General features: G+C 64.1%; 57 protein-coding genes (2 of these 57 cut by a window edge). 10 read left to right on the top strand and 47 right to left on the bottom strand.

Translation table 11 applies throughout. The features are described 5' to 3' along the window. Positions 1 to 249, bottom strand: partial view of an NAD(P)-dependent oxidoreductase gene (locus K3F49_RS07360; RefSeq protein ID WP_234680213.1) — the beginning only. The gene continues 669 nt to the left of window position 1, outside the view; 249 of the gene's 918 nt are visible here — the first part of the coding sequence; its start codon is at positions 247 to 249; its stop codon lies off the left edge, out of view. Positions 250 to 461: 212 nt separating this feature from the next. Between K3F49_RS07360 and K3F49_RS07365 the strand changes: the two genes are divergently transcribed. Then, a complete protein-coding gene (locus K3F49_RS07365) occupies positions 462 to 1298 on the top strand; it encodes a transporter substrate-binding domain-containing protein (protein WP_234680214.1) in 837 nt (278 codons plus the stop codon). Positions 1299 to 1453: 155 nt separating this feature from the next. Here the strand turns inward: K3F49_RS07365 and K3F49_RS07370 are convergent, their stop codons facing one another. Beyond that, positions 1454 to 2065 (bottom strand): TetR/AcrR family transcriptional regulator, encoded by a 612-nt coding sequence (locus K3F49_RS07370; protein ID WP_234680215.1) that lies wholly within the window; start codon positions 2063 to 2065, stop codon positions 1454 to 1456. Positions 2066 to 2144: 79 nt separating this feature from the next. Between K3F49_RS07370 and K3F49_RS07375 the strand changes: the two genes are divergently transcribed. Both K3F49_RS07375 and K3F49_RS07380 read left to right on the top strand, forming a co-directional pair. Then, positions 2145 to 3029, top strand: coding sequence for an NmrA family NAD(P)-binding protein (locus K3F49_RS07375; protein WP_234680216.1), 885 nt, complete (start codon positions 2145 to 2147; stop codon positions 3027 to 3029). A gap of 170 nt (positions 3030 to 3199) precedes the next feature. Continuing rightward, positions 3200 to 4519: an MFS transporter gene (locus K3F49_RS07380; RefSeq protein WP_234680217.1), complete on the top strand. Its 1320-nt coding sequence runs from the start codon at positions 3200 to 3202 to the stop codon at positions 4517 to 4519. Between the two features lie 15 nt (positions 4520 to 4534). Here K3F49_RS07380 and K3F49_RS07385 read toward each other — a convergent pair whose 3' ends face one another. From K3F49_RS07385 to K3F49_RS07400, 4 genes are all read right to left on the bottom strand, one after another. Beyond that, entirely contained in the window at positions 4535 to 4693 is a 159-nt protein-coding gene (locus tag K3F49_RS07385) for a hypothetical protein (protein WP_234680218.1), read from the bottom strand. A gap of 109 nt (positions 4694 to 4802) precedes the next feature. Continuing rightward, positions 4803 to 6464: a carboxylesterase/lipase family protein gene (locus K3F49_RS07390; protein WP_234680219.1), complete on the bottom strand. Its 1662-nt coding sequence runs from the start codon at positions 6462 to 6464 to the stop codon at positions 4803 to 4805. Next, positions 6461 to 7957, bottom strand: coding sequence for a carboxylesterase family protein (locus tag K3F49_RS07395; protein ID WP_234680220.1), 1497 nt, complete (start codon positions 7955 to 7957; stop codon positions 6461 to 6463). Before K3F49_RS07395 ends, K3F49_RS07390 begins: the two co-directional genes overlap by 4 nt. Before the next feature lie 23 nt (positions 7958 to 7980). Continuing rightward, a complete protein-coding gene (locus K3F49_RS07400) occupies positions 7981 to 9318 on the bottom strand; it encodes an MFS transporter (protein WP_234680221.1) in 1338 nt (445 codons plus the stop codon). A 212-nt stretch (positions 9319 to 9530) separates the two neighbouring features. On the opposite strand from K3F49_RS07400, the gene K3F49_RS07405 reads away from it, so the two are divergent. Next, positions 9531 to 10181 carry a TetR/AcrR family transcriptional regulator gene (locus K3F49_RS07405; RefSeq protein WP_234680222.1) on the top strand — a complete coding sequence of 217 codons (651 nt, stop codon included), beginning with the start codon at positions 9531 to 9533 and terminating at the stop codon, positions 10179 to 10181. A 147-nt stretch (positions 10182 to 10328) separates the two neighbouring features. Here the strand turns inward: K3F49_RS07405 and K3F49_RS07410 are convergent, their stop codons facing one another. The 7 genes from K3F49_RS07410 to K3F49_RS07440 all read right to left on the bottom strand — a co-directional run bounded on the left by K3F49_RS07410 (position 10329) and on the right by K3F49_RS07440 (position 17738). Then, complete coding sequence (locus tag K3F49_RS07410; protein ID WP_234680223.1) at positions 10329 to 11480, bottom strand: alpha-hydroxy acid oxidase; 1152 nt, start codon at positions 11478 to 11480, stop codon at positions 10329 to 10331. 34 nt (positions 11481 to 11514) lie between these two features. Then, the gene (gene uxuA / locus K3F49_RS07415) at positions 11515 to 12705 is read right to left on the bottom strand and encodes a mannonate dehydratase (RefSeq protein ID WP_234680224.1); all 1191 of its coding nucleotides are present in this window, start codon (positions 12703 to 12705) and stop codon (positions 11515 to 11517) included. 15 nt (positions 12706 to 12720) lie between these two features. Beyond that, positions 12721 to 13770 carry an L-idonate 5-dehydrogenase gene (locus tag K3F49_RS07420; RefSeq protein WP_234680225.1) on the bottom strand — a complete coding sequence of 350 codons (1050 nt, stop codon included), beginning with the start codon at positions 13768 to 13770 and terminating at the stop codon, positions 12721 to 12723. Then, the gene (locus tag K3F49_RS07425; RefSeq protein ID WP_234680226.1) at positions 13767 to 15173 is read right to left on the bottom strand and encodes a TRAP transporter large permease; all 1407 of its coding nucleotides are present in this window, start codon (positions 15171 to 15173) and stop codon (positions 13767 to 13769) included. The genes K3F49_RS07420 and K3F49_RS07425 overlap by 4 nt, the downstream gene beginning before the upstream one ends. A 4-nt stretch (positions 15174 to 15177) precedes the next feature. Further along, positions 15178 to 15756: a TRAP transporter small permease gene (locus K3F49_RS07430; RefSeq protein WP_234680227.1), complete on the bottom strand. Its 579-nt coding sequence runs from the start codon at positions 15754 to 15756 to the stop codon at positions 15178 to 15180. Positions 15757 to 15883: 127 nt separating this feature from the next. Further along, positions 15884 to 16843 (bottom strand): sialic acid TRAP transporter substrate-binding protein SiaP, encoded by a 960-nt coding sequence (locus tag K3F49_RS07435; protein ID WP_234680590.1) that lies wholly within the window; start codon positions 16841 to 16843, stop codon positions 15884 to 15886. An 85-nt stretch (positions 16844 to 16928) separates the two neighbouring features. After that, positions 16929 to 17738: a FadR/GntR family transcriptional regulator gene (locus K3F49_RS07440; protein ID WP_234680228.1), complete on the bottom strand. Its 810-nt coding sequence runs from the start codon at positions 17736 to 17738 to the stop codon at positions 16929 to 16931. Between the two features lie 145 nt (positions 17739 to 17883). Between K3F49_RS07440 and K3F49_RS07445 the strand changes: the two genes are divergently transcribed. Both K3F49_RS07445 and K3F49_RS07450 read left to right on the top strand, forming a co-directional pair. Beyond that, positions 17884 to 19353 carry a mannitol dehydrogenase family protein gene (locus K3F49_RS07445; protein WP_234680229.1) on the top strand — a complete coding sequence of 490 codons (1470 nt, stop codon included), beginning with the start codon at positions 17884 to 17886 and terminating at the stop codon, positions 19351 to 19353. An 89-nt stretch (positions 19354 to 19442) separates the two neighbouring features. Further along, positions 19443 to 19850 (top strand): nuclear transport factor 2 family protein, encoded by a 408-nt coding sequence (locus K3F49_RS07450; protein WP_234680230.1) that lies wholly within the window; start codon positions 19443 to 19445, stop codon positions 19848 to 19850. Between the two features lie 13 nt (positions 19851 to 19863). On the opposite strand, the gene K3F49_RS07455 is transcribed toward K3F49_RS07450, so the two are convergent. Further along, positions 19864 to 20598, bottom strand: a complete 735-nt coding sequence (locus K3F49_RS07455) for an HAD family hydrolase (RefSeq protein ID WP_234680231.1) — start codon at positions 20596 to 20598, stop codon at positions 19864 to 19866. Positions 20599 to 20730: 132 nt separating this feature from the next. Here K3F49_RS07455 and K3F49_RS07460 point away from each other — a divergent pair, with 132 nt between their 5' ends. Continuing rightward, a complete protein-coding gene (locus tag K3F49_RS07460) occupies positions 20731 to 21579 on the top strand; it encodes an SDR family oxidoreductase (RefSeq protein WP_234680232.1) in 849 nt (282 codons plus the stop codon). A gap of 116 nt (positions 21580 to 21695) precedes the next feature. After that, positions 21696 to 22961, top strand: coding sequence for a serine hydrolase domain-containing protein (locus tag K3F49_RS07465; protein ID WP_234680233.1), 1266 nt, complete (start codon positions 21696 to 21698; stop codon positions 22959 to 22961). Between the two features lie 58 nt (positions 22962 to 23019). Here K3F49_RS07465 and K3F49_RS07470 read toward each other — a convergent pair whose 3' ends face one another. Both K3F49_RS07470 and K3F49_RS07475 read right to left on the bottom strand, forming a co-directional pair. Continuing rightward, positions 23020 to 23907, bottom strand: coding sequence for a dienelactone hydrolase family protein (locus K3F49_RS07470; RefSeq protein ID WP_234680234.1), 888 nt, complete (start codon positions 23905 to 23907; stop codon positions 23020 to 23022). A 138-nt stretch (positions 23908 to 24045) separates the two neighbouring features. Then, positions 24046 to 25272, bottom strand: a complete 1227-nt coding sequence (locus K3F49_RS07475) for an MFS transporter (protein WP_234680591.1) — start codon at positions 25270 to 25272, stop codon at positions 24046 to 24048. 515 nt (positions 25273 to 25787) lie between these two features. Between K3F49_RS07475 and K3F49_RS07480 the strand changes: the two genes are divergently transcribed. Then, the gene (locus K3F49_RS07480; protein WP_234680235.1) at positions 25788 to 26366 is read left to right on the top strand and encodes a MarR family winged helix-turn-helix transcriptional regulator; all 579 of its coding nucleotides are present in this window, start codon (positions 25788 to 25790) and stop codon (positions 26364 to 26366) included. Between the two features lie 13 nt (positions 26367 to 26379). Here K3F49_RS07480 and K3F49_RS07485 read toward each other — a convergent pair whose 3' ends face one another. Beyond that, complete coding sequence (locus K3F49_RS07485; RefSeq protein ID WP_234680236.1) at positions 26380 to 27312, bottom strand: hypothetical protein; 933 nt, start codon at positions 27310 to 27312, stop codon at positions 26380 to 26382. Positions 27313 to 28126: 814 nt separating this feature from the next. Between K3F49_RS07485 and K3F49_RS07490 the strand changes: the two genes are divergently transcribed. Beyond that, positions 28127 to 28897 (top strand): response regulator transcription factor, encoded by a 771-nt coding sequence (locus K3F49_RS07490; RefSeq protein WP_234680237.1) that lies wholly within the window; start codon positions 28127 to 28129, stop codon positions 28895 to 28897. A 118-nt stretch (positions 28898 to 29015) separates the two neighbouring features. Here K3F49_RS07490 and K3F49_RS07495 read toward each other — a convergent pair whose 3' ends face one another. The 30 genes from K3F49_RS07495 to K3F49_RS07640 form a co-directional block, all read right to left on the bottom strand. After that, positions 29016 to 29474 (bottom strand): hypothetical protein, encoded by a 459-nt coding sequence (locus K3F49_RS07495; RefSeq protein ID WP_234680238.1) that lies wholly within the window; start codon positions 29472 to 29474, stop codon positions 29016 to 29018. Then, the gene (locus tag K3F49_RS07500; protein ID WP_346657306.1) at positions 29471 to 29932 is read right to left on the bottom strand and encodes a flagellar biosynthesis protein FlgN; all 462 of its coding nucleotides are present in this window, start codon (positions 29930 to 29932) and stop codon (positions 29471 to 29473) included. The genes K3F49_RS07495 and K3F49_RS07500 overlap by 4 nt, the downstream gene beginning before the upstream one ends. Before the next feature lie 242 nt (positions 29933 to 30174). Beyond that, on the bottom strand, positions 30175 to 30648 hold the full coding sequence (locus K3F49_RS07505) for a rod-binding protein (protein ID WP_234680240.1): 474 nt from the start codon (positions 30646 to 30648) through the stop codon (positions 30175 to 30177). Beyond that, positions 30645 to 31064, bottom strand: coding sequence for a hypothetical protein (locus K3F49_RS07510; RefSeq protein ID WP_234680241.1), 420 nt, complete (start codon positions 31062 to 31064; stop codon positions 30645 to 30647). Before K3F49_RS07510 ends, K3F49_RS07505 begins: the two co-directional genes overlap by 4 nt. Before the next feature lie 6 nt (positions 31065 to 31070). Further along, a complete protein-coding gene (gene fliR, locus K3F49_RS07515; RefSeq protein ID WP_234680242.1) occupies positions 31071 to 31823 on the bottom strand; it encodes a flagellar biosynthesis protein FliR in 753 nt (250 codons plus the stop codon). Then, the gene (gene flhA, locus K3F49_RS07520; RefSeq protein ID WP_234680243.1) at positions 31820 to 33901 is read right to left on the bottom strand and encodes a flagellar biosynthesis protein FlhA; all 2082 of its coding nucleotides are present in this window, start codon (positions 33899 to 33901) and stop codon (positions 31820 to 31822) included. The genes fliR and flhA overlap by 4 nt, the downstream gene beginning before the upstream one ends. A gap of 78 nt (positions 33902 to 33979) precedes the next feature. Further along, positions 33980 to 34246, bottom strand: a complete 267-nt coding sequence (gene fliQ / locus K3F49_RS07525) for a flagellar biosynthesis protein FliQ (RefSeq protein ID WP_234680244.1) — start codon at positions 34244 to 34246, stop codon at positions 33980 to 33982. 2 nt (positions 34247 to 34248) lie between these two features. Further along, complete coding sequence (flgD, locus tag K3F49_RS07530; RefSeq protein WP_234680245.1) at positions 34249 to 34668, bottom strand: flagellar hook assembly protein FlgD; 420 nt, start codon at positions 34666 to 34668, stop codon at positions 34249 to 34251. 14 nt (positions 34669 to 34682) lie between these two features. Then, on the bottom strand, positions 34683 to 35093 hold the full coding sequence (gene flbT, locus K3F49_RS07535) for a flagellar biosynthesis repressor FlbT (RefSeq protein WP_234680246.1): 411 nt from the start codon (positions 35091 to 35093) through the stop codon (positions 34683 to 34685). Then, positions 35093 to 35437: a flagellar biosynthesis regulator FlaF gene (gene flaF / locus K3F49_RS07540; protein ID WP_234680247.1), complete on the bottom strand. Its 345-nt coding sequence runs from the start codon at positions 35435 to 35437 to the stop codon at positions 35093 to 35095. The genes flbT and flaF overlap by 1 nt, the downstream gene beginning before the upstream one ends. A gap of 61 nt (positions 35438 to 35498) precedes the next feature. Further along, positions 35499 to 36557 (bottom strand): flagellar hook-associated family protein, encoded by a 1059-nt coding sequence (locus K3F49_RS07545; protein WP_234680248.1) that lies wholly within the window; start codon positions 36555 to 36557, stop codon positions 35499 to 35501. A gap of 2 nt (positions 36558 to 36559) precedes the next feature. After that, entirely contained in the window at positions 36560 to 38038 is a 1479-nt protein-coding gene (gene flgK, locus K3F49_RS07550) for a flagellar hook-associated protein FlgK (RefSeq protein ID WP_234680249.1), read from the bottom strand. Positions 38039 to 38084: 46 nt separating this feature from the next. Further along, positions 38085 to 39329: a flagellar hook protein FlgE gene (locus K3F49_RS07555; protein WP_234680250.1), complete on the bottom strand. Its 1245-nt coding sequence runs from the start codon at positions 39327 to 39329 to the stop codon at positions 38085 to 38087. 115 nt (positions 39330 to 39444) lie between these two features. Then, entirely contained in the window at positions 39445 to 40029 is a 585-nt protein-coding gene (locus K3F49_RS07560; RefSeq protein WP_234680251.1) for a transglycosylase SLT domain-containing protein, read from the bottom strand. Next, the gene (gene fliK / locus K3F49_RS07565; protein WP_234680252.1) at positions 39980 to 41332 is read right to left on the bottom strand and encodes a flagellar hook-length control protein FliK; all 1353 of its coding nucleotides are present in this window, start codon (positions 41330 to 41332) and stop codon (positions 39980 to 39982) included. Before fliK ends, K3F49_RS07560 begins: the two co-directional genes overlap by 50 nt. Further along, on the bottom strand, positions 41329 to 42513 hold the full coding sequence (locus K3F49_RS07570) for a chemotaxis protein (RefSeq protein WP_234680253.1): 1185 nt from the start codon (positions 42511 to 42513) through the stop codon (positions 41329 to 41331). Before K3F49_RS07570 ends, fliK begins: the two co-directional genes overlap by 4 nt. Then, on the bottom strand, positions 42510 to 43829 hold the full coding sequence (locus tag K3F49_RS07575; protein ID WP_234680254.1) for a MotB family protein: 1320 nt from the start codon (positions 43827 to 43829) through the stop codon (positions 42510 to 42512). The genes K3F49_RS07570 and K3F49_RS07575 overlap by 4 nt, the downstream gene beginning before the upstream one ends. A 7-nt stretch (positions 43830 to 43836) precedes the next feature. Continuing rightward, positions 43837 to 44544, bottom strand: coding sequence for a hypothetical protein (locus K3F49_RS07580; RefSeq protein ID WP_234680255.1), 708 nt, complete (start codon positions 44542 to 44544; stop codon positions 43837 to 43839). Further along, a complete protein-coding gene (fliF, locus tag K3F49_RS07585) occupies positions 44541 to 46166 on the bottom strand; it encodes a flagellar basal-body MS-ring/collar protein FliF (RefSeq protein WP_234680256.1) in 1626 nt (541 codons plus the stop codon). The genes K3F49_RS07580 and fliF overlap by 4 nt, the downstream gene beginning before the upstream one ends. Before the next feature lie 302 nt (positions 46167 to 46468). Further along, the gene (locus K3F49_RS07590) at positions 46469 to 47377 is read right to left on the bottom strand and encodes a flagellin N-terminal helical domain-containing protein (protein ID WP_234680257.1); all 909 of its coding nucleotides are present in this window, start codon (positions 47375 to 47377) and stop codon (positions 46469 to 46471) included. A 275-nt stretch (positions 47378 to 47652) separates the two neighbouring features. Next, positions 47653 to 48561 (bottom strand): flagellin N-terminal helical domain-containing protein, encoded by a 909-nt coding sequence (locus tag K3F49_RS07595; RefSeq protein ID WP_234680258.1) that lies wholly within the window; start codon positions 48559 to 48561, stop codon positions 47653 to 47655. A 269-nt stretch (positions 48562 to 48830) separates the two neighbouring features. Continuing rightward, the gene (locus K3F49_RS07600) at positions 48831 to 49736 is read right to left on the bottom strand and encodes a flagellin N-terminal helical domain-containing protein (protein ID WP_234680259.1); all 906 of its coding nucleotides are present in this window, start codon (positions 49734 to 49736) and stop codon (positions 48831 to 48833) included. Between the two features lie 239 nt (positions 49737 to 49975). After that, a complete protein-coding gene (fliP, locus tag K3F49_RS07605; RefSeq protein ID WP_027535969.1) occupies positions 49976 to 50716 on the bottom strand; it encodes a flagellar type III secretion system pore protein FliP in 741 nt (246 codons plus the stop codon). Then, positions 50713 to 51156 carry a flagellar basal body-associated FliL family protein gene (locus K3F49_RS07610; protein WP_234680260.1) on the bottom strand — a complete coding sequence of 148 codons (444 nt, stop codon included), beginning with the start codon at positions 51154 to 51156 and terminating at the stop codon, positions 50713 to 50715. Before K3F49_RS07610 ends, fliP begins: the two co-directional genes overlap by 4 nt. 30 nt (positions 51157 to 51186) lie before the next feature. After that, positions 51187 to 51882: a flagellar basal body L-ring protein FlgH gene (gene flgH, locus K3F49_RS07615; RefSeq protein WP_234680261.1), complete on the bottom strand. Its 696-nt coding sequence runs from the start codon at positions 51880 to 51882 to the stop codon at positions 51187 to 51189. Then, positions 51882 to 52640 carry a MotE family protein gene (locus K3F49_RS07620; RefSeq protein WP_234680262.1) on the bottom strand — a complete coding sequence of 253 codons (759 nt, stop codon included), beginning with the start codon at positions 52638 to 52640 and terminating at the stop codon, positions 51882 to 51884. Before K3F49_RS07620 ends, flgH begins: the two co-directional genes overlap by 1 nt. Before the next feature lie 67 nt (positions 52641 to 52707). Beyond that, positions 52708 to 53838, bottom strand: a complete 1131-nt coding sequence (gene flgI, locus K3F49_RS07625) for a flagellar basal body P-ring protein FlgI (protein WP_234680263.1) — start codon at positions 53836 to 53838, stop codon at positions 52708 to 52710. Next, a complete protein-coding gene (gene flgA / locus K3F49_RS07630) occupies positions 53835 to 54311 on the bottom strand; it encodes a flagellar basal body P-ring formation chaperone FlgA (RefSeq protein ID WP_234680264.1) in 477 nt (158 codons plus the stop codon). The genes flgI and flgA overlap by 4 nt, the downstream gene beginning before the upstream one ends. Positions 54312 to 54324: 13 nt before the next feature. Next, positions 54325 to 55116 (bottom strand): flagellar basal-body rod protein FlgG, encoded by a 792-nt coding sequence (flgG, locus tag K3F49_RS07635; RefSeq protein WP_200469620.1) that lies wholly within the window; start codon positions 55114 to 55116, stop codon positions 54325 to 54327. 17 nt (positions 55117 to 55133) lie between these two features. After that, positions 55134 to 55271: the 3' end of a flagellar hook-basal body complex protein FliE gene (locus K3F49_RS07640; RefSeq protein ID WP_234680265.1), read on the bottom strand. It continues 195 nt past the right edge of the window; only the last 138 of its 333 coding nucleotides appear in the window; its start codon lies off the right edge, out of view; it ends in the stop codon at positions 55134 to 55136.

Genomic DNA, 55271 nt, shown 5'->3' on the forward strand with positions numbered 1-55271 from the left:
ATTCATGTAGCTGCGCGCGCCGGTGCCGAGGAAGACAACATGCTTCAGCGCCTTGCAATTCTCGACAATCGCACTCGGCACCGCGGTGTGATCGACGATCATGATCTCGGCATCACCGAGCAGGCCGGGCAGATCGTCCGGCTTGATCGCGGGATTGCGGTTGATGCCAACCGGCAGTTTCGCCGCGCTCAGCAGCGTCTCGGTGACCGCGGCCAGCGTGTCGTTGGCATCGACGAAAACAGCACGCACAGACTTTCTCCTTCTCAATCCCGGATCGCGAACCGGGCGTGGTCCGGCCGGGCGTCACGCGATTTTCTCCCGCTTTGCCAGAGCACTAGGCTCCAACTGCCCGATCGCTCAAATTGCCGGCAGAGGCGCAATACCATATTGCATTATGCCCTGAATACAGAAATAGTCCACGAGCCGGAGCTGATGATCCCCATTCCCCAGGAGCACTGCCCATGAACCGCAGGGACGCATTCACCACCGTAGCACTGGCCGGCGCTGCCATGGCCGCGACCGCTTCGGCCAAGGCCGACACCACGCCGACCTCCACGCTCGACCGCATCAAGAAGAGCGGTGTGCTGCGGATCGCGGTCATCGCAGGCCAAGACCCCTATTTCCACAAGGACCTCGCGACCAATCAATGGTCGGGCGCCTGCATCGACATGGCGAACGACATTGCGGGCAAGCTGGGCGCCAAGGTCGAGACGCTGGAATCGACCTGGGGCAACCAGATCCTCGATCTCCAGGCCGACAAGATCGACCTCGCCTTCGCTGTGAACCCGACGCCCGAACGTTCGCTCGTCATCGACTTTTCGACGCCGATCCTGGTGCACTCCTTCACCGTCATCACCAAGAAGGGTTTTGCCAAGCCGCAAACCTGGGCCGAGCTCAACAAGCCCGAGGTCAAGATCGCCGTCGACATCGGCTCGACCCATGAGACCATCGCGCGGCGTTACTGCCCGAAGGCGAACATCCTCGGCTTCAAGACGCGCGACGAGGCGATCCTCGCTGTGTCGACCGGCCGCGCCGACTGCAATGTCTCGCTCGCGGTGCTTTCGATCTTCACGCTGAAAAAGAATCCGACGCTTGGCGATCTCGCGATCCCGCGGCCGCTGCTGACGCTGCCGACCAACCTCGGTATCCGTGCCGAAGCCGATCGTCGATACAAGGATTTCCTCAGTGCCTGGGCCGACTACAACCGTTCGCTGGGCCAGACCCGCGAATGGCTGCTGAAGGCCTATGAAACCGTCGGTCTGAGCGCCGACGACATTCCGGGCGAAGTGCAGTTCTGATTGATCATTTTGTCCGGGACGTCTCCAGCCGCGCAGCGAACCGCTGAAATCCTTCCTCAGCCGATTTCACGAGACGCATGAAGGCGGCACCCGCACGCCGCGCGACGGCCCGGGCGCACATGAGGTCCACGTCGAGCCACAAGCGAACGTCCACATCAGACTGCACGTCGGGGGGGCACGACCGCAGGGAGCAATGGCCACGCCGTCATTGCAAGTTCTATGACGCGGCGAAGCTCGCCAGCAGTCGCGCCGGCTTGTGGCAAATTCAATATGGCCTGCAACACACCGAGATAGTGCCACGCCAATCCGTCGATGTCGGTTGCCGCCGCCAATTCTCCACTTGCGACCGCCTCGCGCAAAATCTCGCTGAGGATCGCACGCTGCTGCTTAAGTCCTTGCCGCGCGACCGACTGGCCCGCCGGAGGCAGATCGACCATCTCGGCGCAAGATCGAGCCAGTAAGCATCCAACCGGTCGCGCCCCCCTGCCGTCTCTGGGCAGGAATTCGTGCAACAACGCTTCGAGCTGTTGGCGCTTCGTGTCGCCCCGGACGGCGCTCATCCGCCGCACGACGCGGTCGACGTAAGTCGAAAGGACTTCCTGGAACAGCCCGTCCTTATCCTGAAATCGCTTGTACACACTCGACCGCGACAAACCCATCGCTGTCGTCAGTTGATCGATTGACGAAGCCGAATAGCCATGACGCCAAAACACATCCATCGCGGAATGGATCACGGCATCGTCATCGAATTGGGGTTTCCCGCTCATCGCATCCCCGCTTGACATTCTGGAACGATCGTTCCAACTATTGTGAACTGATCGTTCCAAGATACGAAAGGTCGTCCGGATGTTCAATCCTTCCCAGTCCAAGGCCGGCCAACCGCGCATTGCGGTCGCGGGAGCCACAGGTCGAGTCGGCTCCTCCTTGATCGCAAAACTGGTCAGCGAACCGGTTGATCTTGTGGCGTTGACCCGCACGTCGGGCGCCGAGCGGCTGCCGTCCGGAGTGTCCCTGGCGACCGTGGACTTCGATGCTCGGTCAACTTTGGACGACGCGCTGCGCGGCGCCGACCGTCTGTTCCTCGCTCACGGCACCTCTCCCCGGCAGGTCGCCAATGAAATCGCGCTGGTCGACGCAGCCGTAGCCGCCGGTGTGCGTCATATCGTCAAATTGTCTGTGTTGGGACCGCCCTCTCGGCTACATCCGTTCGACTGGCATATGCAAATTGAGGCGCATCTTGCGACCTGCGACGTAGGTTTTACGGTTTTGCGACCTTCGAGTTTTGTTGACATCCTGGCGCGGGCCAGCGCTCCAATTGCCAATGACATATGGGGCGGGGCAGCGGGCGACGGGTTGGTCAACCTCATCAACACACGCGATGTCGCAGATTCCGCTTTCGCAGTCCTTCTCGACGATGCGCACGTGACTTCTCAGCGCGCCTATCACCTGACCGGGCCGGCCGCGGTGAGCATGCCTGAAATAGCAGATGAACTGTCCGGGTTACTCGGTCGCGCCGTCACATACCAGCACCGAAGCCCCGAGGAGCAGCGCGAGAAACTGCTCGCTTCGGGGCTGAACGAATTTGTTGCCGACCTGATGCTCGGCCTGGATCGCATTTTCCATGAGTCGGTGCTCGCAGAAACCACGTCAACTGTTCACGAACTGACGGGCCACGCTCCGCGCCCGGTAACCGATTGGCTCAGCGACAACATCTCGCTGTTTCGAAAATAACCCCGGGGGCCAGCGCCTCGATCATACCGGGATGCTGATATGCAATTGGCGTTACGTGGAGCTTCCGGTGTTGACGCGGACCCGTGCGCGTTTAAGTAGGTGAGACAAAGACTGCAGGGACGGCGACGTTTGCTGGGCTGGTTCCCGTTGCCGCCACCAATGCAGGACACATGACGCCCTCGCCTCACGCGACCTCGCCGAGCACGACATCGAACTCGGCTTCCGCGCCCCCTCATCTCGCCATCGTCCTGTTCTCGCTCGCGATGGGCGGCTTTGCGATCGGAACCACCGAATTCGCGTCGATGAGCCTGCTGCCGTTCTTCGCGGCCGACCTTCATATCGACGAGCCGACGGCCGGACACGCGATCAGCGCCTACGCCCTCGGCGTGGTGCTGGGCGCGCCGCTGATTGCCGTGCTCGGCGCGCGGTTCGCCCGGCGCACGCAGTTGCTGGTGCTGATGGCCGTGTTTGCGCTCGGCAACGCCCTCACCGCGCTCGCACCCGGCTTCGGTGCGATGGTCGCGGCCCGCTTTCTCTCCGGCCTGCCTCACGGCGCCTATTTCGGCATCGCCGCGCTGGTTGCCGCCTCACTCGTTCCGCAACATCGTCGCTCCCAGGCGGTGGGCCAGGTCATGCTGGGCCTGACCGTCGCCACTATCATCGGCGTGCCCTTGGCCAATTTGATCGGCCAGGCGGTCGGCTGGCGCGCGAGCTTTGGCTTCGTGTCGGTGCTGGCCTTGCTCACGGTTCTGCTGTGTGCGCTGTTCGCGCCGCGCGACCAGGCCGGCCGATCGGATCCGCTGTGCGAGCTCGGCGCGCTCCGAAGCCGCCGCGTCTGGACGACGCTCGCGATCAGCGCCATCGGCTTCGGCGGCATGTTTGCCGTCTACACTTATCTGGCGACAACCTTGATCGAGGTCACCAAGGTCAGCACCGAGGTCATTCCGTTCTTCCTGGCGATCTTCGGCATCGGCGCCACGCTCGGCAATCTGTTCGTGCCGCGCTTCGCCGATCGCGCGCTGATGCCGACGGCGGGCGTCATCCTGGTGTTTGCAGCCGTGGCACTGCTGGTGTTTCCGCTCGTCGCCGGCAATCCCTGGCTGCTCGCGATCGACATCTTTGCGATCGGCGCCAGCGTCGCGCTCGGGGCAGTCCTGCAGACGCGGCTAATGGACGTGGCAGGAGACGCACAGGCGCTTGCGGCCGCGCTCAATCATTCGGCGTTCAACACCGCCAACGCGCTTGGTCCGTTCCTCGGCGGCCTCGCCATTCGCCAGGGTCTCGGCTGGACCTCCACCGGTCCCGTCGGCGCCGGGCTCGCGGTCCTGGGCTTTCTGATCTGGATCGTCGCCTGGCGCGACGACACCGGCTCCGCGCCGGTCGAGCACGTCGCAGACGGTGATACAGCACCACGAGAGGACGCTCCCCTCAAGCGCGCACCGCCGCTGGCGCCAATTGAGCGGAGCCGTTCGGAGGATCCGGTGGCCTGACGGGTCGCAACGCGCTCAGAACAGAGCCGCGTTGAGAGCCTGTCCGTAGATCATCGCGGCCACGAGCGAGACCAGCAGGCCCGCGCCCGAGAAGATCGCCAGGATCTTCAGCGTTTCGACATCGAGATTGGCTCCCGTCGCGCGGGATATTGCCTTTGCCAATGCAGCAATCATCGCCAGCTCCGAAGCCGGCCGCGCGGAGGCGGGGCCTGACTTGATCTAGCGCAGATCGGCGCGATTGCTTGTGAAGCAGATTACAGGTGCGTGGGGTGTCGTCCGCGCGCTAGTCGCGTGAAACTCGCGGCGTCGAGGGCGTGACGTTGGCGGGCGTGTGGAAATCGAGCCGCGCCCGGTTTTCCTCGCGCACGCCGGATACGTCGCCGAACTCGACATAGGTCTGCGCGTCCTGCTTCCATTGCGGCCACGGCGTCGCCGGCGTGGCGGGATTGCCGGTGCGCGCAAAGGCCACGAGCGTGTCCATCATGCGTTCCGACAGCGCGCGGTCGAACTCGGTCCAGTTGCGCGTGGTGCGGAATTTGTTGAAGGCGTCCTGCGTTCCGAACCAGTAGGGTACATCGGAGGTGTGATAGGCGCCGATCTTCTGCGGGCTGTCGAAGAACTCGATGCCGGGCGCGAAGGGATGCACGCGCGAGAACATGTACATGTAGAACGGCGCCTTGCCGCTCTTGGCCTGGGCTTCGGCCCAGTTGCGCGTGCCGATCTCGACCAGCCCTTCGCGCGCGGCGAGCAGACCCATCGCCTTCGCCTCGCCGTCGGTCTTGGCAGGGTAGAGCGCGAGGAAGCGATCGACCTGGTCGCCGTAGAGTTTTTTCGCGGCGGCGATATAGGCGTCTAACGTTCCTGCGGTGCGCAGATCGTTCGAGCTTTCGTCGCTGGTGAAGCCCGCGACGGTCGCGACGTCGTTCTGCTTTCCGGCCGCAAAGATATTCGGGACGGTATCGGGCAGCACATAGCCGTCGATATCGGGCGTGACCGAGATCGTGCCGGCGCAGCCGAGCTGGCAGTCCTTCTGGACCGCTAGGATCTTGTCGGCCTGGATCTGCCGCATCTCGGCCAACGACGACGCGCCAAGCGCCGACTGCACCTCGAGGCCGATCTTCTCGGCGGCGGGCAACGCCGGGAATTTGAAGCGGTTGTCGAACATGCTCAGACTCATCGCAAAACCGCGATTGAACAGGCCCTTCGCCAGCGGGCTCGCTTCCAGCGCCGACACCGACATCGCGCCGGCCGACTGCCCGGTGATGGTGACGTTGTCAGGGTCGCCGCCAAATTGCGCGATGTTGCGCTTGACCCATTGCAGCGCCGCGACCTGGTCCATCAGGCCGTAATTGCCGGAGGCGTGGTTTTGCGATTCCGCGGTCAGCTCGGGATGGGCGAGATTGCCCAGAATGCCGACGCGATAGTTGAAGCTGACAAAGATCGTGCCTTTCTTCGCAACGTTCTCGCCGTCATACATCGCCATGCCGCTGGAGCCGAGCGTGAAGCCGCCGCCATAGATCCAGACCACCACCGGCAGCTTCGCGGCCGGTTTGGCATCGGCGCTCGCCCAGATGTTCAGATAGAGGCAGTTCTCGCTGGTCGCCTCCTCGCCGAAATAATGATTGAGATTGTGCCGGCGCAGCACCTGGATGCATTCCGGCGCCAGCCGGTCGGCGTGATAGACGCGCTGCCACGCTTCGACCTTTTGCGGCGCGCGCCAGCGGAGGTCGCCGAGCGGCGGCGCGGCAAAGGGAATGCCGAAATAGGCCTTTACGTTCGACGGCAGCACCTTGCCGGAGACGGCGCCGCTATCGATGCTGACGGGATCTCCGGGAACAGGCGTCGCGACGATCTGCGCGGTGACGGGCGAAGCGGCCAGCAGCGCGAACGCGCCAAGCAGCGAGACGATCGAACCGCGCGTAGCGTTCCTGTTGAAAATGCTCATACGGCCTCCCTGATGTTCTTCTTGTCGTTGGAGCCTGTGCTCAGTTCCGCCCAGAGGCGGAAGCGCACGCCCTCGTTGAGGGGGACAATATGAAATGGCTGGCCGAAGATTGCGAGCGGCTCCTTGGCCGGCTCGAACCGGGGCCAGGCTTCCGCGACATCAGGCATGCCCGACGTCACGAACCGCAGCAGGCTCGTCTGAAACCGCGCCGCGACGTCGATATCGGCCGGGGTCATCGGGCCGCCCTTGCGCTTCAGGATCGGGCGATCGATGAAATTTGGCAGATGTGCCCAGAGGCAGGCATTGTCGGCGCCGTGGGTCGGTCCTTGCGACAGGAACGGTTCCAGCGACGGGCGATGATCGAACCGGCTGAGCCAGACTGCACCACCTGCTGCTGCGTGGGCTCGCGCGAGATCGGCCATCGGGCGGTGCCAGAACGCATCGGACAGCAGCGCTTCGTGCGGATCCTCGTCGAGACGCGCCGAGCTGCGATAACAGGCCAGCAGGCGCTCCCAGCCGGCATCGCCAAAGGCAGCGTGGACATTGCGCTCGGTGGTGCGGATCATCGCGGCCGGCGGCGTGCTCTTCAGGAACATCACCATCTCGTCGCGACAGGAGCCGAGCCAGAGCGGAATGTCGCGCAGGCTTCCCTCGGCAAAGACTTCGCGCGGCTCGCGCGGGATCACGGTGCCGTCGAGCACCGGGCCGAACACGGTGCCTGACGCGGTCTCGTCTGCGATTCTGCGGCCGACGCGCTCGACGGCCGCAAAGAGCTTTGGCAACGGCACGGATGCGATCGCGCTGGCATCGTGCTCGAGGTCGAGCTCGGCCAGCACGCGGCGCGCGACCTGATCGGCATGGTCGGCGCTCATGATGTTGCGCCCCGGTGCGCTCAGCGCGAGCGCGCGGGCGAACTTGCCCTTGGCCTGCGGCAGCGTCGCGAGCGCGATCACCATGGACGCGCCGGCCGACTGGCCCGACAACGTCACCTGGTCCGGATCGCCGCCGAAATTGGCGATATTGGCCTGGACCCAGTCGAGCGCGGCGAGCGAATCCGAGATCGCGAGGTTGTTGGCCTCACCCAATCCGTGGCGATGCAGCTGCAGGAAGCCGAGCGGGCCGAGCCGATAGTTGATGGTGACGATGACGGCCGGGCCGTGCGCGGCGAGGAAGGCGCCGTCATAGTCGGCACCGCCGCCGGTGACGAAGGCGCCACCATGGATGAAGAACAGCACCGGCAATGGGCGCTTCGCGCCGACCGGCGTCCAGATATTCAGGCTGAGACAGGATTCTTCTGCCTGATCGAGGTGCCCGGGCTGCGGCGCATAGGCGCCGTAGTCCGTGCATTGGCGCGGCTCCGTCCACGCCAGCGGCAGTGTCACCTTGGCGAAGCGCCGCGCGGTCGCGAACGGCACGCCCTTGAAGGCGCGGACGGTCCCCTGCTCGGCCCCGATGATCGGGCCGAGCGTGGTCGGAACGGCGTTGGTCAGCATGCGATCGTTATCCTGTCTTGCGCTCACGCGCGCCGCTTGCCGAGATCGGCGATGTCGACCTTGTGAGTCTCGCGCGCGGTCGATGCGGCTACGGCCGAGGCGACACAGCAACCGGCGACGAAGATCGCGACCGGGATCCAGCCGTTCGGACCTTCGCCGACAAGGCTCGCGCTCACCAGCGGCGTGAAGCCGGCGGCGAGGAAGCCGAGCTGGGTGCCGATCGCGGTGCCGGAATAGCGCACGCGCGCCTCGAACATCTCGGCATAGAACGACGGCCAGATCGCGTTCGGCGCGGAGTAGATGATGTAGAGGCCAATCGCGGCGGCGAAGATCGCGGGCGTGCTGCCAGACGTCACCAGCATGAAATAGGGGAACAGTAGCGCGGCACAGCCAAGCACGCCGCCGATGAACACCGGCTTGCGGCCGATCCTGTCGGCGAGCAAGGCCCAGAGCGGCTGGGCGAACAGCGCCACGACATTGCCGAGCACGCCGGCCCACAACATGGTCGGACGCGCGACGCCGAATTTGCTGGTGGCATAGCCGAGCGCAAACACCGCGGTCATGGTGCTGACAGTCGCGATCAACGCGCAGACGATGACGCGCAGCACGTCCGGCCAGTAGTCGCGCAGCAGCGCGACGACGGGAAAGCGCGCCACTTTCGCCTTGTCCTTGATGTCTTCGAACACGGGCGTTTCCGGCATGGTCCGCCGCACCAGATAAGCGACCAGCAGCACCAGCGCGGAGAGCAGGAACGGAATGCGCCAGCCCCAGCTCAGCAGCTGATCTTCCGGCATGCTGGACACCGGAATGAACACCAGCGTCGCCAGGATCGCGCCGGCCTGGGTGCCGCTCAAGGTCCAGCTCGTGAAGAAGGCGCGGTTGGAATTGGCGGAATGCTCCAGCGTCAGCGAGTTCGCGCCGCTCTGCTCGCCGGCGGCCGACAGGCCCTGCAACAGGCGCAGCAGTGTCAGGATGATGGGCGCGGCGTTGCCGATCGTCTTGGCATCCGGCAGCAGGCCGATCGCGAGCGTCGAAGCGCCCATCACCACCAGGGTGAACAGCAGCACCGTCTTGCGGCCGATGCGGTCGCCGAAATGGCCGAGAATGACGGCGCCGACGGGGCGCGCGATATAGCCGATGCCGAACGACAACAGTGCGAGCAGCGTCCCGGTCGCGGGATCGACATTGGCGAAGAACACTTTTGGAAAGATCAGCGCCGCCGCCGTGCCGTAGATGAAGAAGTCGTAGTATTCGAGCATGCTGCCGACGAAGCTGACGAGCGCGGCGCGCTTCGGCAGCTTGTTTTGCGTCGTCTCCGCGCCGGACGGCGCGTGCAGCGATGCGATTGAGGTCGAGCTCATCAAAATTCCTCCCCGTGTGCGATGTCGATCGCGGCTCGCTTTGGCCGTCCGGCCTTGCGCGCGCTTTTTGCTTTTGGTTGCCGCAACCTTGGTTTCGATCCATAATGTACGAACTAGTACGTTTATGCAAGCCAACATCAAAAGACGTCGGATTGGGCGAAATTTGCCTTCACCTTCAAGGTGATCCATAGAAACGGGCGGGAGAAACAGTGATGCTCGAGCGCATGCCACCCCCATCGAAGCGCACCAACGACCCCGAGCGCACCAAGCGCGACATCCTCGAAGTGGCGATGGCCGAGTTCGCCTCGGAGGGCTATTCCGGCGCCCGCGTCGATGCGATCGCGGCGCGCACGCGTACCTCGAAGCGGATGATCTATTATTATTTCGGCGGCAAGGAGCAGCTCTATCTCGCCGTGCTGGAAGAAGCCTATCGCAGCATCCGCGCGCTGGAGGACCAGCTTGACATCGCCAGCTGCGACGCGCGCGAGGGCCTGCGCCGGCTGATCGAGGCGACCTTCGACCACGACGAGCGCAATCCGAACTTCATCCGCCTCGTCTCAATCGAGAACATCCACCACGGCAAGCACCTCAAGCAGAATCTGCAGCTGCGCCAGCTCAACGCCAGTGTGATCGCAACACTCGACGGCATCCTCAAGCGCGGCCGCGCTGAAGGCGCCTTCCGCGACGACGTCGACGCCATCGATCTGCATCTGGCCATCTCCTCCTACTGCTTCTTCCGCGTCGCCAACCGCCACACCTTCGGTGCGCTGTTCGACCGCGACCTCAGCGAACCCAAGGTGCTGGCGAAGAGCAGGAGCCAGATCGTGGAGATGATTTTGGCGTGGTTGGAGGCGAAGGCTTGAGGGTCTCGCCGGCAGGGCAGTAGCGGACATCTGCGCGGAGCTGCCTCAACGCCGTCATTGCGAGCGCAGCGAAGCAATCCAGAATCTTTCCGCGGAGACAGTCTGGATTGCTTCGCTCCGCTCGCAATGACGGAGAAAAATTGCGCGCTACCCGGGCCGAAAGCGCAGATTGGCGCGCGACAGCTGGCTGATCGAATTGCACCCCATCAGCTTCATGCCGCGCTCGAGTTCGGCGCGCAATTGGCCGAGGGCCCGTTCGACACCGGGCTGGCCGGCGGCAGCGAGCGGATAGAGATAGTATCGTCCCAGCCCGACCGCCTTGGCGCCGAGCGACAACGCCTTCAGGATATGGGTTCCGCGCTGGATGCCGCCATCCATCATCACGTCGATGCGGTCACCCACGGCGTCGACGATTTCGGCGAGCTGATCGAAGGCCGAGCGGGAGCCGTCGAGCTGGCGGCCACCATGGTTGGACAGCACGATCCCGGCACAGCCGATATCAACCGCGCGGCGCGCGTCCTCCACCGACATGATCCCCTTCAGGCAGAACGGCCCGTTCCAGGTCCGCACCATCTCCGCGACATCGTCCCAGTTCATCGCAGGATCCAGCATCTCCGTGAAATAGCGGCCGATCGACATGGCGCCGCCGCTCATGTCGACATGCTCGTCCAGCTGCGGCAGCCGGAATTTCTCGTGGGTGAGGTACTGAATGCCCCAATTCGGCTTGATCGCGAATTGAAGCATGCCGGCAAGCGTCAGGCGGAAGGGAATGCTGAAGCCGGTGCGCAGATCGCGCTCGCGATTGCCTCCGGTGATGCTGTCGACCGTCAGCATCATCACCTGGACGCCCGCCTCCTTGGCGCGCTGCATCATGGCGCGGTTGAGGCCGCGATCCCTGTGGAAATAGAACTGATAGACCTGCGGCGTATCGTAGGCCTTGCGCAATTCCTCGAGACTCACCGTGCCCAGCGAGGAGACGCCGAACATAGTGCCGTATTTCGCAGCCGCCGCAGCGACGGCACGCTCGCCGTCATGATGGAACAGCCGCTGCAAAGCGGTCGGCGAGCAATAGAACGGCTGCGCGAGCTTCTGGCCCATGACGGTGACCGAGAGGTCGACCTGCTGCACGCCGCGCAGCACGTTGGGCAGCAGATCGCAATGCTCGAAGCTGGCGCTGTTGCGGCGGAGGGTCGCCTCATCGTCGGCCCCGCCATCGATGTAGTCGAAGATCGGGCCCGGCAGCCGGTGACGCGCCAGCCGCCGGAAGTCGTGGAAGTTATGACACTGCGTCAGGCGCATCTCTCACCTCTGCTCACACACCGCCGCAGATCTCCTATTGATGCTCGATTGCGCGGATCGCGCCGCGGAGCTCGGCGAGCCCGCGGAGGCGGCCGATCGCAGTATAGCCGGGATTGGTGCGCTTGGTAGCAGCGAGATCGTCGAGCATGCGATGGCCGTGATCGGGACGGAATACGATTTGCTTGTCGGGCGCACGCCGCGCGTTCTCCTTCAACAGCACTTTCAGCACCGCGACCATGTCGACGTCGCCGTCGAGATGATCGGACTCGTAGAACGTCAGGCCGTCGGCCTCGCGCTTGGTCGCACGCAGATGCGCAAAGGCGATACGCGGGCCAAAGCGTTCGGCCATGGCTGGCAGATTGTTCTCCGCGCGCACGCCGAGCGAGCCGGTGCAGAGGCAGATGCCGTTGGTCTTCGACGGCACCGCATCGAACAGCGCCTGATAGTCGTCGGCGGTGGAAGCAACGCGCGGCAGGCCAAACAGCGGGCGCGGCGGATCGTCCGGATGCAGCGTCAACGAAACGCCGAGCTGCTCGGCCACCGGCGCGACGCGTGCAAGAAACTCAGCGAGATGCTGGCGCAGTATCTTTGGCGTGATGTCGCGATAGGTCTCCAGCCGATCGCGGAATTGCGGGATCGTCATCGGCTCGGTGGTCGAGCCCGGCAGCGCGCTGGCGATGGCCATGATGAGATAGTCGATGTCCGCCTGGCTCATCTTGTCGAACAGCGCTTTCGCGCGCGCCTGCTGCTCGGGGGAGTACTCCTGGACAGCGGCCGGGCGCTTCAGGATGTACAGCTCGAAGGCCGCAAAGCGGTCCTGGTCGAAGCGCATGGCACGGGCGCCGTTCGGCAGCTCCCATTCCAGATCGGTGCGGCACCAGTCGACCACAGGCATGAAATTGTAGCAGATGATCTTGATGCCGGACGCTGCCACCGCCTCGAGGCTCGCGATCCACGCCTCGATGGACTTCGTTGCCTTGCCCCCGAGCCGCTTGACGTCGTCGGGGATGGGAATCGATTCCACCACCGACCATGTCAATTGCGACCGGCCGGGCTGGCCGTTCTCGATGAAATTCTTGCGCTCCTCGACCGCCTTGCGCGTCCAGGCCTCGCCGATCGGCACCTGATGCAGCGCCGAGACGATATCGGTCGCGCCGGCCTGCCTGACATCGTCCAAGGACACGGGATCATTGGGCCCGTACCAGCGCCATCCCTCTAGCATCATCGAAATTCTCCCGGATCAGTTGGCGGTCAGCACGACCTTGACGCTCTGCGAGCGGTCGAGCGCCAGCCGCAGCGCGTCCGGCGCAGTCGACAGCGGCCGCTCGGCGGTGACCAGCGACAGCACGTCGACACTGCCAGCACCAATCAATTCCACGGCAGTCATGAATTCAAGCCCGAAGCGGAACGAGCCGCGCAGATCGATCTCCTTCGCCATCACCGCATTCGACGGCGTCGGAATTTGCCCGCCCGGCAAATTGCCGATCTGGACCACGACGCCGCCGCGCCTGACGATGCCGATGGCGCTGGCAAGACCAGCGGCCGTGCCTGAGACTTCGAATGCGACATCGTCGGAACGCGAGGCGGCCTGCGCCTTGAGGCCCTCTTCACCATTTGCGACGTTCTCGACATGCGATGCGCCGAGCCGGGTCGCGAACGCCAACGGGGCCGGTGCGATGTCGGCCACCGTGATATCGGCCATGCCGGCGCGGTGCGCGGCCAGCATGGTCAGAAGCCCGATCGGCCCGGCACCAAAGATGATGCCGCGCTTGCCTTCGATCTTACCGGCGCGCGCGACGGCGTGCAGGCAGACCGCGAGCGGCTCGGCAAGCGCTGCGGCCTGATAGGACACATGGTCCGGGATCTTCACGCACTGCGCCGGGATCGCGTCGAAATAATTGGCAAAACCGCCCTGCATGTGCGGCGTCTTCGACGCCGAGCCCATGAAGTAGATATTCTCGCAGAGGTTCTGCCGGCCCTCGCGGCAGGCCCCGCAATGACCGCACCAGCGCGACGGATTGACGGCGACGCGGTCGCCGACCTTCAGGTTTGCAGCGGTGCCCGCGATCTCCACGACCTGGCCCGAGATCTCGTGGCCGAGCACGAGCGGCGACTTCACCACGAAGTCGCCGGTCCGGGCGTGGCGGAAGTAATGCATGTCCGAGCCGCAGATGCCGCCGGCACCGAAGCGGATACGCACCATGCCGTCCGCAAGCTTGTCGAGCGGATGCTCGATCATGCGCAGATCTTCGGGGCCGAACAGGGTCGCAGCGAGAGAGGTCGAGGTCATTTGGAAAGTCCCATATATTTCGGCAGCCAGAGGGTGAGTTCGGGAATGTAGGTGATCGCGATCAGCGCGACCAGCAGCGGCACCAGCCAGGGCAGGATCGCGACCGTCGTGCGCTCGACCGAGAGCCTTGCCACGCGCGCGAGCACGAACAGCACCATGCCGAGCGGTGGATGCAACAGGCCGATCATCAGGTTGAGCGTCATGATCAGACCGAAGTGGATCGGATCGATACCGAGCTTGAGCACGATCGGCAGCAGGATCGGCACCAGGATGGTGATCGCGGCCGTGGTGTCGATGAAGCAGCCGACGAACAGGATCAACACATTGGCGAGCGCCAGGAACACCCATTTGTTGTGGGTGATGCTGAGCATCCAGTCCGAAAGCAGCTGGGCCGCCTGCGACACCGTCAGCAGCCAGGCGAAGATCGAGGCCGCGGTGACAATGAACAGCACCGAGGCCGTGGTCTCGATGGTGTCGAACGTCGCCTTCGCCACGGTCTTCAAAGTCATGGTGCGGTAGCGCACGAGACCGAGGAACAGCGACCAGATCACCGCGGCGACGGCCGCTTCCGTCGGCGTGAACCAGCCAAGCGTCATGCCGCCGATCAGGATCACAGGCGCCATCAGCGCCATTACGGCGGAAAAGTCGAAATACCAGTCGATCGCGAGCAGCGCGCCGAGGCCGATGACCACGGCCAAATTGGTCGACATGCCTGCCAGCGTCATCAACCAGATCGCCATCGGAAAGGAGAAGACGATGGCGATCTCGAGGCCGGCGGAGCCGAGTTGCGGCCAGGAGAACGGCGTGTCGCTACCCCATTTATTCCTGTGCGCGAAATAGGTGACGGTGGCCATCATCAACAGCGTCATGACGATGCCGGGAATGACGCCGCCCAGGAACAGCGCGCCGATCGAGACGTTGGCCATCATGCCGTAGATCACGAAGGGCAGTGACGGCGGGATGATCGGGCCGAGCGTCGCCGAGGCCGCGGTGACGCCGACCGAAAACTCGGTGGTGTAGCCGTGGTCCTTCATCGCCTTGATCTCGATGGTGCCGAGACCGGCGGCATCCGCGATCGCGGTGCCGGACATGCCGGAGAAGATCACCGAGCCGATGATGTTGACGTGGCCGAGCCCGCCACGCATCCAGCCGACCAGCGCGACCGCGAATTTGTAGATGCGCCCGGTGACGCCGGCGATGTTCATGAGATTGCCGGCCAGGATGAAGAAGGGCACGGCCAGCAGCGGAAAGCTCTCGACGCCGGCGATCATGCGCTGGGCCAGCGTGACGTCGGGCGTCACGCCGCTGACCAGGATGTAGAGCAGCGACGACGCGGCCATGGCAATCGCCACGGGAACGCCGAGCAGCATCAGGACGAGAAATCCTCCAAGCAACAGCAGCATGAGATTATCCTTCAAAACCGTCGTAGGCGCCGGGACGTTCGAGGATCGAGTAGCCCTGGCGCAGATGCTGCACGGCAACCTGCACCGAGCGCACGAACATCAGCACGAAGCCGAGCAGAACGGCGTAGTAGACGTAGTTCTTTGGGAAATTGATCGTGGTCATGGACTCGTCGCCGATGATCTGGATGTAGACCCAGACCAGCTTGACGGCGTAGCCGAAGAAGACGATCCGGATCAGGTCGATCGCGGTCGACAGCGCCCGCGCCACGACATGCGGCAGATAGCGGTAGATCAAATCGACCTGGATGTGCCGCGACAACCGCACGCACATGGACGCGCCGATGAAGACTACGCCGATCAGGCAGTAGGTCGCGATCTCCTCGGTCCAGGCGTAGCTGTCGTTGAGCACGTAGCGGGTGAAGAACTGCAGGAAGACAGCGAGCGCCATCACCCAGAAGATCGCAAGCGCCACCCAATCCTCGAAAGCGTAGATGCCGAGATCGACCTTCGGCGTCGCCTCCTCCTCGAAGGTATGGGCGATCTCGTCCCCGGTGATCTGCCGGTGCACTTCGGCGGTCGACATATGTTACTCCCTCAAACTGGCTCACGTGATTGACTCACGTCGTTCCGGGGCTCGCGAAGCGAGAACCCGGAACCTCGAGATCCCGGGTTCGGTCCTCCGGACCGCCCCGGGGATGACGACTACGTCGTCACTTGACCGCCTGGATCCGTTCCCAATCGGCCTTGCGATAGCCGAAGGTCTCGAACGGAACGTTCTTCAGCACGATGTCGCGGAACTCGTTCTTGTCGACCTCGGTCACGGTCAGGCCCTTCTCCTTGAAGAAGGCGACGAGCTTGGCCTCGTTCTGCTTGATCTCCTCGGTGGCCTTGGCGGCAGCTTCCTGCGCGACGTCGGTGAAGATCTTCTTGTCCCCGTCCGAGAGCTTCTTCCAAAGTGCGCCGGCGACGACCGTGTTGAGGTGGTCGACGATGTGGCCGGTCAGCACGATGTGCTTCTGCACCTCGTAGAACTTCTTGGCCTCGATCGTGGTCAGCGGGTTCTCCTGCGCCTCGACGGTGCCGTTCTGGAGCGCGAGATAGACTTCGGCGAACGCGATCGGCGCGGTGTTGGCGCCGCAGGCGCGCGGCATCGCGAGATAGGCCGGAACGTCGGGCACGCGCATCTTCAGGCCCTTGAGATCGGCGCAGGTCTTGATCGGCTTGTTCGAGGAGGTCTGGCGCACGCCGTAATAGGTCACCGCGATGATGTGGTGGCCGCTCTTGTCCTCATAGCCCTTGGCGAGCTCCTTGAAGATATCGCTCTTGGTGTAGGCGAGCAGATGATCGGCGTCGCGGAAGGTGTAGGGATAATAGGTCACGCCGATCGGCGGAAAGCTCTTGGCCGCGAAGCTCGAGCCGGAGATGATGATGTCGACCGAGCCGAGCGAGAGGCCCTGGTTGATGTCGGCTTCCTTGCCGAGCTGGGAGGCCGGATAGACGTCGATCTGGTAGCGCCCATTGGTGCGCTTGCCGATCTCCTGCGCGGCCCAGACCGAAGCAGTGTGGAACGGCTCAGAGGTCTCGTAGACGTGGGCCCATTTCAGCTTGGTCTGCGCCAGGCCGGCATGCATCGTCGCAAACATCGCGGCGGCCGAGACCGCCAGCACCATCGTCATTTTCTTCAACACTGGATCCTCCACTGACTTAAATCTGCTTCTTGTTCACTCGCCCCAAAACGAGGCGATCCGCCCAATCTCATCGCCGCCGCGCGCTGCCGCTTTTGGCCTGCTTCTTCGACGGCCGTTTTGGCTTGGCCGGAGCTGCGCCGGACCGCGCGCTTGGCTTCCGCATCGCCGGTGATCCCGTGGCGTTTTCAGCGCCAAAATTCTGCGCAAAGCGCTCCTGCGAATGCGCGAGGTGATCGCGCATCGCGTCGCGGGCCGCTGCAGGCTGGCGCGCTGCAATGGCATTGCGCACGGCCCGGTGCTCGCTAAGCGCGGTGCGCCACGTGCCGGGATTCTCGAAATAGTGCGCAAGCTGCGCGAAATAGGGATTGAGGCGCTGGTCGAACAGTTCGCCGACCACGCGCACCAGCACGGCGTTGCCGAGGCATCCGGCGATCGCGATATGGAAGGCGCGGTCATGGACCATCGAGGCTTCGCCGGGGTGCGCGACGTTCTCCATCGCGACCAGGGCGGCATCGATGCGAGCGATATCGTCCCTGGTCGCCACCCGCGCGGCCTGCTCGGCGATGGCGCTTTCGAGGAATTCGCGGGCGCGCAACAGCTCGAATGGCCCCTCGATGACGGCGGACGGCGCTGGCGTAGCATCCGAAGGGTCGATCACATAGATGCCGGAGCCGACGCGAATGCGAACGCGTCCTTCCACTTCGAGCGCGATCAGGGCTTCGCGCACCGTCGGCCGCGACACCCTGAGCTGATCGGCGAGCTCGCGCTCGGTCGGCAAGCGGCTGCCGACCGCGTACTCGCCGCTGTCGATCAGGCTTCGCAATTGATCGGCGATTTGGCGATAGAGCCGTCTCGCCTCCACAGCTTCCAGCGGCACGCTGGCCTCCCCGAAAGGGCCGCGCCGGAAAGCTTCACCCCCGGCGGCCCGCCAATTTTGGATAATTGGCCTTACCAATTGACCGGAGCATTGACCGAGGACGGCCGCCATGTCAAGCAGCGGCCAAACACAGGGAGAGACGACCATGCGGCTTGGCTGCGCCAATCTCGATCGGCTGGCACCTCGCATCCGCCGCCCGGCCTATGACCGCTCGCGCGTGACACCCGGCATCCTGCATCTCGGCCTCGGCGCGTTTCATCGCGCCCATCAGGCTGTCGTGATCGACGATTGTCTTGCCGCAGGCGCCAATGCCTGGGGCATCGTCGGCGCGAGCCTGCGCAGTCCGGATACGCGCGATGCCCTCGCCCCGCAGGATCATCTCTACACGGTCGCCGTGCGCGCCGCCGAGGGTACCGAGCATCGCGTCATCGGCGCGCTGCTCGACAGCCTCGTCGCGCGCGAAAAGCCGGCAGCGCTCGTCGAGCGAATGGCCGATCCCGCCATTCGCATCGTCTCGCTCACAGTCACCGAGAAGGGCTATTGCCACACGCCACAGACCGGCGATCTCGACGAGCGGCATCCTGATGTCGTGCACGATCTCAATGATTTTGACGCCCCGCGTTCGGCGCCCGGCTTCATCGTGGCCGCGCTGGCGCGGCGACGAGCGCAGGGACTTTCGCCGTTCACCGTACTGTGCTGCGACAACCTCGCCGCCAATGGCCACACCGTGCAGCGGATCGTGACGCAGTTCGCGGCACTTCGCTCGACGGACCTCGGCAAATGGATCGCGGATAGCGTTGCCTTCCCCTCGACCATGGTCGATCGCATCGTGCCGGAAACGACGGATGCCGACCATGATGCGGTCGCCGCGGCGCTCGGGATGCGTGACGCCTGGCCGGTGATGACCGAGCCCTTCACGCAATGGGTGGTCGAGGATCAATTTGCCGCGGGCAGGCCCGATCTCGCTGCCGCGGGCGTCGAGCTCGTCGCCGACGTCAAGCCGTTCGAGCTGATGAAGCTGCGGCTGCTCAACGCCAGCCATTCGGCGCTCGCCTATCTCGGCTATCTCGCCGGCTACGAGACCATCGCCGACACCATGCAGGATCCGCATTTCGCGCGCCTCGCCGCGCAGGTGATGGAAGAGGCCGCGGTGACGCTGACGATGCCTGCGGGCACCGATCTCACCGCCTATCGCGCCTCACTGCTCAAGCGTTTTGCCAATCCGGCGCTACATCACCGCACCTGGCAGATCGCGATGGACGGCTCGCAAAAGCTGCCGCAACGCCTGCTCGGTGCGATGCAGGATCGCCTCATCAGGAATCTGCCGATCGCGACGCACGCACTCGCGGTCGCCGGCTGGATGCGCTACGTCACCGCGCGCGACGAGCAGGGCCGCGCCATCGACGTGCGCGATCCCCTCGCCGCCGAGCTCGCGGGCCTGGCGCGCGAGGCCGGTCCGGTCGCGGAACGGCTGGCGCCCGCATTGCTCGGCGTCACAAAAGTGTTCGGGCCGCTCGGCGCCGAGCAGCGCCTGCGCGAGGCCGTGACCGCGGCGCTCGGCCGTATCTACAAGGAAGGTGCGCGGCGCGCGGTGGAGACGCTCGTTTCGGCGTGATCACGAGGTGGGCAGCAATGCTGCACTGCGTTCAAAGTCGGACTGAAGTCGCGCTTGATTTTTGCGTGCCATTGGCCCACCCGAGAGGCATGGCAAAGGACAGCAAGGTCATCGCCGCGAACGCGGCTTTTTACGCCGCCTTTTCGACAGGCGATTTTGACGAGATGAAGCGGATGTGGGCGGATGACGACGCCATTTCCTGCATTCATCCCGGCTGGCCCGCGATTGTCGGCCATGCCACCGTGATCGGAAGCTGGCGCGATATCCTGCAAAATCCGGAGCGGCCGCAGATCGTCTGCGCCGAGCCGCAGGCGATCGTCGACGGCGACGCTGCGCGCGTGCTCTGCATCGAGATCGTCGACGGCACCGCGCTCGCCGCGGCCAACCATTTTCGGCGCGTCGGCGACGGCTGGCTTCTGGTGCACCACCAGTCGAGCCCAATCGCTCAGATTGTCGAGCAGTCTGAGGACGATAGAGCAAGTCACCGGGTGCACTGACGGCGACAGCGCTCTACTGTGCATGGGGTTGTTCTGCAGTTTTTGGTTCGGCGGCGAGTTTCGACAGATCGTCCAGCACGAACCGGGCCGCACTGAAATCATCATCCCGGAAAAAAAGACTGCGCGTGACGAGCACGGGAATGTCGGCCCGCGCGGCCGCAATCAGCCCGTTGGTGGAATCCTCGATCGCGACGCAGTTGGATGGCGCCAGCTTCAATCGCGCCAGGACCTCGAGATAGACGTCCGGCGCGGGCTTCTTGTGCCTGACGTCGTCACCGGCAACGATCGCGTCGAAATCAGCAGTCCAGCCCGCCCCCACCGCCCGCGACAGCAGCGCATCGATATTGCCGTGCGAGGTCGTGGTCGCAATCGCGAGCCGCTGGCCGCGCGCCCTGGCAGCAGTGAGCAGATCCGCCACGCCGGGCCGCAAGGGGCAACAGCCGGTCTCGACCAGTTCGGCATAGTGGGCGGTCTTGATACCGTGAAGCGCGGCGATATCCGCATCCGACAGGGGCGGCGCGGTCCACTGCCTGGTGTGGAAGGCGCGGATGCGTTCCTTGCCGCCGGTCACGCGCAGCAGGTCCTTGTAGGCGGCGCGGTCCCAATGCCAGTCGAGACCGTGACGGGTAAAGGCGTGGTTGAAGGCCCGCCGATGCAGCTCCTCGGTCTCGGCCAAGGTCCCGTCGACGTCGAAGATCAGCGCGGCCGCGTTCCGGACCAGCCTCGCCGCGCCTGATTCCGCCTGCATGGTCGATGCCTCCCTGTGAAGACCATCACCCGAGGCGGCGGGCGAGTAAAATCGCAATATCTTTTGTTGGACCCAAAAATCTCTTATGAGCGGAGGTGCGCTCAGGCGCGAACCGGAACTCACGGGAGACGCATGCGGCTCTTCATCCTCGGCCTCGGCTACAGCGCCCGGCATTTCGTCGGCAAATTCGGCGGCAGCTTCTCGCATGTCGCCGGCACGGTCCGCGATCCCGCGGCGCGGGGCGACCTCGCGGGGATCGAGCTGCATGGCTTTTCCGGCAGCCGTCCGGCTGACGCGGCGATCGAGCGTATCAGCGATGCCGACGTCCTCCTCATATCGATCCCGCCGGGCAGCACCGGCGATCCCGCACCAGCGGCGCTCGGCGATTTGCTCGCGGCGGACCGTCGCAAGATCGTCTATCTCTCCACCATTGGCGTGTACGGCGACCATGCCGGCGGATGGGTGGACGAGAGCACGCCGCCGCAGTCCGCCCTCGACCGCGCGCGGATGCGGGTCGCGGCGGAGCAGGCCTGGGCGGACACGGCACAAGGCGACGTCGCGATCTTGCGGCTTGCCGGCATCTACGGTCCCGGCCGCAACGCGCTGGCGACGCTGCGCAGCGGCGCGGCGCGGCGCATCGTCAAGCCCGGCCAGGTCTTCAACCGCATTCATGTCGACGATATCGCCAGCGCGATCATGGCCGCGATCCACCACAACAGCGGCGGCATCTGGAACGTCTGCGACGACGAGCCCGCGCCGCCGCAGGACGTGATCGCCTACGCCGCGCACCTGATGGGCATTGCGCCGCCGGACGAAGAAGCGTTCGCGACCGCCGAGATGTCGGCGATGGCACGCAGCTTCTATGCCAGCAGCACCCGCGTCTCCAACGCGCGGCTGAAGCACGGGCTCGGCGTCCGGCTTACCTATCCGACCTATCGCCATGGCCTCGATGCGCTGTGGCGTGCGGGCGACGGACGATAGGGGTTCCTGGCGCGTCCCAGACATGCCGTGCCCGCGCTTGACTTCGCATTTACGTGGTCGTGATCTAGGCGTGTAGCGAGCCACCGCATAACGAGCTCGCGGCCTGGGAGGATATTATGAACAAGACGATCGCCATGATCGCGGCGGCTGCCGTCATCACGTTCGGAGCCGCGCGTGCCGCGCCGCTGCCCGAGGCCAATCCCGACGATGTCGGCTTCTCGAAGCAGGGCCTTGCACGGCTCGACGATTTCTTCGCCCGCGAGATCGCCACCAAGCGCGTGCCGGGCGCGGTCGTCGCTGTCGCACGGGACGGCAAGCTCGTGCACTACAAGGCCTATGGCATGCTCGATCCTACCAAGGGCACGCCGATGCCGATCGACGCGATGTTCGCGCTGGCCTCGATGACCAAACCGATGGCCGCGGTCGCCGGCCTGACGCTGATGGAGCAAGGCAAGCTGCCGCTGCAGGCCAAACTGTCCGATTACTATCCCGCCTTTGCCGACATGAAGGTCGGCGTTCAGCAGCCCGACGGTTCGTTGAAGCTCGAACCGCAGGCCTCGCCGATCTTCATTCACGACCTGTATCGGCACACGTCCGGCCTGATGTATGGCGGTCGCCCGGACTCGTCCAGCATGCTCGCGCGGCAATATCCTGAAGGCACGGCACCCGCGATCGAGGGCGACACGCAGGCCTTCATCGAACGCATCACAAAGCTGCCGCTGGTGCATCAGCCCTCGACTGAATTCGAATACGGCTTCTCGATCGACGTGCTTGGCGCGGTGGTCGAGAAAGTCAGCGAGCAGCATCTCGGCGACTATCTCGCTGCCAATGTCTGGCAGCCGCTCGGCATGAAGGACGCGACCTTCCATCCCACCGACGCACAGCGCCCCCGCCTCGCTCGTCCCTTTGCCGACGATCCAATCACGGGGAAGCCGCAAGCCATCAAGCTGCTGGACACCCCGACCAAGTTCGATTGCGGCGGCGCCTGCTCGTTTGCGACGGTCGGCGACTACATCCGCTTCGGCCAGATGTTGCTCAACGGCGGCGAGCTCGACGGCCAGCGCATCCTCTCGCCCAAGACCGTGCACCACATGACGAGTAACCACCTCGGTCCTGAGATCAAGAACAACGTGGCGAATGTCGAGCCGCATCGCGCCGGCTTCGGCTTTGGCCTCGCAGTCGCGGTCCGCACCAGCGAAGGGCTGTCATCGGTTCCCGGCAATCCCGGCGAATTCACCTGGAATGGCGCCTACGGGACCCAGTTTTTCTGCGATCCCAAAGAGAGACTTGTCGTGGTGGTGGGAACGGCGGCACCCGGCGAGCTGCGCAAATACTATCGCGAGCAGGTCCAGGACATCGTCTATGGCGCGATGACGAAGTGAGACCGGCCCGCGCTGAAGTAGAAAGGGCGGCCGATCGGCCGCCCTTTGGAGTCTGGTGTCAGCTCAGAACACCGTATTTCTTGAACCAGGCCTGCGCCTGCTTCCAGGCATCCTCCGCGGCGTCCTTGCGGTAGCTGCCGCGGTAGTCGGCATGGAAGCCGTGCGGCGCTTCCGGATAGATCTTGAAGTCGGCCGTCTTCTTGTTCTGCTCGAGCGCCGCCTTGAGCTGCTCGACCTGCGCCACGGGAATGCCGGTATCGGCGCCGCCATAGAGGCCAAGCACCGGCGCCTTCATCTCGGGCGCGAGCTGCAACGGGCTCTTCGGCCACAGCGGGTTGGGCGGATCGACCGGCGGACCGTAGAACGCGACGCCGGCCTTGAGCGTGCCGCTATGGGCGGCATATTCCCAGACCGTGCGGCCACCGCGGCAGAAGCCGATGATGCCGAGCTTCGCGGTGTCGCCGCCTTGCGATCCCGCCCAGGTCGCCGTCGCGTCGAGATCGGACAGCAGCTCGGCGTCCGGCTTGGCGTTGACGATCGGCAGGAGGTCCTTGATGTCGGTGATCTTGGTGAGGTCCGTGCCCTTGCGGAAGTAATAGTCGGGCGCGACGGCAAAGGCGCCGAGCTTGGCGAGGCGCCGCGTCACATCCTTGATGTATTCGTGCAGGCCGAAAATCTCCATCGCGACGATGATCACCGGCGCCTTGGTGTTGCCGGCGGGCCTTGCAAAATAGGCCGGCATCTCTTCGGAACCGACCTTGATCTTGGCATCGCCAGCCTGGAGGCCGCTGGTGTCGGTCGTGATCACCTCGGCGCGGACGGGACCTGCCGCGAGCGTGTAGCCGGCAGCAACGGCCGCGGTGGCGCTCATGAATCCGCGGCGCGACACCGGGGGCGGCTTGATCAGCCCTACGACGTCGGACGTAATGGTGGTTTCAATGCTCATCGGCGATCCTTCCTGATGCCTGCCCTAGTGTCTTGCCCTAGTGTCTTGCCCTAGTGTCTTGCCCTGATCCTTCAGGCGACGCATTCGCCAATAATTGCCGGCGAAACGCAAATCACCAGCCTGCGAGCGCCGGACCTTTCAGATCCGGCGCTCGCGCTGCTTTACCGGCGCAGTCTCCGGCATCAGGCTCATCGCGACAAGTCCGACGATCGCCGCAAGCAGCAGGTACCAGGCCGGCGCCAGCGGATCGCCGGTGACATGAAGCAGCCAGGTGACCACGAGCTGCGCCGTGCCGCCGAAGCTCGCGATCGCGACGGCGTAGACGGTGGCGAACACGCCGCCGCGGATGTTCTGGGGCAGCGCCTCGGTGAAGGTCGCATAGAACGCGGTGAAGGGCAGCGAACCGATGACGGAAAGCAGACCGAAGCCGACCAGCAGCGACAGCGCGCCGGGCGCATGGACGATCCACAGAAAGACCGGATAGGTCAGCAGCAGCGTTGCGAGCTGCGGCCAGATCATGACGGGCTTGCGGCCCAGACGATCCGCGAGCCAGCCGCCGACCAGCGCACCAGCAAACTGAATGGCGTTGCTGACGAGCGACACGGCAAAGGCGAGTGTCGACGAGACATGCAGCGTGTTCTGCGCATAGGTCGTCATGTATTGCGTGACATAGGTCGAGATCGTGCCGCTGGCCAGAACCATCAGCGCCAGCGCGATCAGGCCGGTGTGGCGGCGGGCCTGCGAGAAATGGCCCGTGCTTTCTTTCGCGGCGCTACCGGCTTCGGCCTGCGGGATCGTCTCCGGCAGGGTTTTGCGCATCCAGACGCCGAATGGCAGGCAGACCGCGCCGATCAGAAACGCCACCCGCCAGCCATAGGCGTCCAGCATCTCCGGCGCCATGGTCTTGCTGAGGATGACGCCGACGAGGGCGCCTGCCGTTGCAGCGATCTCCTGGCTCGCCGGCTGCCACGCCACCACCAGCGCCCGATGCTCGATGGGGGCGATCTCGATCAGATAGGCAGTGGTCGGCCCGACCTCGCCGCCGAGCGCAAAGCCTTGCACCATACGGGCCGCGATCACGATGATCGGCGCTGCGATGCCGATCGTAGTGTAGGACGGCGTGAACGTGATGGTCAGGATCGCCGCCCCCATCAGCGCGAAGCTCAGCAGCATGGCCGGCCGCCGACCAATCCGGTCGGAATAGATGCCGAGCACGACGCCACCGATCGGCCGCGTCACGAAGCCGGCGCCGAACGTCGCAAGCGACAACATCAGACTGCCGTACTCGCTTCCGGTCGGGAAGAAAGTGTGGCCGATCTGGATCGCGAAGAAGCTATAGGTAATGAAGTCGTAGAACTCGAGCATGTTGCCAACGGTGGCGGCCAGTGCTGCGCGTTTGACGTCGAACGGCTTGCTTCCCAGCGACACTCTCGAATTCCCCGGTGATTGTGTGCCCGATTTAACCGCGTGACCGCATTGCGTCGCAACATCCATTAACCGAAAAGAGGGGTTCTCCCGCTGCCCGCGGCGCCATCACGCGTTGCAGGGGGTGTGCGGTTTCGCGCAATTCGAAGCGTTTCGCTGCAACATTAGGCTCGATCGTGGCCGCGACGACACATCATGTTGCCCAGGCACAGGACACGGTCCGATATTTGAGCGCGAGCCCACGTCATTTGACTGAAATTTTCAGATCAGTTGAGCCGTCAGATTTACTCGAACTTTCTTCGTGACGCTCTAGTTCCACTCGCGAATGTTCCATCTCCAGAACGGAGAGCGTCTTCCAAGCGCGGCATTTGTTTCCGCTTCGAGCGAGGCTCGACAGCAACGATTGCGCTACCACCGGCTCAATTGAGTAAAGCTTTATCCGATCTGGCATCGATATGAATTTGGCCCGCGAAGCAATTGAATTATTGGGACAGGTGGCGCGGATCCTGTGGTTCGAAGGCACCAAGCACGGCATGCGCGATCGCGAGTGGATGGCGCTGCGCTTTCTCTCCCGTGCCAACTGGTTCTCGAGGACGCCTTCGGCGCTGGCAAGCTACGTCGGCACTACGCGCGGCACCGCCTCGTTCATCATCGGCGAGCTCGAGCGTCTCGGCTATGTGGAACGGAAACGCTCCGCCAAGGACAAGCGCTCGGTGATGCTGAGCGTGACCCAGCAAGGCAAGAAGTTCCTGGCGCGCGATCCCGTCAATGGCCTCGTCGAAGCCATCGCCGTCCTTGATGACGACAGCAAGATCCGCTTTCGCGACACCTTGCGACACGTGCTCGATCAGGCTGATGCCGCCGAGCAGCGGCACCACACCGACGTCTGCAAGCGATGCATCTTCCTGCGGGAGGATCGCACCTCTTCCGAGAACAAGGCGACGGTCGAATTCACCTGCCGGCTGTTTCGCGCGCCGATCGCCGAAGCCGAGGTCGACCTGCTATGCACCAGCTTCGAGCATCACCGCCAATAGAGCGGTCCGCCGCTCATTTGCGCGCCGAGTAGACGACGCCGCCGCCGCTGGTTTCCACCACCAGACGGCCGTTCTCGTTCCTGATCTCCTCGATGCGACCCAGATTCGGGACCTGCTGGCCGAGCACGGCCTCGACGACACCGCTCGGACCCTGCAGGATCGCAATGCCTTCATAAGCCTGGCGGACCGACCAGCCCTTGACCGCCTTTCGCGGGGCCGAGCTGCGTTCGGCCGGAGACACCGAGCCCGTGGTCTCGGGTGCCGCGACCGAGGCCATCATCGGCATCGCCGACGAGGGCTGCGCCGCAACCGGACTCGGCGGGACCTGGGCCTGGGCGAGCCTGTCGAGCTTCGCGGTCGAGGACGAGCTGACACGCTCGATGCGATCCAGATTCTCGGCGAACCGGCCGAAACGATCGCTGGTCGCCTTGCTCGACTGATCGACAGCGGCTCGCAGGCCGTCGAGATTCTCGGACACGCCGGACAATTGCCTGCGCAGCAGCGCGACCGTATCGCGCAGATTCCTGATCTCCGCATTGGCCGTGGCATTGGTCTGGCCCGGTTGCGTGGTGAGATAGGCAATGACGCCCGTGCAGGCGCAGACCACCAGGATGGCGGCAACCGCCAATGTCGCGAGCGGCGCGACCCATGTCGGACGCGGTGGCGGCGGTTTGGCCACGATCACCGCCGGCTTGATCACCACCGGCGCAGGCTTTGGTATCGCCATCTTGTCGAGGCGCGCTTTGGCGCGAATGCGCTTCAACCCCTCGAGCGCTGCCTTGGCCGCAACTTCGTCGCTCGCTGCAGACACGGGCTTCGCAGCTGTCGCGGGCTTGGCCGCGCGCGGCGCATTATTGGTCTTCGTATCGCGCGCTTCCGGAGCCGGCTTCGCCGCTGCGGTTAAATCCGCAGTTTCAGCGGGACGCGCTTTTCCATCGGACAACATTTGAAAATGCTCCGTTCGTTTTCGATCTGTTGAACGAAGCTAGTTGGCGAAGCTTGCCTGAAACGTGCGCATCAAAAAATTTGTTCGTCACGAACAATGCGACATCGAATGAGTCCAACGCGTCATGCACGAGGCGAAAGTGCGACTCGAAAGACACACAGTCGCCAAGATTTCGCCAAGCTGGAGTCTCGTCGCCATACATGAGTCGAATTGTCGCAGGCGGGTGCGCGGCCAGGAGAGTCAATCCCGGGTTGAAAACCCCTCCCTGCGACGATGCTGCAGCACCACCCAAAATAGCTGTGTTTCTATGGGTGTATGGAACTTTATAACCGTCAATGTGCAAAAGTAGTTTGATTTCCAAATCAACTGATGTGACTGGATATACAAAGAAACAACCGGAAACAAATCAACAGCATCAAACACGCGTAGCAAACGCTTTGTTTCGCACCCTTGATCGGGAATCGGCAATTGTTACGGTCCTAGTCAAGTGATTCTCGCCAGTTGGCGAGGAGATCGACTGAGTTCAGTAGCGTTCGGACGCACAGCAAAGTAGCGCAACTGTTCTAAGTCGCTGTCTCACCGCTCCGCGGGGTGATCCGTAGGACACCCGCCGGGCTTCACGCAGTAAGCGTTCAGTATCGAGTCGAAGTAACAGGCCTGCTCACGCAGGCACTGAATGCGTAGGGCTGCCCGCGAACATCGAAACCATAACAACGGTTCGCGGGAGGGAAATATCGTCAAACAGCATGGCGTCGAGCCGGGGCATCACGACAACTCCCGGCCGCTGCAAGTGCGAAACAGGGGCGACTGACTAATGTACATAATCGTTGATGATCGCGAGAGCGTCACGAACAGCTATGTAGGAGGGCTCGTTCGCGAGGGCGTATCGTCGATCGGATTCTCCTCCGGAGAATTCTGGGACTGGCTGCAATCCGCGAACGAATCGGACCTGGCAGCGGTCGATGCCTTCCTTCTGGGGGACTGCGATGCCCGCGGCAGCCTGCCACGGGCGATGCGCAAGCGGTCCACGGCTCCGATTATCGCCATGAGCGGCCAGAAGATGCTCAAGAACACGCTGGAGCTGTTTGAATCCGGCGTGGACGACGTGGTTCACGTGCCGATTCACCTGCGTGAGATCCTCGCCCGAACGGCCGCGATCGCGCGCCGCCGGGTGGGCGAATTGCCGAGGCCCTGCGAGACAAGGATCCAGGTCTTCTTCAACGGACGTGACCCCGAGATCGCGGGCCACGCCCTCACCCTGCCCCGCCGCGAGCTGCGCATTCTCGAGTATATGGTCAGCAATCACGGCAAGTGGATCACCAAGACGCAGATCTTCAACGCGGTCTATGGCATCTTCGAATCCACGTTCGATGAGAGCGTGATCGAAAGCCACGTCAGCAAGCTGCGCAAGAAGCTGCGTGACCGACTCGGTTTCGACGCAATCGTGGCACGGCGTTACGTCGGATACCGGCTCGACATCCCTGCCAACGAGGCCATCGACGTGCCGATGCAGGAGCTCGACGAGGTCGGCATCCTCCTGAACCGGGCGCATGCCGCCCCGGCGGCGTACCCGGCCGGCAACTGACGCGCCTGAACCAAGGCTCACGCACGAAAAACGGCCTCTGCGGGGACATCCGCAGAGGCCGGCTTGTTTTCAGCGGCAGAAACCTCGTTACGCCGGCACAGCCACGCGGCCCGGCGCGCTACGGCTTCTGCTGGAATTCTTCCTTGGAGACGTAGTTGAAGTCCTCGACCAGCACGTCCTGGACGACGTCGGCCTGCATCCGCTCGTTGACGCGCTGCTTGATCGCGGCGGTGAGGACGGAGAGGTCGTAGCGGGCGAGCTTCCTGAAATCGAGCTTCTCGTCAGCGTAGATCCTGCGGAAGGCCTCGTCGACGACGAACGGCTCGGGCGGAACGGTGAGCTGGTGCATGGTTCGCGCCTCGACCGTGTAGACGAAGCGCGCGACGATGTAACCCTGCACGGCACCGCTCTCGACCATGGGTATGCTCAGCGCCCGGGTCTTCTGGTATTGCAGCCCGTCGAGATATTCGTCCTTCGCCGGCAGCAGGGTGCCGTTTTCCTTCCAATAGGCCACGCCGTAGCTCGTGCCCGCGGTGAGGATGCATACCCAGAGCCCGGCCAGCACCAGTTTGATCATTTTCCGTCCCGCGCTGCGCGACCGGTGTAGGTACCATCCGACTCGGCATCCTTGATCGCCCTGACGATGATGGCCGCGACCTCACGCACGGCGTCGTAATGCATTTCGAGGAGAGAGCGGTTTCGCTCGAGCTTCTCGCGCAGCCGGTGAATCTCCTCGGTAATCTCGGTTTCGCCGCCGAGATGCATCCTCGCCCGCATCAGGCGGACGAATTCCAGCATGCTCCGGCTCTTGCGCATGCTGAAATCGTCGAAATCGACCTTCTGTCCGGTCGCGAGCGCGGCGGTTTCTTCCTCGACGATATTCTCGAGCCGGCGAATCGCCGACAGCAGGCCACTGACCTCCTCGGCCCGCGTCGCCTCCAATCTTGCCGCTTCAGCGTCGTCGAACGGCATGTCGCTGCCGGCATTCGGCAGCAGCACGGGTAACAGAGCATCGCCCGGCGCGGCCCCCGTCATCACCTCGGAGTCCAGGACTTGGGAGCCCAGGACTTGGGAGCCCAGGACTTGGGAGCCCAGGACTTGGGAGCCCAGGACTTGGGAGCCCAGGACTTGGGAGCCCAAGACTTGGGAGCCCAAGACCTGAGAGTCCAAGACCTGCCGTTCAACGAACGGTTGCTCCATCACCGGAAGTGTCGCGCCCTGTTCTACCTGCATAGCAAATTCACCCTTCAACTTTCGTCACCCATGTTCCAGATCCATCAGCCCGACTTGCCCGTCACATCCGGACCAGGCGGATGCGCGGACGCGAGCTGCTTGGCAATTCCGATCCCTTTGCCCTTCGCAAGCTGGGCGCCGAGCTGCTCGGCCAGCATCGATTTCCAGACGCCGCCTGCAGTGCCCTTGCCGAACACCTCCTCCGACTCCTTCGGCAACATCGTCTCGACGAAGGTCTGGAGAATGAAGGCTTCGAACTTGCGATAAACCTCGTCCGGGCCGGGCTTCTTGATCACCTGCACCGGCGGCCCGTTCACCACCCCCGACTGCGCCTCCGCCACCTTTGCGGTGGATTGATCGGCCGCGGCCGCCCTGGTGGCCTCGGAGTCCATCGTCGCGGCGAAATCGGCGCCCGACGATTTCAGCGCGTCGAGCTTCGCGGTCGCGGCGCGCTGCGTCACCGGATCGGCGGCGTCGAGGACGTCGAGGACGAGGTCGGATGTCGGCGTCACGATCATGTCTTATTCCGGCTGGTTGGCCGCGACGTCAAATCGCGCACGGCGGCATGTGTCTCCGTGATTTCCGCGAGCGATCGCTTCTCGGCGTCCCGCAGCTTTTCGGCCAGCGCCACCTTGGCGACCTCCTGGAGCTGTTTGACGCGCCGGTTCTCCGAGCGAACCTTGTCGAGCTGCATCGCGGCACGCTCCTGCACGGCGCGCGCGCCGACGGTCGTCCTGTTGAGGCGCCTCGCAAGGGAATCGCTCGACGATCCGGCCGGCGGTTTCCCCTCGTTCAGAGTTCCGACCAGCCACGCCTGCTCATCCTGCATGGTCTGCTCCTGCTGCCGCAATTGCGCGAGCTGCCATTCGGACAGACGGAGCTGAAGCTTCACCAGCGAGACGATCCGACCGAGCTTGTCCGCGCGCGAGGTCATGGCCCGTCATCCGCCTAGCCATGACGACATGCCGAGCATGAATTGCGTCAGCATTTCGTCGCTGGTGAGATAGAGCAGCAGCAGACCGCCGACCAGGACGAACGGCACCGAGACGAAATAGACCGCAATCGACGGCGCCAGCTTGTTGATGAGCCCGACCGAAAAATTGACGATGACGGAATAGACGATGAAGGGGCTGGTGATCCGCAGCGTCAGCACGAACGCGTCCGTGAGGCGGCTCGTGAGCTGATTCAGCGCCATCTCGCCGCTCAGTCGCTCACCGGGATGCCAGACGTCGTAGGAGTTCATCAACCCGCGCACGACTTGCCAATGCTGGTCGGTGAGGAAGAACAGCGTGGTGACTGCGGCCATGATCAGCGGCACCGAGGCCGGCGTCGGATCGTTGTCGCCGAGCGGCACGCCCGGGATGTTGCTGAGCCCGATCGAGCTCGCCATGACGGTGGACATGGTCTGGAGCGCGAGGAAGAACACGCGCCCGCCGAGGCCGATGACGCTGCCGACCAATATTTCGGTGCCGATCAGCAGTGCGAGCGTCAGCGGCGACGCATCGTCCACCAGCGGCTTCAGCATCGAGACCAGGATCGGCGACAGCGCAAACGTCGTGACGAGCGCGACGAACAGGCGGATCTGGGGCGGAACATTCGTGCTGGAATAGCCGGGCACCAGCATCAGGCAGGAGCCGATACGGCAGAACACGATGAAGGTCGCGAGCACGTTGTCGGCAAGGCCGCTGATCACGAGATGGCTCCGAGCGCCCGGATCTCCGCGCTCCGAGCGACCTCGACATGCGACAGGATCGGCAATGTCGGGAACACCCGCTCCAGGATCATGCGGACATAGGGGCGGGCTTCCGGGGTCACCGCCAGCACTACGCTGGTGCCGTCCTCGGTGAATTTCCGGATCGCGGCACTGGCCTCGGTCGCAAACTGTTCGATCAGGCGGGGGTCGGCGTCGAACTCGACGACGTCGCCCTTGCCGTCGCGCTTCAGGCTCTGGTGGAAGGCGAGATCCCAGCGGTTGCCGAGGCGAAGGACGTTGAGCACGCCATTGTCGGAGAGATCGCCGCAGATCTGCTGAGCCAGGCGCATGCGCACATGCTCGGCCACCTGCTCGGACCGCCGCACATGAGGCGCGATCTCCGCGATCGCCTCGAGGATCAGATGAAGATTCCGGATCGACACCCTCTCACCCAGCAGGATCTTCAGGATCGCGAGCAGGCCCGAATAGGAGATCTGCGACGGACAGAGATCGTCGACTAGGCGCTTGTACTCCGGCTCGAGCCGGTCAAGCAGTCCGCGCATGTCCTTGTAGGACAGCAGCTGGGAGAGGTTCGCCCTGAGCACCTCGCTCAGATGCGTGAGCAGCACCGACAGATTGTCGACCGGCTTGCAGCCCTGCCGCCTGACCTCATCGGTAAAGGCTTCGGTCACCCACAGCGCCTTCATGCCGAACGCGGGCTCGATCACCTCGTCGCCGGGTACGTCGGGCTTGCCGTCCTTGTCCACCAGCACCAACACCTCGCCGATCCTGAGCTCGCCATGGGCGACGCGGGTATCGTGGATTCGGATCTGGTATCCCTTGGGGTCGATCGACAGATTGTCCGACAGCTTGATCTCGGGAATGACGAAGCCGTACTGCTTGGCGAACTTCTTGCGGATCTTGCTGACGCGGTGGGCAAGCTCGTTGCGCGAGCCGAGCAGATGGACCGACAGATGGCTGCCGAGCGACAGCTCGATCTCGGCGGTCTTGAGCGACTCCTTGACGGATTCCTTGGCATCGCTCTGCGCACGCTCCTCCGCCTTGCGCGCCGCCTCCTTCTGCTGCGCGGCCGCCTGCCGCTTCGGCAGCGAGTAGCCGACGAAGGCCATCACGCCGCCCAGGAGCACGAATGGCGCCATCGGCAGCCCCGGCATCAAGGCGAGCACGAACATCATCAACGAAGCCGCCGAGACCGCGCGCGGGTAGCCGCCGAGCTGCCGCAGCACGGCCTGCTCCGCCGATCCCCTGGTGCCGCCCTTGGAGACCAGCAGGCCCGCCGAAAGCGACACGATCAGTGCCGGCATCTGCGTGACCAGACCGTCGCCGACGGAGAGCTTGGTGTAGACGTCGGCAGCGCGCGACAGCGTCAGACCGTGATGGGTGACGCCGATGATGATGCCGCCGAAGATGTTGATCGCGGTGATGATCAGGCCGGCGATGGCATCGCCGCGGACGAATTTCGAGGCACCGTCCATCGCGCCGAAGAAGGAGCTTTCCTCTTCGAGCTCGCGGCGCCGACGCTGGGCTTCCTTGTCGTCGATCAGGCCCGCCGACAGGTCCGCATCGATCGCCATCTGCTTGCCCGGGATGGCGTCCAGGGTGAAGCGGGCGCCGACCTCGGCGATACGCGTCGCACCCTTGGTGATCACGACGAAGTTGACCGTGACCAGGATCGCGAAGATGATCAGGCCGATGACGAAGTCGCCGCCCATGACGAACTTCGAGAACCCCGCGACGACATGGCCCGCAGCCTGTTCGCCCTCCCCGCCGCGCGACAGGATCAGGCGGGTCGTCGCAACGTTGAGCGCCAACCGCAGGATCGTCGCGATCAGGAGCACGGTCGGGAAGGCGGAAAAGTCGAGCGGCCGCTGGATCCACAGCGCGACCATCAGGATCAGGGCCGACAGCGCGATCGAGAAGGCAAGGCCAAGGTCGATCAGGATCGGAGGTATCGGCAGGAACAGGATCGTGAGCATGGCCACGATACCGCCCGCGAAGAAGGCGTCCGCGCCCAAGCGTCGCGCGTTCGGCAGGCTAGCAGCTAAAGTATCGGCCATGGGTCACCGGCAGCAGGGTCCGCCTGCAATTTGCCCCGCAAAGCTTACGCGGGGGTGGTGGCCGGAGCTCTCCGCGGATCAGAAGCCGTGCTCGATCCGCGAATAGACCATCTCGGTAAAAGTGGAGATGTGCGCCCCGATGAAGGAGCCGGAGACGGCCACGACCACGAGGATGACGACGATCTTCGGAACGAAGGTCAGCGTCGCCTCCTGGATCTGGGTCAGGGCCTGGATCAGCGCGATAGCGACGCCGACAAGCATCCCCGCACCGACCGCGGGTCCGCAGGCAACGAGGATGGTCCAGATCGCCGCCTGGACGATGTCGAGGGCGTCCCGCTCGTTCATGGCTAGCTGATCGTAAGGCCGGGGCCGACCGCAACCTTGGTGCCGTCGTCGAGGGTCGCGATGGAGCCGTTGCTGTTGATGGAGATCGACGCAACCTTGCCGGTGAAGGTCGCTCCGGTCGAGTCGGTGAAGCTGACGTTCTTCCCGATCAGCCCGTCCGCCTGTGACAGCGCCTGCGAGGACAGCAGCGAATCCAGCTTCGTATTGGTCTGCATCGCCTGCTCGACCGACGACAACTGGGCGAACTGGCTCATATATTGCGAGGTATCCATCGGATTGGTCGGATCCTGGTTCTTCATCTCGGCGATGAGGAGCTGCAGGAACGTGTTGTAGTCGACAGTGTTGCTCGAGGTATTCGTTGTGGACGAGGTCGAGCTGGTCGAATTGGTGCTTGTGGTATCAGTCGCGCTGGGGACGTTCATGTGCCTCTCCGCTGTCAGGCAGCCTTGAATGGGGATTCAGTGGTGGCGCCGGCGAGGATCGCCTGCTCCAGGGGAAACAGCGCCCGGATCCGCTTGAGCGCCTCGAAGTAGCGGGTCCCGCCGACCATCTCGTCGATCGCGGCGAGCCCGTCCAGCATCTCAGGGTTTTCGCACACCGCACGCAAGGCCGCATGGTGCTGCCCGTAGAGCGAGGCGGCGGCGCCGACATCCGTCGGGTTCATCAACATGAGCTGGACGATGAAATAGAGCTGGCGCATCGCCGTGGTGGCGTCGGAGGCCTGCATGACCTGCCCTTCGAGCAGGAACATCACGTCGTTGACGAGCTCGAGCGAGACCTTGCGGTCCACGCGCAGCACCGCGCCGTTGATGTAGACCCGTTCGCCCGCCCGCAAGGAAATCTTCATTAAAGCGCGTCTCGGATCATGCGGTTGATTTCAACGAGCTGCATCACATCGTTCGATCGTTCTTCGCGAAGGCGATCAGCTTCCTTGACGACCCACAGGCCGATCGAGATGATGTCGGCACGCAGCTGTTCGGGCAGCCCGTTCTCCGGATGCGCGAGATCCTCGATGAAGATGGTCCACAGCCGCCGGACGTAGAGCAGGCTCTGGACCTGATCCTCCATGCTGTAGCGTTCCTTCTGGAGCCGCTCCAGCCGGTCGATGCCGAGGCTGAGCGCCTGGCGCTCGCGGCCCCGCGCCTCGTAGCCGCTGTCTTCAACGACCGTTTCGTAGGCTTCAAAAGTCATCCGGACAACTCTGCGCAGAAAATTGCAAGAAACTAACAGCGAACGCGACCGCCGCTCGGACTCAGAGATAGTTGATGAGGCTGATCTTCTGGAGCTGCGAGGTGAGGGCGAGCGCCGTCTGGATCTGGGTCTGCAACGCGTTGACGCGCACCGATGCTTCCGTCGGATCGACCTGCTCCATGCCGACGATCTGATTGTTCAGAATGTCCTTCTGGGTCTTGAGCTTGTCGGTCGCGGTGGTGAGCCGCTGCTGGACCGTGCCGACGCTGCCGCCGAGCGCGGCGAGGTCGGTGATGGCGCTGCCGACGAGGCCGATGGCCTTGTCCACGACGACCTGGAACGTCGACTGGTTCAGGTTCGCATTGCCGAGGTCGGCCATCATCGTATAAGCCTCGGCGAGCTTGCGGAAACCGGTCTGGTTGGCGCTGACGGAAGTATCGGCGATCTCGGTTGTGGAGATGCGGCTTTGCATGACCTGGTCGGTGGCCGAGGACCAGTTGGTGTTCCAGGCCGGGCTTGCAAATTCGGCATCGAAGGTGGTGTTGAGGAACGTCTGCATCTGAGCAGGGGTAATGCTGCTTACGCTGGGCGAGGATTGCGAGAAGCCGAAGCCCGCCGGTGGCGCTGCCGCGAAATCGGCGTCGACCTGATTCTTGCTGGCCGAGCCGGCGGTGTAAGCTGTGATCGGCTGGTTCTGCGTGTTGATGCCCGAGAACAGATACGAGCCGTTATAGGAGATGTTCAGCGCGCCGATCAGATCCTGGAGGTTGGAGGACGCAGGCGGCAGAATGATCCGCCCGCCGCCGTCGGTGCTGCGGGCCGCGATCAGGTCCTTGAGGAAGTCCGTTGCGGTCGAGCTGAGCTGAGTGATGCGGTCCTGGGTCACGTCCAGGCGTCCCGAGACGAGCCCGTTGGTATCGACGAGCTGGTCGGCGAAGCTCATGTCGGCCCTCAAGGTGACGTCGCCTCCCGTCGTGGCCCCAAGCTCGAGGCCGACATCGGCGAAGCGGCCGGTGGTCGCCTCCGTCGAAGCCTTGCTCAGCGCAGCCTGGTTGTTCGTGATCGAATACCTCAATGACGAGGACAACATCAGGGTGGAAATGTAGTTGGCGCTCATCATGACTAGGTCCCCACGGCGGCTAGCAAGGCTTGCAACATCTGGTCGACGGTCGAGATGATCTTCGACGACGCCGAATAGGTACGCTCGACCTGAAGCATCAACGACATCTCGTCGTCCATGTTGACGCCGTTGACGTTCGACAGCGCCGTCGTGCTGCGGTCGAGCAGCGTGCTCTGGTACTGGGAGTTGTCGTTGGCGGTCTTGCGCTGGTTCTCGATCCAGCTCGTCGACGACGACGCGTAGTCGATCAGGCTGCCGTTCGGCTTGCCTTGCGTGGTCGCGTCGAACGGCTGCGACGCATCCATGTTGGTGATGAGCTGCTGAAGCCGGGTCGAATAGCCGCCACTGCCGGCGGTGTTATATTGGTAGGCGACGTTGCCGCTGATCGCGCCGTCGCGCAGCAGATTCGGATTGCCGCCCTGGGCCGGATCGACCGATGCGGCAACCGAGATCATGCCGGCGAGGCCCACCGAGACGGTGGCGCTCGCGGGCATCGCCGGCGCCCCGGGATAGGTGAAGAGGCCGGGCACATCGGGCAGCGTCGGGACGGCCGACTGGTCGCTCTCCTTGAACGCATTGACCAGGCCGCGGGCGATTTCGTCGAGCTGGCTCTGATAGGTGACCGTGTCGTTGTCGCGCAATTGGGCGAGACCGGCGAGCTTGCCGGACTTGATCGGCATCACCGAATTGGCGCCGGTCACAGGCACGCCGTCGATGAAGACGGCGTTCCCCGTGATATTCGCCGAATAGGAGGTGGTCGGGGCGAAGCTCACCGCCCGCGCCGTCTTGTCGAACAGCACCACGCCGCTGTCGGTGTAGAGCGCGGCATCGCCGTTGGTGCGGATCGACATCGTGACGCCGACCTCCTGAGACAGCTTCGAGACGATGCTGTCGCGCTGGTCGAGGTAGTCGGTCACGTCGTCGCCGGCGATCGTCCCCTTCACGATCGCCGTATTGACGGTCTGGAACTGGGAGAGCAGCTGGTTGATGTTCTGGACCGAAATGTTCATGTCGGCATCCGCGCCCTCGCGGACCGACTGCACGGTCTGGGTTGCCTGGTTGAGCGCGGTCGCCATGTCCTTGGCGGACGTGACGGCGGCCTGGGCCAGCGTGGTATTGTCCGGGGCGTTGGCATATTGCTGAAGCGCCTGCTTCAGCGCATTGAGCTGCGCCGTCGGCGACTGGTCGAGCTCCGGATCGTCCACCGTGGCAGCCGCGATCTTCTGGAGACCGTCATAGATTGCGCTCTGCGTGGCGGCCGCGGAGGTCGCGGTCAGGACGTTGCTGTACAGACCCGAACTGGCCGCGCGCTGAATCGCCGCCACGTAGACGCCTGCGCCGGGAAGATTGTCCAGCACCGTGATCTTGCGCGAATAGCCGGTCGAACTGGCGCCCGCGATGTTGCGCGAGACGGTCGACGACTGGACGCCCGACGCCATGAGCGAATTGCGGGCGGAGTCGAGGGCTGACGTAAGGGACATGGCGTGCTCTTGAACGTTCTCTTGCCCGGGAAGAGCGCTGAAGAATTCAGCGCTTCAGGTTCACGACGACGTCGAGCAGATCGGCGCCGGTCTGGAACGATTTCGAGTTCGCGGTGAAGCCGCGCTGCGCCTCGATCATCGAGGTCAATTCGTCCGCGAGATCGACGTTGGAGTCTTCCAACGCACCCGACTGGATGGTTCCGAGACCGCCCTGGCCGGCCAGGCCGACCTGCACGTTTCCGGAGTCCAGGTTCGGCGAATAGACGTTGCCGACCTCGGGCGTCAGATGGTCCGGGCTCGGCACGGTGGCGAGCGCGATCTGGAAGCTCGGCAGCTCGGTGCCGTTCTTGAGCACCGCGGTGACCACGCCCTTGTCGTCGATGTTGACCTTTTCGACGGCGGACGGCGCATTGCCGTCGACGGTCGCCTTGAAGTCGAAGCTGGAAGCGACCTGGGTCATGGCCGAGAGGTCAATGTTGAAGGTACCCGAACCGCCGGGAATGGCGACCGTGAGCGATTTGGTGCTCGCTGCAGCCAGCGTGCCCTTGCCGGCCGCAGTGACGTCGAAGGTGAACGTTGTCGCGGCAGATGGACCGGTCGTCAGCGCGGCTCCGGACGGATCGTAGACCTCGACGTCCCACGTATTCGCACCGGTTTTTGCCGCATAGACGTCGAGCGTCACGGCATTGCCGATATTGTCGTAGGTCACCATCGACGTCTTCGACGTGTAATTGCCCGGGCCAGCCGCAGCGGCCGGCGTGGCGACAACCGCCGCGCTCGGATCGAGGTTCGCAGCCACCGTCGCCTTGGTCGATGGCGAGGCCTGCAGCGCCATCTGATTGACGTTGATGACCTGAAGGCCGCCGAAGCCGTTGGCGGCGACGTTGGGCGCAGCACCATTCTGGATGTTGTAGCCCATCAACTGGAAGCCGGCCGTGTTGACGAGGTTGCCCGAGTTATCGGGCACGAAGGAGCCGGCACGCGTCAGGAAGTTGTTGCCGTTGGTATCCTGCACGACGAAGAAGCCGTTGCCCTGGACCGCGAGGTCCGTCGTCGAAGTCGTGAACTGGAGGTTGCCGGGATCGGTAATGGCGTAACGGACCGTCGTCTCGACCGCGCCGGAATCGTAATTGCCCGAGCCGCTCTTCAGGATCAGCGAGGAGAACTCGGTCGAAGCCCGCTTGTAGCCGACCGTGTTGACGTTCGCGATGTTGTCCGAGACCGTCGACAGCTTGTTGGACTGCGCGTTCATACCGGAAACGCCGGTGCGCATAACACCATACAGGCTCATAGATTGGGCTCCTTTGACAGATTGTCGTTACAATGGGGGGTCTTGCTTGCGCGGGGCTGATGGTCGGTGGCGATGCACAACTTCATGCGACGCATCGTCATTTCACGTCGTTGATTCATGTTGTTTTGGGTTGGCATAACGAGCGCGCCTTGTCGGTCCACGCGCCGAAGCCGCTGGAGACGAGATGAGCGACGATGTGGCAGACGTAGCGCTTCTGCGCCGGTTGATTGTTGGGGCCGGCATTGTAGCGGGCGACCGCCATGGTCCAGCTTCCTTCGCGTTGCTTCAGCTCTTTGAGAAAGCGCGCGGCGTAGTCGACGTTCTTTGCCGGATCGAACATCGCACGCACCGACGTGAACTTGTCGCCGTGAAAATAGTGGTTGATTTGCATGCAGCCGAGATCAATCAGCTTGATGCCCCTAGCTCGCATCGCGTCGAAATTCGCCATCGCTTCATTCATGTCCTTGGCGAACACGGTCTGCCCTTCCGCACCGAGCGCGTAGGGATAGAGCGCGCCGCGCCGGCCGGTCTCGGTGAGGCCGACGGCATAGAGAATACCGAGCGGAATCCCGTGTTGTTGCGAGGCGCGCGCCATCTCGCGCTCGCAGGGGCGCGTAGTGTCGGTCTGCGCCGCCTCGGCGGCGCCGGAGCTACAGATAAACAGGGCCGCGACGAGTATGCGGCGCCACGTCCTGGTCATGACGTGCCTCCTGGTTGGGCTGCTGATCCTGCCGGGCTTGCCTGGCTCCGCCGTCCGATTGACCGGACGACGTGCCCGCGCCGCCGAACGCGCCTTGCGACTGGGACGATTGCTGTTGCTGGCCTGGGAACTGGGGCTGCGACTGGCCGGATCCGGCCTGGAATCCATCGAGCGAGCCATGCTGCACGGGCGCGACGTCGGCCACGTAGCCCGCCGACTGCATCAGGTCGCGAATCTGGTCGCGCTGCTGATCCAGCATCGTGCTGGTGTCCTTGCGCTGGGCGGCAAGTTGAACCGACACCTCGGTGCCGACGAGACGAAGGCGCACGGTGACATTGCCGAGATCCGGTGGCTCGAGATTGACGGTGAGGATCTTGACCGGCTGATCCGGTGCATTGCTCTGCGCGCCTGCGAGATCGGCCGCGGCGGATGCAGTCGGCGCGGGCGAGTTCTTCAGATCCGACACCACTGCGTTCGCGACCTGCTGGCTCGCGCTGAACTGCGCAACGGGAGGCAGATGCGTCTCCTGCTGAACCACCGTGACCTTGGTCGTTTCCGGCAAGGCGTCGCGGCCTGCGGACTTTGCGGCGCGTTCGACATTCGCCGTGACGGCTTCGAACCCGGATGTGGCGCCGGGCATGGCTTTCGGTCGAGCGTCACTTTCCTCCGGCATCGCCTGCAGGCTCGCCTCGGCCTTCTGCGGGCGTGGCCCGGAGGAATCGGCCGTGGATCGCGCGACAGTCGAGGGCGCGGCGGTCGATGAGGCTGCGGCGGATCGCGCGACATCTGCCGCCGCCTTTGCGTCAGCGATGCCCTGAACGTCGCGCTTCGCTGCGGAGGAGCGTTCGTCGCCAGTCGAGGTGTCCTTCTTGTCGTTTGACGGTTGCGACGTCTGCATCGTCACGGCCTGCGCGGCGGCGAGTTCCTGTCCCACGATCGTCGGAACGCTCAATCTGCTCGAGACATCGGCCTTCGCCGTCTGATCGGCCGGGTCTTTCTTGGTCGACGATTTGGGCTCCTCGGTGCGCTCGTGCACCGGCTCGTCCTTCGACGTATCGGGCTCGGTAAGCTGAGGCAGGTGCGGGCGGACCGGAGCAGGTTTTGCAGACGTGTCGCCGCCCTGATCGTTCAGCGCCCGCTTGGCCATGTTCGAGACGGTGTGGAGCAAATCGTGAAACGATGAATCGTCTGCCGTTTTCGCACCGGTCGTTGCCGTGCCCTTGGCTGAACGGGACACCCCCCGCGTCAGACTCTCGGCGAGGCCCGCGAAAAGCTGTCCGGAAGTTCCACTGAGCTTGGTCATGGACGGCGATCCTTGGTGAGAAGCTCCAGTTCGCCGAGCTGCGTCTGCGCCCGCGCGAGCATTGCGTTCGACGACGCCAGATCGATCCGCGCCGGTGTGGGCGGCGGCTTGTCGGCCGACACGGCCGCAGTCGGGCCTGCAATCGGCTTACGGACATCGAGCGCGAGCTGGAGGGTTGCGTTGAGAAGAAGGACGTCGCGCTCCGCCAATTTCGCCCGGTCGAGCGCCTTCAGCTCGGCAAAGCCACCGTCATATTCGTCAGTGAGTGCGCGGGAGACGCCGCGGTAGAAATGGGCGCGCTCGCGATCGGGCGTGGCATCGGCGCTGAGCGCGAGTGCCCGCTCGCCTGCGAGCCGGGTCACGGTGAGCTTGCCGCGAACCAGCGCGCCGCGCGCGATCACCAGATAGAGCTTGAGGCGGCTGGCGCGGTCGACCTGTTCCAACAGCGCCGCGACCCGCGCAAAGCGGCGATCATCCAACGCAAGACTCGATTGCGTCAGGCCCGTGGAGAAACGCTGCCAGAAATCGCCGGCATAGACCGAATTGCGGTAGTGGCGGATATAGGCCAGCGTCAGGAACTCGAACTTGTCGAAATCCTCCGCCTGCCCGACCAGCAGGATCTCGCGCCGCAGCGCCGCCTCTTCGACCAGCGTGCCCGGCAGCAGCAGGCGCGCGTCGTCGAGACGCTCGATTGCAAGCGATGCCTCGGAACGTGCGAACAGCGCGCCCTGGACCAGCGCCACCTGCCCACCCATGCCGGTCGAGATCGTGCGCGGCTTGACCTCCTTGAGCAGGTCTCTGGCCTCGTCCTGCCGGCCTTCGACATAAGCGAGCGCGCCGTCGAACAGCCGCGAATCCACATTGATCTTGTCGCGCGGCAGCTTGCGGACGATCTGCGGGGCGCCGCCGCTGAGCAGATAGATCACGACCGCCTGGCCGTTCTGCGGATTGCTCCATACGCTGGCGTCAGCGGCGAGAAATTTTTCGCCGATCTGCCGGATCAGCGCGATGTGGCTGGCATGCGCCGCGGTGTCGCCATTGGCGATGCCGTCCTGCACCGCCTGCAACGCGCGGACGAGTTCAAACGGCTCCCCGGACAGGGCTGCGGGTTCAGCAGGTGCGTGTGTCGCTACGAGCGACAGCACCATCAGCATCACGGCGCGGAGCAGCGGCCTGGTCAAGGGCGCTTCTCCCGGATCAGGATCTCGATACGCCGGTTTTGCGCGGCGGCCGGATCGTTCTGAAGCTTTGGCCGGCGGTCGGCATAGCCTTCGACATGCTCGATCCGCTGCGCATCGATGCCGGAGCGAACCAGCATGTAGTAAGCCATCTGCGCGCGCGCCGTCGACAGCCGCCAATTGTCGTAGTTGTCCGACTTGTAGGGCCGATTGTCGGTATGACCGCGGACGATGATCATGCCGCGACGCTTCGCGATCAGCGGGCCGATCTTATCGATGACGCGAACGAGCTCGGGTCGCGGCTCGGCCGAGCCGACCGCGAACATGCCGAAGCTAGCATCGTCGGTCAGGCTGATCAGCAGACCGTCCTCGACCTGCCGGACCTCGGCCACCGGCCCGGCACCGGCCTTGACATCCGACAGGGCTTCGGCGATCGCAGACTGAAGCTGCTTGGCGGTCGGCTGTTGGGTCTGGGCCGCGTCACGCGGCTCGGATTCCTTCGGAGCGTCGGTCGGACGTGCCGGCTGCGCGGCGTTGGCCTGAAGGTTGGCCTGCGTATTCGGCTGCACGCCGCCATCGCGCGCAGACGATGATTGCGCCGGTCCCGGCGGCAACAACGGCGACTGGCTCGCGGACGACGCCTGCGCGTCGGGGGCCACGCTGCCGCCGGCGTCATCGGTCCGGCCGCGGCGCGGCTCGCCCTGATTTGTACCCGCCGGATTGTCGCGCGCGGAAGCGTTCGGCTTCGGCTCACCCTCCATGATCCGGTCGGCTTCCTTCGAGGCCTCCGGCGCGAGCTTCCAATAGCCGGGATCGAACGGATCGCGATAGGCATCACCGCCCTTGAGGCCATCCTCTTCGGCCGACGTCAGCGCACCGGCGCGCCGCTGGCCCGAGGCCTGGTTCGAGCTCGCCGCGATTTCGGCGAGCGTTGCGTAGGGATCGCGAAACAGAACCTTCTCTTCGTAGAAGGGCGGCTTCTCGGCCGTCGGCGAGTCGCCGCGGCGCTCCTCGTTCGGCCCGGACGGCTGGCGCTTGCCATCCTGCCCCTCGAACGTCGTCGGCTCCTTCTTGGTGAGATCCTTCAGTCCCTTCGGCGCGGGTGCGTTCTCCGCGAGCTTGATCGGGTTGAAGTAGCTCGCAACCACCTGCTTCTGGTCCTGGTTGAGCGCATTGAGCAGCCACATCACCAGGAAGAACGCCATCATCGCGGTCATGAAGTCCGCATAGGCGATCTTCCAAACGCCACCGTGCGGCTTCTCGTCTTCGAAAGCGCTCCGTCGACGGATAATGACGAGCTCGTGCTTGACCTCCTCCATGGTGAAACTACCGGCGCGCCTCTTTCAGCCGATCCATCCAGGTCGAGATCTGCGTCTCGATCGTGGTCTGATCGGCGAGGACCCGAACCTCGACGGTGTCGGCGGACTGGTATTCGACGCCAGAGCGGCCGGCCAGATTGAGTTGCGTCCTGACGAGGTCGATGAGCTCGCTGGGTCCGGTGACGCGGAACGCCGGCACCGGGGAATTCGAGGTCAGCGCCGAGATCTGCTCGACCAGGGATCCGATCGCCTTGTCGCGGACCGCATCGGCGAGGAACGGCAGCAAGATCCGCGCGACCGAGCTTGCAATGTTGCTCTCGATCTCGCGGCAGGCCGTGTCAAAGCCGTTGACGATCGCGACCGCCTGCTGGTCGGACCATTTGGCGCGCTCCTCGCCGAGCCGGATCGCGCTGCGGACCCGCTCTTCGGCGAGCTTGGCTTCGCCTTCCGCAAGGCCGGCGGTATGGCCGCGTCGATAAGCGTCTTCGAGCAGATTGACCGGCGCGGCTTCCGGCGCGGGCGCGGGTGGCGGCTGAAGTTGCGGCTGGGCCTGCACCTGACGTTGCGCTTGAGGCTGTGGCTGCGCTTGAGGCTCGCGCCGGATTTCCTTTCTCGCCAGGACGTCCTGGATCTTCGGCGGCGGCGGAGGCGGCGGCGACTTGGCCCGGCCGTTCGCGTCGAATTGCGTCAGGAGTTTTCCGATTGCCGCGTTCATGCCGCCTCCTCGCGTCGCATCCAGTCTTTAAGGATTGCTGCCGCCTGCATCTGATCGAGGCGAACGATCTGCTCCAGCCGCTTCTGCGGTGTACGCTGCATCTTGCCTTCGAGGTCCTCGACGAGGTTGAGCTCGGGATCCTGGCTGTCGGCCAATGCGAGCGCCGTGGCGGCCTCGAGCTCGGCGGCCTCGGCAGCCTCGGTCTGCTCCTGCGCGGCGCGATGGGTCAGGATGCCGTTGACCGCGGGCCGAAGCCCGAACCAGACCAGCATCGAAGCGACGGCCAGGATCGTCACCGCATTGATGACGCTGCCCAGCTGCTTGTTCATCATCTCGACGAAGCTGATCGGCGGCACCGGCGTGAGCTCGCGCGAGCCCTCCACGAAGTCGACCGCGGTCACCTGGATCTGGTCGCCACGCGTCTTGTCCAGTCCGCCGGCGGTCGCGGCGAGCTGGCTGATTTCGGCGAGCTTGCTGTCGACAATGGCCTGGTTGGTCTTGTCGCCGAGGTCGGCGACGAGCCGCGCGCGATTGACCAGGACGGCGATGAAGAGCTTCTTGACAGAGTAACCGTCGCTGACCGTCGTCGTGGTCTTGGACGAGACCTCGAAATTGGTAACGTCCTCGCGGCGCGTCTTGTCTTCGCTGGAGTTCTTGGTGCCACCGGCGTTGACTTGCTGGTCTGGAAGGTTCTGCTGGACGGTCGTCGGCGTCGAGCGGTCCGCGTTCGACGACTTTTCGTTTTCGCGGACATTGCGGACCGAACGCTCGGCGCGGGTCTCGGGATCGTAGACCGTCTCGTTGACCTGGCGCTTGTCGGTGGAGAGCTGTGGCGCGACGCTAACTTCGAAATTGTCGAGGCCGAGATAGGGCGTGAGCGCCTTGCGGATGTTTTCCTGCACCATTCCGCCGACCGTCTTCTGCAGGCTCGCCATCTTGGTCGGCGCGGCGCTGGCCTCGTCCTCTTCGGCCAGCAGCATCGAGCCGTCGGCATCGAGCACGGTGACCTTGTCGCGCGTCATGCCGGGAATGGCGGCCGCGACCAGGTGGCGGATCGATTGCGCCGTGCGCGCCTCGATCGCACCGTCGGTGCGCAGCACGACCGATGCGGAGGGCGGCTGCTGCGTCGCGCGGAACGAGCCCCGCACCGGCATCACGATGTGCACCCGCGCCGCCTTGACGCCCTTCATCAGCTGAACGGTACGCGCGATCTCACCTTCGAGCGCGCGAAGCTTCGTGACCTCCTGCATGAAGGACGTCAGTCCGAGCGATCCGATCTTGTCGAACAGCTCGTAGCCGGAATTGGCGCTGGTCGGCAGCCCCTTCTCGGCCAGCAGCATCCGCGCCTGTGCGGTCTGGCTCGGTCGCACCGAGACGGCATCGCCGGCTGCGCTGATATCGAACGTAATGTTCTGCTCGCGCAGCGCAGCGCCGATACGCGTCACGTCTTCGCGGGACAGGCCGGTATAGAGGGATTCGAATTCCGGCCGGCTCAGGTAATAGGCACCCCCAACCACGGTGACGAGGACGGCGAAGCCGATCAGTCCCAAGGCCATCAGACGTCGCGGCCCAAGTTCCAGCAGATTGTTGAGCAGCTGCTGTAGCTGCGCGCGACTGAGCATATGACCTCGTACCAATGCGAATGGTGAGGACACTCCGCTGTCAACCTTGTCTGGAGGTTGCGCGAACGCGAATGTGTCGCTTCGCAGGCGAGGCGTTGCAATTTTACAAGAGCCTTGGGCGACGCAGGCAGGTCGATGGCACGGGCGGACGATCGAACGCGTTACCGCGCGATCGGCTGTAGCTTATTGCGTCAGGTCTGGCGTCGGGAGGTCGATTACGGGCACATCATGCGCCATTACTTCCGCCGGGCACGGCGGGGACCGTGCTCCCTTGGGAGCACGGTCGTGTTCGAAGCGGGAGCTTACTTGAACAGCGAGAGGATGCTCTGGCTGTTCTGGTTGGCGATCGAGAGCGCCTGGACGCCAAGCTGCTGCTGGGTCTGGAGCGCCTGGAGGCGGGTGGACTCAGCGTTCATGTCGGCGTCGACGAGCTGGCCGACACCGCGCGTCACCGAGTCCATCAGGGTCTTGACGAAGTCCGTGTTGGTCGCGATGCGGTTCTTGACGGCGCCGAGGTCGGCGGCGGCCGAGGCCACGGAATTGAGCGCAGTGGTGACTGCCGTGATGTAGCTGCTGAGCGTGGCCTGGTCGGTCGCCGCGTCGGTCAGCGTGGTGATGTCGATCGTGTTGATCGACACGCCGCTGGCCACCTTGTCCAGGATGCCGGTGGTGGACGTGCTGTACAGCGAGTAGTTGGAGATCGTCAGGGTGATGGAGCCGATGGTGGGCGTGCCACTGACGCGGGAGAACGACGACACGAGGTCGAAGGTCGCCGGCGTTGCCGTCGTCACGCTCAGCCAATTCACGCCGTTGAAGGTTGCCGCATCGGCGGTGCCCTTCATCTGCTGCTGGATCTGGGTGATGTCGGCCTGGATCTTGGTGCGGTCGATACCGGCGGTCTTGGCTTCGACCAGCAGCGACTGCAGCTTGGTCAGGCCGCCGGTGCTGTCACCGACAACCGCGGTCAGAGCGGTATATTCGGTGTCGACGGTCGCGGCCGACAGGCCGAGCGAGTCGGAGACGGCGGACAGCGCGGCGTTGTCGGCGCGCATCGAGGTCGCGATCGACCAGTAGGCGGCGTTGTCCGACGCGGTGGCCACGCGCTGACCGGTCGAGATGCGGTTTTCAGTGGTCTGGAGGCTGGAGCTGACGTTGCGCAGCGTCTGCAGCGCGGTCATTGCCGCGGAGTTGGTGAGCAGGCTAGAACTCATGTTTGACGTCCCCTTGAAAACGAATTGAAATTTTTGGGACATACCGGGCTTGCACCGGTACGACAGGGCGGCATCATGCCTTTGGGCTGCGGAAAACGCGCGCTCAACCTGTCGTAACGGCGGCGATAGCACGCGAAGTTTGCGCGAGGCTTGTGGCTCTGTGACCGGACCGCAATTCGAGGCCGAAATCGCGCCTTTGACGCCCGAACACCGCACGCCAAAATGAAAGGGCCGCGCTTCTCGCGAAGCGCGGCCCCCTCAGATGGTGGTCAGGCTTAGCGGAACAGCGAGAGGATGCTCTGGCTGTTCTGGTTGGCGATCGAGAGCGCCTGGACGCCGAGCTGCTGCTGGGTCTGAAGCGCCTGGAGGCGGGTGGATTCCGCGTTCATGTCGGCGTCGACGAGCTGACCGACACCGCGACTCACCGAATCCATCAAGGTCTTGACGAAGTCCGTGTTGGTCGCGATGCGGTTCTTGACGGCGCCAAGATCGGCGGCGGCCGAAGCCACCGAATTGATCGCAGCAGTCACCTGCGTAATGTAGGTGCTGAGCGTGGCCTGGTCGGTCGCCGCGTCCGTCAGCGAGGTGATGTCGATCGTGTTGACCGACACACCGGCGCTCACCGTGTCCAGAATGCCGGTGGTGGACGTGCTGTAGAGCGAGTAGTTGGAGATCGTCAGGGTGATGGAGCCGATGGTCGGCGTGCCACCAACGCGGGAGAACGACGACACGAGGTCGAAGGTCGTCGGCGTTGCCGTCGTCACGCTCAGCCAGTTCACGCCGTTGAAGGTTGCCGCATCGGCGGTGCCCTTCATCTGCTGCTGGATCTGGGTGATGTCGGCCTGGATCTTGGTGCGGTCGATACCGGCAGTCTTGGCTTCAACCAGCAGCGCCTGGAGCTTGGTGAGGCCACCGGTGCTGTCACCGACAACCGCGGTCAGAGCAGTATATTCGGTATCGACGGTCGCAGCCGACAGACCGAGCGAGTCGGAGACGGCGGAGAGCGCAGCGTTGTCGGCACGCATCGAGGTTGCGATCGACCAGTAGGCGGCGTTGTCCGAAGCCGTGGCCACGCGCTGACCGGTCGAGATGCGGTTTTCAGTGGTCTGGAGGCTGGAGCTGACGTTGCGCAGCGTCTGCAGCGCGGTCATTGCGGCGGAGTTGGTGAGAAGGCTAGAACCCATTTTGATGTCCCTTAGGATTGAGTTGTTTGGGGACATACCGGACTTGCACCGGTACGACAGGGCGGCGTCATGCCTTTGGGCTGCGGAAAAGCGGTTAGGCCCAACCTGTCGTAGCGGCGACTGTAACGCGCGAAGCTTGTGCGGGGCTTGTGGCTCTGTGTCCTGGCCGCAACAGCGCAGCCGAAATTGCGGCGTGCGCGGGACGTCACGTCAAACGAAAGGGCCGCGCTTCGCGAGAAGCGCGGCCCTCCCCCAGATGGTTTTCGGACTTAGCGGAACAGCGAGAGGATGCTCTGGCTGCTGCCGTTGGCGATCGAGAGCGCCTGGACGCCGAGCTGCTGCTGGACCTGGAGAGCCGACAAGCGGGTGGACTCCTGGTTCATGTCGGCGTCGACGAGCTGGCCGATACCACGATCAACCGAGTCCATCAGCGACTTCACGAAGTCCGTGTTGGTCGCGATACGGTTCTTGACCGCGCCGAGGTTGGCGGCGGCCGAGGCCACCGAGTTGATCGCGGAGGTCACCTGCGCGATGTAGGTGTCGAGCGTGGCCTGGTCGGTCGCTGCGTCGGTCAGCGTCGTGATGTCGATCGTGTTGACCGACACGCCGCTGCTCACCGTGTCCAGGATGCCGTTGGTGGACGTGCTGTAAAGCGCATAGTTGGAAGTGGTCAGCGTGATGGACCCGGTGGTCGGCGTGCTGCCGACGCGGGAGTACGACGACACCAGGTTGACTGTCGCCGGCGTGGCCGTCGTCGCGCTCAGCCAGTTCACGCCGTTGAAGGTCGCCGCATCCGCGGTACCCTTCATCTGCTGCTGGATCTGGGTGACGTCCGCCTGGATCTTGGCGCGGTCGATACCGGCCGTCTTGGCTTCGACCAGCAGCGACTGCAGCTTGGTCAGGCCGCCGGTGCTGTCACCGACAACCGAGGTCAGAGCGGTGTACTCAGTGTCGACGGTCGCAGCCGACAGACCGAGCGAGTCGGAGACGGCGGAGAGCGCGGCGTTGTCGGCCCGCATCGAGGTCGCGATGGACCAGTAGGCGGCGTTATCCGAAGCGGTCGAAACGCGCTGGCCGGTGGAGATGCGGGTCTGCGTGGTGGCGAGTTGGGAGCTCACAGACCGCAAGGTCTGGAGGGCGGTCATAGCAGTCGAGTTCGTAAGCAGGCTTGACATTGCGAATGTCCCTTTATGTACGCGTTACATTTTCACGAGGGGACATACCGGGCTTTCACCGGTACGGAGGGGCGGCATCATGCCTTTGGACTGAATGGGTGGGTCCAACCCGCCGTGCCGCATTGCTAGCACGCCGAATCTTGCTTCCGAATTAAGACGAACTTGAATTCTGTAGCAAAATCATATGGTTAATATTACGCTTTGCTAACCTTAACCAACCATTAGGTCGACGATCGCTGCTACGAGAACGATCGCACCAGTCCGGAGGCGAGCAGGTTCCAGCCGTCGATCAGTACGAAGAACAGCACCTTGAACGGCAGCGCGAGGATCGACGGCGGCATCATCATCATGCCCATCGACATGGTCAGCGTCGCCACGATCATGTCGATGACGAGAAATGGCAGGATGATGAGGAAGCCAATCTCGAACGAACGCCTGAGCTCGGAGATCATGAACGCCGGGATGATGACGCGCATGTCGATGCGCTTGTCGTCGAACTTCCTTCGAAAGCTTTCCGCGGCGAGCGACTCGAACGTCTGCAGATCCTTGTCGCGGACATGCGCCAGCATGAATTCGCGGAACGGATCGCTGATCTTCAGATAGGCCTCCTCCTCCGAGATCTCGTTCTTCATCAGCGGTTGCACGCCGGTTTCCCAGGCGCGATCGAAGGTCGGAGCCATGACGTAGAAGGTCATGAACATGGCGAGGCTGATCAGCACGAGATTCGGAGGCGTCGTCTGCAGGCCGAGGCCGGCGCGCAGGAACGAGAGCGCGACGGCGAAGCGCGTGAAGCTCGTCACCATGATGAGCAGCCCAGGTGCGACGGACAGCACCGTCAGCAGCGCCATCAGCTGGATGATGCGGCCGCTGGTCGAACCGTTGCCCGGCGGCAGCAGCGAATTGAGATCCGGGATCTGGGCGAACGCTACCTCGGGCAGCACGACCAGCAGCAACGCAAGCAGCAGGACTCTCAATTTCACTGGATCACCAACGTCTCAATGATCAATTCGCGGACTTTGCCGGACGAGCGAATGCTGGCGCGTTCGGACAGGTCGTCGCGCAGATGCTGGAGCCCGCGCGTGCCTTCGAACTGCGTGACCGACGCCGACCGCAGATAAGTGACGATGTCTTCGCTGATATGCGCCGCCAGGATGCCGGCATCCTCGTCGCTCATGCTGTCGGTCACCATCGAGGCTTCGACCCGGGCCCAATTGTTGGCCGGCGCCGCCAGGTTGGTCACGATCGGAGACAGCTTCCTGAGCCGCGCGCTGCCGGAGTAGCTCGACGCGATCGGCGGCGGCGTGGCACCCTTCTTTGCATCGGCGACGCGTTCGGCGGCGGCGAACAGATGCAGGCCTGCCAGCGCGCCCGCGCCGATCGCGACCAGGGTCAGCACGACGATCGCGGCCATCAGGCGCATGACGCCCCCTGCTCCCACGGCGCGCGAGCCTCAGAACGGTGCGACGGCGTCATAGATCCGGTGCCCCCATCCAGGTTGCTGCACGTCAGACAGATTTCCGCGACCGCCATAGGACACGCGTGCTTCGGCGATCTTCTCGTAGGAAATCGTGTTGGTCCGCGAAATATCGCGGGGGCGCACGATACCGCCGACGTTGAGCACACGCATCTCCGTGTTGATGCCGAACTCCTGCGACCCGCTGATCATCATGTTTCCGTTCGGCAAGACGTCGGTGACGACGGCCGCGATGGAAAGCTTGATGTCCTCGGAGCGGTCGATCTGGCCGTTGCCTTTGATCTGGGTGTTGGTGTTGAGGTTAGCGTTGGTCTGGCCCTTGTCCTGCCATCCCGCGACGTCCATCAGCCAGTTCAGCCCGAACTTGATCTGGGAATCGCGCGAGCGGTCGGTCTTGTTGTCGAGCTTGGCCTTGTCCTGCATCGAGATGATCACCGTCACGACGTCGCCAATGCGCCGGGCACGAGGATCGCGGTAGAGATCAGTGCCGTCATCCCAGGTCGAGCGATAGCTGACGGGCGTGCGCATGCGGGGCGTCACCGGGATCGGATCGGCCGGCACCCTCAAGCCACTGCCGACGGGCGACAGTTTCGGGCCAGTCAGGAGTTCTGCCGGATCATGGGAGCATCCGCCGAGAAGCACGAGCGACAGCAGAAGGATCGGCTTCTTCATTACCTGGTCTTCCCGCCATCCACGCGACGCATTCCACCGAGCAGGTCGGCGAGATGTGCTGCGCGCCCGGTCTCCATCTCGTTGAAAATTGCGCTCGAGCTCCTCGGGCTGAGCTTTGCGAGCACGGCCGCGGCCGTCTCGTCCGCCATGCCGGCGATCTGGGTGGCCGCAGCGTCCGGCTTCATGCGCGAATAGATCTCGACGACGCTGGCTTCCGCTTTCTTCAGGAAGTCGTCGCGCAGCGCCATCCACTTCTCGTATTCGGCGCGCTTGGCCTCGACCTCGGCGATCCGCTCCCGCAGCAGGCTCTCGGCCTTCTCCAGCTCCTTCAACTGCCAGGCGAGCCTGGCGTCGACGGCGGGATCCGCCACGTTGCTGCAAAACAGTGCAACTTCGTTGTCCCCGGGCGCGGCAGCTTGAGCCGGCGCCGGCTTCGGCGGCGCCGTGATGCTGCCGGACTTCGCCGGACGCGTCGGCACCGGTGCGGGGGCCGGCGCCGGCGGAGAAGCCTCCGTCGGAACCGCTCCCGTGATTGCGGAACGCGAATCTTCCGCGGCCCAGGCTGTTGCCCGTGAATTATCGCTCGGAACCGGTGTCGCCGGCGCATGCGGCTTCTGCGGTCCGGGCGCCCGTGCGCGCGCGAAGGAAAGCAGATTGAGCGGCTTCGGCTCGTCCAGCGCCAGCGCGGGCGATGTGCCTGCGAGCGCGAGCATCGCGGCCAGGACAAGAAGTTGCGCTATGTGATCCAGCTTCAGCATCGGCTCGCGTGCGATTCTCGGTCGAGACCAGAGCATTGAGCGACCAAGCTTGCACGACGCTTATGCATCATTGCACGATGACTTCGGCCTGCAGCGCGCCGGCCGTCTTGATCGCCTGGAGAATCGCGATGATGCCGGACGGCTTCAGTCCGATCTGGTTCAGCCCGCGCACGAGGCGCTGGAGGTCGACACCGCTCAGGATCGCCACCTGCGATCCGGCCTCATTGGCCTCGACCACGGTCTGGGGCACCACGACCGTCTGGCCTTGCGAGAACGGCGCCGGCTGCGACACCACGGGCATCTCGGTGACGCGGACCGTCAAATTGCCATGGGTAACGGCGACAGTGGAGATTCGCACGTCGCGCCCGATCACCACCGTACCGGTCCGTTCATTGATCACCACCCGTGCCGGCGTGTCGGGCTCGACAGTGAGCTCGCCGATCTCGGCGAGAAAGCGGACCGGGCCGACATAGCGCGGCTTGGACAGTACGATTGTCCGGTAGTCGCGCTCGAAGGCGATCTGGGCGCGATAGCGGCCGCCAGCATAGCGATTGACGGCGTCGAGGATTCGCGTCGCGGTGACGAAGTCGGGATTTTTCAGCTCCAGCACCAGGTATTCCATCTCGTGGAGGCTGCCCTGCACCTCCCGCTCGACAAGCGCGCCGTTCGGAATGCGGCCCGCCGTCGGCGTACCCTGGCTGACGTTCTGGGCCTGGCCTCCGACGCTGTAACCGGCGACCGTGACCGCACCTTGTGCCACTGCGTAGACCGCACCGTCGGCCGCGCGCAGCGACGTCATCACCAGTGTGCCGCCGAGCAGCGACGTCGCATCTCCCAGGGACGACACCGTTACGTCCATCCGTTCGCCTGGGCCGATCGACGGCATCAGATCCGCGGTCACCATCACGGCGGCGACGTTGCGCGTGCGCAGCGTGGTCGGCCGCGACGAGTTGTTCGTGCTGGTGGTCTCGTTCCGGACATTGATGCCCATGTTTTCGAGCATCGACTGCAGCGACTGTTCCGTGAACGGCGCGTTGCGCAGTGTGTCGCCGGTGCCGTTGAGGCCGATGACGAGTCCGTAGCCCACGATCTGGTTTTCGCGCAGCCCCTTGATGTCAGCGATGTCCTTGATGCGGACGGCGGCCTGGGCGCTGGCGGCGGAAACGATGAAGAGAAGAGCAATCAGAACTCTGGTCATGACCCGTCCGCGACCTTGACGGTGCCGTCCGGCTGGACGATGGCCCTGATCATCACGCCCGTGTCGGTGTTCCGCACGGTAATCAGCGAGCCAGGCGCGCCGGATTGCATGGCCGCGCCGTAAGCCACGATCGACAGACCGGAGTCTTCGACCACGACCTTGACCATGGCGCCACGGGCGATTGTGAAGGGATCCTCGACCGAATTGGTTGGAATAGGCTGCCCCGGCAGCAGCGCCCGCCGCGCCATGCGGCCGACGAGAACCTGACGCCCTTCGATGAACAAGGCGACGCCGAGCGCGTTCGCCGCAAAGTCGCGCTCGGTGATCATGTCGTCCCTGATCAGCTCGCCGGCGCGGATCGCGACCGCCGGCACGGGAAGCCGCCGCTCGTCTGCGGCGGCGAGCCGCGCGGAGATGAGAACCAGCAGCGCGGCGGCCAACCCGCGCGCGATCAGGCCCACCCTGTTCAACATCGGCACACCGGAACTAGCGACTGAGATTCTTCGATACCGTCTGCGCCATCTCATCCGATGCCTGGATGACCTTGGCATTCATCTCGTAGGCGCGCTGCGCCGAGATCAACTCGGTGATCTCCTTGACGGGATCGACGTTCGAGGCCTCGAGATATTGCTGGTTGATCTTGCCGTAGCCGGCATCGCCGGGGAGACCGACGACCGGCGCGCCCGATGCCGTGGTCTCGCGATAGAGATTGCTGCCCAGCGGCTCGAGGCCCGCCTCGTTGGCGAAATTGGCAAGGTTGAGCTGGCCGATCTGCCGCGGATTGACTTCCGTGTCCAGCTTGGCGAACACCTGCCCGGTCTGGTTGACGGTGACCTGCACCGTTCCCTGCGGCACCGTGATGTTGGGATCCAGCAGGTAGCCATCCATCGTCACGAGCTGGCCGGTGGCGTTGGTGTTGAACGAGCCCGCGCGGGTGTACTGCACTTCGTTGTTCGGGCCGAGCACCTGAAACCAGCCGCGACCGTTGATCGCCATGTCATATGGATTGCCGGTCTGCGTCAGTGCGCCCTGGATGTGCAGCTTGCGGATCGCGGCCGACTTGACGCCGAGGCCGAGATTGGCGCCTTCCGGGATCGGCGAGGCGCCGTTGACATTCGCGACACCCTGCATGCGGTCCATCTGGTAGAACAGATCGGTGAATTCCGCGCGCGCACGCTTGAACGACGTGGTGTTGATGTTGGCGATGTTGTTCGCGATGACTTCGATATTGGTCTGCTGGGCATTCATGCCCGTGGCCGCGATGGCGAGCGATTTCACAGCGTCATTCCTTCAGATCAAATCGACATACGAACGACTTCTTGGTAGGCCTGCACGACCTTGTCGCGGACGGCGACCGCGGTCTGCAAGGCCTGCTCCGCCGACATCAGCGCCTCGACGACCTTCCGCGTCGATTCCTTGCCCTGCATCGCCGA

It is taken from the genome of Bradyrhizobium monzae (assembly GCF_021458635.1).
In the GTDB taxonomy this organism is placed as follows: Bacteria; Pseudomonadota; Alphaproteobacteria; order Rhizobiales; family Xanthobacteraceae; genus Bradyrhizobium.

What these genes read in the sequence shown, in the direction of transcription:
- K3F49_RS07365 (WP_234680214.1), top strand. Translation starts at nt 462, where the DNA reads ATGAACCGCAGGGACGCATTCACCACCGTAGCACTGGCCGGCGCTGCC.
- K3F49_RS07370 (WP_234680215.1), bottom strand. Translation starts at nt 2,065, where the DNA reads ATGAGCGGGAAACCCCAATTCGATGACGATGCCGTGATCCATTCCGCG.
- K3F49_RS07375 (WP_234680216.1), top strand. Translation starts at nt 2,145, where the DNA reads ATGTTCAATCCTTCCCAGTCCAAGGCCGGCCAACCGCGCATTGCGGTC.
- K3F49_RS07380 (WP_234680217.1), top strand. Translation starts at nt 3,200, where the DNA reads ATGACGCCCTCGCCTCACGCGACCTCGCCGAGCACGACATCGAACTCG.
- K3F49_RS07385 (WP_234680218.1), bottom strand. Translation starts at nt 4,693, where the DNA reads ATGATTGCTGCATTGGCAAAGGCAATATCCCGCGCGACGGGAGCCAAT.
- K3F49_RS07390 (WP_234680219.1), bottom strand. Translation starts at nt 6,464, where the DNA reads ATGAGCATTTTCAACAGGAACGCTACGCGCGGTTCGATCGTCTCGCTG.
- K3F49_RS07395 (WP_234680220.1), bottom strand. Translation starts at nt 7,957, where the DNA reads ATGCTGACCAACGCCGTTCCGACCACGCTCGGCCCGATCATCGGGGCC.
- K3F49_RS07400 (WP_234680221.1), bottom strand. Translation starts at nt 9,318, where the DNA reads ATGAGCTCGACCTCAATCGCATCGCTGCACGCGCCGTCCGGCGCGGAG.
- K3F49_RS07405 (WP_234680222.1), top strand. Translation starts at nt 9,531, where the DNA reads ATGCTCGAGCGCATGCCACCCCCATCGAAGCGCACCAACGACCCCGAG.
- K3F49_RS07410 (WP_234680223.1), bottom strand. Translation starts at nt 11,480, where the DNA reads ATGCGCCTGACGCAGTGTCATAACTTCCACGACTTCCGGCGGCTGGCG.
- uxuA (WP_234680224.1), bottom strand. Translation starts at nt 12,705, where the DNA reads ATGATGCTAGAGGGATGGCGCTGGTACGGGCCCAATGATCCCGTGTCC.
- K3F49_RS07420 (WP_234680225.1), bottom strand. Translation starts at nt 13,770, where the DNA reads ATGACCTCGACCTCTCTCGCTGCGACCCTGTTCGGCCCCGAAGATCTG.
- K3F49_RS07425 (WP_234680226.1), bottom strand. Translation starts at nt 15,173, where the DNA reads ATGCTGCTGTTGCTTGGAGGATTTCTCGTCCTGATGCTGCTCGGCGTT.
- K3F49_RS07430 (WP_234680227.1), bottom strand. Translation starts at nt 15,756, where the DNA reads ATGTCGACCGCCGAAGTGCACCGGCAGATCACCGGGGACGAGATCGCC.
- K3F49_RS07435 (WP_234680590.1), bottom strand. Translation starts at nt 16,843, where the DNA reads ATGGTGCTGGCGGTCTCGGCCGCCGCGATGTTTGCGACGATGCATGCC.
- K3F49_RS07445 (WP_234680229.1), top strand. Translation starts at nt 17,884, where the DNA reads ATGCGGCTTGGCTGCGCCAATCTCGATCGGCTGGCACCTCGCATCCGC.
- K3F49_RS07450 (WP_234680230.1), top strand. Translation starts at nt 19,443, where the DNA reads ATGGCAAAGGACAGCAAGGTCATCGCCGCGAACGCGGCTTTTTACGCC.
- K3F49_RS07455 (WP_234680231.1), bottom strand. Translation starts at nt 20,598, where the DNA reads ATGCAGGCGGAATCAGGCGCGGCGAGGCTGGTCCGGAACGCGGCCGCG.
- K3F49_RS07460 (WP_234680232.1), top strand. Translation starts at nt 20,731, where the DNA reads ATGCGGCTCTTCATCCTCGGCCTCGGCTACAGCGCCCGGCATTTCGTC.
- K3F49_RS07465 (WP_234680233.1), top strand. Translation starts at nt 21,696, where the DNA reads ATGAACAAGACGATCGCCATGATCGCGGCGGCTGCCGTCATCACGTTC.
- K3F49_RS07470 (WP_234680234.1), bottom strand. Translation starts at nt 23,907, where the DNA reads ATGAGCATTGAAACCACCATTACGTCCGACGTCGTAGGGCTGATCAAG.
- K3F49_RS07475 (WP_234680591.1), bottom strand. Translation starts at nt 25,272, where the DNA reads ATGCTCGAGTTCTACGACTTCATTACCTATAGCTTCTTCGCGATCCAG.
- K3F49_RS07480 (WP_234680235.1), top strand. Translation starts at nt 25,788, where the DNA reads ATGAATTTGGCCCGCGAAGCAATTGAATTATTGGGACAGGTGGCGCGG.
- K3F49_RS07485 (WP_234680236.1), bottom strand. Translation starts at nt 27,312, where the DNA reads ATGTTGTCCGATGGAAAAGCGCGTCCCGCTGAAACTGCGGATTTAACC.
- K3F49_RS07490 (WP_234680237.1), top strand. Translation starts at nt 28,127, where the DNA reads ATGTACATAATCGTTGATGATCGCGAGAGCGTCACGAACAGCTATGTA.
- K3F49_RS07495 (WP_234680238.1), bottom strand. Translation starts at nt 29,474, where the DNA reads ATGATCAAACTGGTGCTGGCCGGGCTCTGGGTATGCATCCTCACCGCG.
- K3F49_RS07500 (WP_346657306.1), bottom strand. Translation starts at nt 29,932, where the DNA reads ATGACGGGGGCCGCGCCGGGCGATGCTCTGTTACCCGTGCTGCTGCCG.
- K3F49_RS07505 (WP_234680240.1), bottom strand. Translation starts at nt 30,648, where the DNA reads ATGATCGTGACGCCGACATCCGACCTCGTCCTCGACGTCCTCGACGCC.
- K3F49_RS07510 (WP_234680241.1), bottom strand. Translation starts at nt 31,064, where the DNA reads ATGACCTCGCGCGCGGACAAGCTCGGTCGGATCGTCTCGCTGGTGAAG.
- flhA (WP_234680243.1), bottom strand. Translation starts at nt 33,901, where the DNA reads ATGGCCGATACTTTAGCTGCTAGCCTGCCGAACGCGCGACGCTTGGGC.
- fliQ (WP_234680244.1), bottom strand. Translation starts at nt 34,246, where the DNA reads ATGAACGAGCGGGACGCCCTCGACATCGTCCAGGCGGCGATCTGGACC.
- flgD (WP_234680245.1), bottom strand. Translation starts at nt 34,668, where the DNA reads ATGAACGTCCCCAGCGCGACTGATACCACAAGCACCAATTCGACCAGC.
- flbT (WP_234680246.1), bottom strand. Translation starts at nt 35,093, where the DNA reads ATGAAGATTTCCTTGCGGGCGGGCGAACGGGTCTACATCAACGGCGCG.
- flaF (WP_234680247.1), bottom strand. Translation starts at nt 35,437, where the DNA reads ATGACTTTTGAAGCCTACGAAACGGTCGTTGAAGACAGCGGCTACGAG.
- K3F49_RS07545 (WP_234680248.1), bottom strand. Translation starts at nt 36,557, where the DNA reads ATGATGAGCGCCAACTACATTTCCACCCTGATGTTGTCCTCGTCATTG.
- flgK (WP_234680249.1), bottom strand. Translation starts at nt 38,038, where the DNA reads ATGTCCCTTACGTCAGCCCTCGACTCCGCCCGCAATTCGCTCATGGCG.
- K3F49_RS07555 (WP_234680250.1), bottom strand. Translation starts at nt 39,329, where the DNA reads ATGAGCCTGTATGGTGTTATGCGCACCGGCGTTTCCGGTATGAACGCG.
- K3F49_RS07560 (WP_234680251.1), bottom strand. Translation starts at nt 40,029, where the DNA reads ATGACCAGGACGTGGCGCCGCATACTCGTCGCGGCCCTGTTTATCTGT.
- fliK (WP_234680252.1), bottom strand. Translation starts at nt 41,332, where the DNA reads ATGACCAAGCTCAGTGGAACTTCCGGACAGCTTTTCGCGGGCCTCGCC.
- K3F49_RS07575 (WP_234680254.1), bottom strand. Translation starts at nt 43,829, where the DNA reads ATGGAGGAGGTCAAGCACGAGCTCGTCATTATCCGTCGACGGAGCGCT.
- K3F49_RS07580 (WP_234680255.1), bottom strand. Translation starts at nt 44,544, where the DNA reads ATGAACGCGGCAATCGGAAAACTCCTGACGCAATTCGACGCGAACGGC.
- fliF (WP_234680256.1), bottom strand. Translation starts at nt 46,166, where the DNA reads ATGCTCAGTCGCGCGCAGCTACAGCAGCTGCTCAACAATCTGCTGGAA.
- K3F49_RS07590 (WP_234680257.1), bottom strand. Translation starts at nt 47,377, where the DNA reads ATGAGTTCTAGCCTGCTCACCAACTCCGCGGCAATGACCGCGCTGCAG.
- K3F49_RS07595 (WP_234680258.1), bottom strand. Translation starts at nt 48,561, where the DNA reads ATGGGTTCTAGCCTTCTCACCAACTCCGCCGCAATGACCGCGCTGCAG.
- K3F49_RS07600 (WP_234680259.1), bottom strand. Translation starts at nt 49,736, where the DNA reads ATGTCAAGCCTGCTTACGAACTCGACTGCTATGACCGCCCTCCAGACC.
- K3F49_RS07610 (WP_234680260.1), bottom strand. Translation starts at nt 51,156, where the DNA reads ATGCGCCTGATGGCCGCGATCGTCGTGCTGACCCTGGTCGCGATCGGC.
- flgH (WP_234680261.1), bottom strand. Translation starts at nt 51,882, where the DNA reads ATGAAGAAGCCGATCCTTCTGCTGTCGCTCGTGCTTCTCGGCGGATGC.
- K3F49_RS07620 (WP_234680262.1), bottom strand. Translation starts at nt 52,640, where the DNA reads ATGCTGAAGCTGGATCACATAGCGCAACTTCTTGTCCTGGCCGCGATG.
- flgI (WP_234680263.1), bottom strand. Translation starts at nt 53,838, where the DNA reads ATGACCAGAGTTCTGATTGCTCTTCTCTTCATCGTTTCCGCCGCCAGC.
- flgA (WP_234680264.1), bottom strand. Translation starts at nt 54,311, where the DNA reads ATGTTGAACAGGGTGGGCCTGATCGCGCGCGGGTTGGCCGCCGCGCTG.